45 protein-coding genes and 1 pseudogene are annotated in these 53,426 nt (G+C 69.8%); 26 read left to right on the top strand and 20 right to left on the bottom strand.

Features of this window, described 5'->3' with window-relative positions:
* Nucleotides 1–13: 13 nt before the first annotated feature.
* Nucleotides 14–742 carry a flavodoxin family protein gene (locus tag ABZ896_RS25775; protein WP_360933591.1) on the bottom strand — a complete coding sequence of 243 codons (729 nt, stop codon included), beginning with the start codon at nucleotides 740–742 and terminating at the stop codon, nucleotides 14–16.
* Between the two features lie 475 nt (nucleotides 743–1,217).
* Here ABZ896_RS25775 and ABZ896_RS25770 point away from each other — a divergent pair, with 475 nt between their 5' ends.
* Together ABZ896_RS25770 and ABZ896_RS25765 are read left to right on the top strand one after the other, a co-directional pair.
* Nucleotides 1,218–1,787 carry a DUF4240 domain-containing protein gene (locus tag ABZ896_RS25770; protein ID WP_360933597.1) on the top strand — a complete coding sequence of 190 codons (570 nt, stop codon included), beginning with the start codon at nucleotides 1,218–1,220 and terminating at the stop codon, nucleotides 1,785–1,787.
* A 40-nt stretch (nucleotides 1,788–1,827) separates the two neighbouring features.
* Nucleotides 1,828–2,049 carry a hypothetical protein gene (locus ABZ896_RS25765; RefSeq protein WP_360933589.1) on the top strand — a complete coding sequence of 74 codons (222 nt, stop codon included), beginning with the start codon at nucleotides 1,828–1,830 and terminating at the stop codon, nucleotides 2,047–2,049.
* Between the two features lie 405 nt (nucleotides 2,050–2,454).
* Here the strand turns inward: ABZ896_RS25765 and ABZ896_RS25760 are convergent, their stop codons facing one another.
* From ABZ896_RS25760 to ABZ896_RS25745, 4 genes are all read right to left on the bottom strand, one after another.
* Nucleotides 2,455–3,060: a dihydrofolate reductase family protein gene (locus tag ABZ896_RS25760; RefSeq protein ID WP_360933586.1), complete on the bottom strand. Its 606-nt coding sequence runs from the start codon at nucleotides 3,058–3,060 to the stop codon at nucleotides 2,455–2,457.
* Between the two features lie 185 nt (nucleotides 3,061–3,245).
* Nucleotides 3,246–3,944, bottom strand: coding sequence for a nitroreductase (locus ABZ896_RS25755; protein ID WP_360933583.1), 699 nt, complete (start codon nucleotides 3,942–3,944; stop codon nucleotides 3,246–3,248).
* A 178-nt stretch (nucleotides 3,945–4,122) separates the two neighbouring features.
* Nucleotides 4,123–4,857 carry an NAD(P)-binding domain-containing protein gene (locus ABZ896_RS25750; RefSeq protein ID WP_360933580.1) on the bottom strand — a complete coding sequence of 245 codons (735 nt, stop codon included), beginning with the start codon at nucleotides 4,855–4,857 and terminating at the stop codon, nucleotides 4,123–4,125.
* Nucleotides 4,858–4,965: 108 nt separating this feature from the next.
* Complete coding sequence (locus ABZ896_RS25745) at nucleotides 4,966–5,562, bottom strand: TetR/AcrR family transcriptional regulator (RefSeq protein ID WP_360933577.1); 597 nt, start codon at nucleotides 5,560–5,562, stop codon at nucleotides 4,966–4,968.
* 301 nt (nucleotides 5,563–5,863) lie between these two features.
* Here ABZ896_RS25745 and ABZ896_RS25740 point away from each other — a divergent pair, with 301 nt between their 5' ends.
* The gene (locus tag ABZ896_RS25740) at nucleotides 5,864–6,436 is read left to right on the top strand and encodes a TetR family transcriptional regulator (protein WP_360933574.1); all 573 of its coding nucleotides are present in this window, start codon (nucleotides 5,864–5,866) and stop codon (nucleotides 6,434–6,436) included.
* 124 nt (nucleotides 6,437–6,560) lie between these two features.
* Here the strand turns inward: ABZ896_RS25740 and ABZ896_RS25735 are convergent, their stop codons facing one another.
* Both ABZ896_RS25735 and ABZ896_RS25730 read right to left on the bottom strand, forming a co-directional pair.
* Complete coding sequence (locus tag ABZ896_RS25735) at nucleotides 6,561–7,439, bottom strand: alpha/beta hydrolase (protein WP_360933571.1); 879 nt, start codon at nucleotides 7,437–7,439, stop codon at nucleotides 6,561–6,563.
* Between the two features lie 202 nt (nucleotides 7,440–7,641).
* Nucleotides 7,642–8,493, bottom strand: a complete 852-nt coding sequence (locus ABZ896_RS25730) for an alpha/beta hydrolase (RefSeq protein ID WP_360933568.1) — start codon at nucleotides 8,491–8,493, stop codon at nucleotides 7,642–7,644.
* 194 nt (nucleotides 8,494–8,687) lie between these two features.
* Between ABZ896_RS25730 and ABZ896_RS25725 the strand changes: the two genes are divergently transcribed.
* The 3 genes from ABZ896_RS25725 to ABZ896_RS25715 all read left to right on the top strand — a co-directional run bounded on the left by ABZ896_RS25725 (nucleotide 8,688) and on the right by ABZ896_RS25715 (nucleotide 11,495).
* Entirely contained in the window at nucleotides 8,688–9,329 is a 642-nt protein-coding gene (locus ABZ896_RS25725; RefSeq protein ID WP_360933565.1) for a TetR/AcrR family transcriptional regulator, read from the top strand.
* Between the two features lie 255 nt (nucleotides 9,330–9,584).
* A complete protein-coding gene (locus ABZ896_RS25720) occupies nucleotides 9,585–10,589 on the top strand; it encodes an NADP-dependent oxidoreductase (protein ID WP_360933562.1) in 1,005 nt (334 codons plus the stop codon).
* A gap of 90 nt (nucleotides 10,590–10,679) precedes the next feature.
* A complete protein-coding gene (locus ABZ896_RS25715) occupies nucleotides 10,680–11,495 on the top strand; it encodes an oxidoreductase (protein ID WP_360933559.1) in 816 nt (271 codons plus the stop codon).
* A gap of 49 nt (nucleotides 11,496–11,544) precedes the next feature.
* Here the strand turns inward: ABZ896_RS25715 and ABZ896_RS25710 are convergent, their stop codons facing one another.
* Nucleotides 11,545–12,606 carry a dihydrolipoamide acetyltransferase family protein gene (locus ABZ896_RS25710; RefSeq protein ID WP_360933594.1) on the bottom strand — a complete coding sequence of 354 codons (1,062 nt, stop codon included), beginning with the start codon at nucleotides 12,604–12,606 and terminating at the stop codon, nucleotides 11,545–11,547.
* 290 nt (nucleotides 12,607–12,896) lie between these two features.
* On the opposite strand from ABZ896_RS25710, the gene ABZ896_RS25705 reads away from it, so the two are divergent.
* The gene (locus tag ABZ896_RS25705) at nucleotides 12,897–14,591 is read left to right on the top strand and encodes a hypothetical protein (protein WP_360933556.1); all 1,695 of its coding nucleotides are present in this window, start codon (nucleotides 12,897–12,899) and stop codon (nucleotides 14,589–14,591) included.
* A 59-nt stretch (nucleotides 14,592–14,650) separates the two neighbouring features.
* Here the strand turns inward: ABZ896_RS25705 and ABZ896_RS25700 are convergent, their stop codons facing one another.
* Nucleotides 14,651–15,790, bottom strand: coding sequence for a helix-turn-helix domain-containing protein (locus ABZ896_RS25700; RefSeq protein WP_360933553.1), 1,140 nt, complete (start codon nucleotides 15,788–15,790; stop codon nucleotides 14,651–14,653).
* Between the two features lie 87 nt (nucleotides 15,791–15,877).
* Between ABZ896_RS25700 and ABZ896_RS25695 the strand changes: the two genes are divergently transcribed.
* On the top strand, nucleotides 15,878–16,933 hold the full coding sequence (locus ABZ896_RS25695) for a ferredoxin reductase (protein WP_360933550.1): 1,056 nt from the start codon (nucleotides 15,878–15,880) through the stop codon (nucleotides 16,931–16,933).
* A gap of 7 nt (nucleotides 16,934–16,940) precedes the next feature.
* Nucleotides 16,941–18,059: an acyl-CoA desaturase gene (locus ABZ896_RS25690; protein WP_360933547.1), complete on the top strand. Its 1,119-nt coding sequence runs from the start codon at nucleotides 16,941–16,943 to the stop codon at nucleotides 18,057–18,059.
* A 53-nt stretch (nucleotides 18,060–18,112) separates the two neighbouring features.
* Here ABZ896_RS25690 and ABZ896_RS25685 read toward each other — a convergent pair whose 3' ends face one another.
* A complete protein-coding gene (locus ABZ896_RS25685; protein ID WP_360933544.1) occupies nucleotides 18,113–18,688 on the bottom strand; it encodes a snapalysin family zinc-dependent metalloprotease in 576 nt (191 codons plus the stop codon).
* 300 nt (nucleotides 18,689–18,988) lie between these two features.
* Here ABZ896_RS25685 and ABZ896_RS25680 point away from each other — a divergent pair, with 300 nt between their 5' ends.
* Together ABZ896_RS25680 and ABZ896_RS25675 are read left to right on the top strand one after the other, a co-directional pair.
* Nucleotides 18,989–20,011, top strand: a complete 1,023-nt coding sequence (locus tag ABZ896_RS25680; protein WP_360933541.1) for an LLM class flavin-dependent oxidoreductase — start codon at nucleotides 18,989–18,991, stop codon at nucleotides 20,009–20,011.
* A 506-nt stretch (nucleotides 20,012–20,517) separates the two neighbouring features.
* Nucleotides 20,518–21,243, top strand: coding sequence for an SDR family NAD(P)-dependent oxidoreductase (locus ABZ896_RS25675; RefSeq protein ID WP_360933538.1), 726 nt, complete (start codon nucleotides 20,518–20,520; stop codon nucleotides 21,241–21,243).
* A 656-nt stretch (nucleotides 21,244–21,899) separates the two neighbouring features.
* Here ABZ896_RS25675 and ABZ896_RS25670 read toward each other — a convergent pair.
* Both ABZ896_RS25670 and ABZ896_RS25665 read right to left on the bottom strand, forming a co-directional pair.
* Entirely contained in the window at nucleotides 21,900–22,925 is a 1,026-nt protein-coding gene (locus tag ABZ896_RS25670; protein ID WP_360933535.1) for a glycoside hydrolase TIM-barrel-like domain-containing protein, read from the bottom strand.
* Between the two features lie 35 nt (nucleotides 22,926–22,960).
* Complete coding sequence (locus ABZ896_RS25665; RefSeq protein WP_360933532.1) at nucleotides 22,961–24,799, bottom strand: polysaccharide deacetylase family protein; 1,839 nt, start codon at nucleotides 24,797–24,799, stop codon at nucleotides 22,961–22,963.
* 417 nt (nucleotides 24,800–25,216) lie between these two features.
* Between ABZ896_RS25665 and ABZ896_RS25660 the strand changes: the two genes are divergently transcribed.
* From ABZ896_RS25660 to ABZ896_RS25650, 3 genes are all read left to right on the top strand, one after another.
* Nucleotides 25,217–26,461: a glycosyltransferase family 2 protein gene (locus ABZ896_RS25660; protein ID WP_360933529.1), complete on the top strand. Its 1,245-nt coding sequence runs from the start codon at nucleotides 25,217–25,219 to the stop codon at nucleotides 26,459–26,461.
* Between the two features lie 121 nt (nucleotides 26,462–26,582).
* Complete coding sequence (gene wecB, locus ABZ896_RS25655) at nucleotides 26,583–27,746, top strand: UDP-N-acetylglucosamine 2-epimerase (non-hydrolyzing) (RefSeq protein ID WP_360933525.1); 1,164 nt, start codon at nucleotides 26,583–26,585, stop codon at nucleotides 27,744–27,746.
* Nucleotides 27,743–28,405 carry a calcium-binding protein gene (locus ABZ896_RS25650; protein ID WP_360933522.1) on the top strand — a complete coding sequence of 221 codons (663 nt, stop codon included), beginning with the start codon at nucleotides 27,743–27,745 and terminating at the stop codon, nucleotides 28,403–28,405. The genes wecB and ABZ896_RS25650 overlap by 4 nt, the downstream gene beginning before the upstream one ends.
* A gap of 8 nt (nucleotides 28,406–28,413) precedes the next feature.
* Here ABZ896_RS25650 and ABZ896_RS25645 read toward each other — a convergent pair whose 3' ends face one another.
* A complete protein-coding gene (locus ABZ896_RS25645; RefSeq protein WP_360933519.1) occupies nucleotides 28,414–29,580 on the bottom strand; it encodes a sugar diacid recognition domain-containing protein in 1,167 nt (388 codons plus the stop codon).
* A gap of 162 nt (nucleotides 29,581–29,742) precedes the next feature.
* Here ABZ896_RS25645 and ABZ896_RS25640 point away from each other — a divergent pair, with 162 nt between their 5' ends.
* From ABZ896_RS25640 to ABZ896_RS25625, 4 genes are read left to right on the top strand one after another with little or no spacing between them, the layout of a single operon-like run.
* Complete coding sequence (locus ABZ896_RS25640; protein WP_360933516.1) at nucleotides 29,743–30,672, top strand: transporter substrate-binding domain-containing protein; 930 nt, start codon at nucleotides 29,743–29,745, stop codon at nucleotides 30,670–30,672.
* Between the two features lie 12 nt (nucleotides 30,673–30,684).
* A complete protein-coding gene (locus ABZ896_RS25635) occupies nucleotides 30,685–31,440 on the top strand; it encodes an amino acid ABC transporter permease (RefSeq protein WP_360933513.1) in 756 nt (251 codons plus the stop codon).
* Nucleotides 31,437–32,231 carry an amino acid ABC transporter ATP-binding protein gene (locus tag ABZ896_RS25630; protein WP_360933510.1) on the top strand — a complete coding sequence of 265 codons (795 nt, stop codon included), beginning with the start codon at nucleotides 31,437–31,439 and terminating at the stop codon, nucleotides 32,229–32,231. Before ABZ896_RS25635 ends, ABZ896_RS25630 begins: the two co-directional genes overlap by 4 nt.
* Nucleotides 32,228–33,493: an FAD-dependent oxidoreductase gene (locus ABZ896_RS25625; protein ID WP_360933507.1), complete on the top strand. Its 1,266-nt coding sequence runs from the start codon at nucleotides 32,228–32,230 to the stop codon at nucleotides 33,491–33,493. Before ABZ896_RS25630 ends, ABZ896_RS25625 begins: the two co-directional genes overlap by 4 nt.
* 125 nt (nucleotides 33,494–33,618) lie before the next feature.
* Here ABZ896_RS25625 and ABZ896_RS25620 read toward each other — a convergent pair whose 3' ends face one another.
* The gene (locus ABZ896_RS25620) at nucleotides 33,619–35,028 is read right to left on the bottom strand and encodes an alpha/beta hydrolase (RefSeq protein ID WP_360933504.1); all 1,410 of its coding nucleotides are present in this window, start codon (nucleotides 35,026–35,028) and stop codon (nucleotides 33,619–33,621) included.
* A gap of 358 nt (nucleotides 35,029–35,386) precedes the next feature.
* Here ABZ896_RS25620 and ABZ896_RS25615 point away from each other — a divergent pair, with 358 nt between their 5' ends.
* The gene (locus ABZ896_RS25615) at nucleotides 35,387–36,307 is read left to right on the top strand and encodes an LAETG motif-containing sortase-dependent surface protein (RefSeq protein WP_360933501.1); all 921 of its coding nucleotides are present in this window, start codon (nucleotides 35,387–35,389) and stop codon (nucleotides 36,305–36,307) included.
* A 156-nt stretch (nucleotides 36,308–36,463) separates the two neighbouring features.
* On the top strand, nucleotides 36,464–37,042 hold the full coding sequence (locus ABZ896_RS25610) for a hypothetical protein (protein WP_360933498.1): 579 nt from the start codon (nucleotides 36,464–36,466) through the stop codon (nucleotides 37,040–37,042).
* Nucleotides 37,043–37,051: 9 nt separating this feature from the next.
* Here the strand turns inward: ABZ896_RS25610 and ABZ896_RS25605 are convergent, their stop codons facing one another.
* Genes ABZ896_RS25605 through ABZ896_RS25595 form a run of 3 tightly spaced genes read right to left on the bottom strand, consistent with a single transcriptional unit; the run spans nucleotide 37,052 to nucleotide 40,138 of the window.
* Nucleotides 37,052–38,314 carry an extracellular solute-binding protein gene (locus tag ABZ896_RS25605; protein ID WP_360933495.1) on the bottom strand — a complete coding sequence of 421 codons (1,263 nt, stop codon included), beginning with the start codon at nucleotides 38,312–38,314 and terminating at the stop codon, nucleotides 37,052–37,054.
* A gap of 58 nt (nucleotides 38,315–38,372) precedes the next feature.
* Nucleotides 38,373–39,194 carry a carbohydrate ABC transporter permease gene (locus ABZ896_RS25600; RefSeq protein WP_360933492.1) on the bottom strand — a complete coding sequence of 274 codons (822 nt, stop codon included), beginning with the start codon at nucleotides 39,192–39,194 and terminating at the stop codon, nucleotides 38,373–38,375.
* A complete protein-coding gene (locus tag ABZ896_RS25595; RefSeq protein WP_360933490.1) occupies nucleotides 39,191–40,138 on the bottom strand; it encodes a sugar ABC transporter permease in 948 nt (315 codons plus the stop codon). The genes ABZ896_RS25600 and ABZ896_RS25595 overlap by 4 nt, the downstream gene beginning before the upstream one ends.
* 299 nt (nucleotides 40,139–40,437) lie before the next feature.
* On the opposite strand from ABZ896_RS25595, the gene ABZ896_RS25590 reads away from it, so the two are divergent.
* From ABZ896_RS25590 to ABZ896_RS25570, 5 genes are all read left to right on the top strand, one after another.
* Nucleotides 40,438–41,289 carry an alpha/beta fold hydrolase gene (locus ABZ896_RS25590; protein WP_360933487.1) on the top strand — a complete coding sequence of 284 codons (852 nt, stop codon included), beginning with the start codon at nucleotides 40,438–40,440 and terminating at the stop codon, nucleotides 41,287–41,289.
* Between the two features lie 121 nt (nucleotides 41,290–41,410).
* Complete coding sequence (locus tag ABZ896_RS25585) at nucleotides 41,411–42,031, top strand: SRPBCC family protein (RefSeq protein WP_360933484.1); 621 nt, start codon at nucleotides 41,411–41,413, stop codon at nucleotides 42,029–42,031.
* 66 nt (nucleotides 42,032–42,097) lie between these two features.
* Nucleotides 42,098–44,398, top strand: coding sequence for an FdhF/YdeP family oxidoreductase (locus ABZ896_RS25580; protein ID WP_360933481.1), 2,301 nt, complete (start codon nucleotides 42,098–42,100; stop codon nucleotides 44,396–44,398).
* A gap of 443 nt (nucleotides 44,399–44,841) precedes the next feature.
* On the top strand, nucleotides 44,842–45,216 hold the full coding sequence (locus tag ABZ896_RS25575) for a DUF485 domain-containing protein (RefSeq protein ID WP_360933478.1): 375 nt from the start codon (nucleotides 44,842–44,844) through the stop codon (nucleotides 45,214–45,216).
* On the top strand, nucleotides 45,213–46,844 hold the full coding sequence (locus tag ABZ896_RS25570; RefSeq protein ID WP_360933475.1) for a cation acetate symporter: 1,632 nt from the start codon (nucleotides 45,213–45,215) through the stop codon (nucleotides 46,842–46,844). The genes ABZ896_RS25575 and ABZ896_RS25570 overlap by 4 nt, the downstream gene beginning before the upstream one ends.
* A 19-nt stretch (nucleotides 46,845–46,863) precedes the next feature.
* Here the strand turns inward: ABZ896_RS25570 and ABZ896_RS25565 are convergent, their stop codons facing one another.
* From ABZ896_RS25565 to ABZ896_RS25555, 3 genes are all read right to left on the bottom strand, one after another.
* Complete coding sequence (locus tag ABZ896_RS25565) at nucleotides 46,864–51,021, bottom strand: beta-galactosidase (protein WP_360933472.1); 4,158 nt, start codon at nucleotides 51,019–51,021, stop codon at nucleotides 46,864–46,866.
* A 154-nt stretch (nucleotides 51,022–51,175) separates the two neighbouring features.
* Nucleotides 51,176–51,325: a hypothetical protein gene (locus ABZ896_RS25560; protein WP_360933469.1), complete on the bottom strand. Its 150-nt coding sequence runs from the start codon at nucleotides 51,323–51,325 to the stop codon at nucleotides 51,176–51,178.
* 178 nt (nucleotides 51,326–51,503) lie between these two features.
* The gene (locus tag ABZ896_RS25555; RefSeq protein WP_360933466.1) at nucleotides 51,504–52,883 is read right to left on the bottom strand and encodes a condensation domain-containing protein; all 1,380 of its coding nucleotides are present in this window, start codon (nucleotides 52,881–52,883) and stop codon (nucleotides 51,504–51,506) included.
* A 460-nt stretch (nucleotides 52,884–53,343) separates the two neighbouring features.
* Between ABZ896_RS25555 and ABZ896_RS25550 the strand changes: the two are divergent.
* Nucleotides 53,344–53,426: pseudogene (locus tag ABZ896_RS25550) on the top strand (peptidase); the annotation flags it as partial.

The raw sequence follows: 53,426 nt of genomic DNA, 5'->3' as shown, positions 1-53,426 counted from the left end.
CTGCGCCGTCGGTTCACCGGTGTTCGGGGTTCTCCGCTCCCGGGCGGCAGCCCGCGTCCCACTGCGAGCGCTGGTTGCCGTACGCGGGGACGCCGCCCGCCCGTTTGAGGAGCGCGGCGAGGTGCATCAGGTTCCAGGTCATGAAGCTGGTGTTGCGGTTGGTGAAGTCGTTCTCCGGGCCGCCCGAGCCCGGGTCGAGGTACGACGGTCCGGGGCCGGCCGGTCCGATCCAGCCGGCGTCGGCCTGGGGCGGGATCGTGTAGCCGAGGTGCTGGAGGCTGTAGAGGACGTTCATCGCGCAGTGCTTCACGCCGTCCTCGTTGCCGGTGATCAGACAGCCGCCGACACGGCCGTAATAGGCGTACTGCCCCTGGGAGTTGAGCAGCGAGGAGCAGGCGTAGAGGCGCTCGATCACCCGCTTGGTGACCGAGCTGTTGTCGCCGAGCCAGATCGGGCCGGCCAGGACCAGGATGTCGGCGGCCCTCACCTTCTCGTAGAGGGCGGGCCACTCGTCGGTGGCGAAGCCGTGCTCCGTCATGTCCGGATACACGCCCGGAGCGAGGTCGTGGTCGACGGCGCGGATCTCTGACGTGGTGACACCGCACGACATCATGATCTCCGCGCTCTTGTCGATCAGGCCCTGGGTGTGGCTGAGCTGCGGGGACGGCTTGAGGGTGCAGTTGATGTAGAGGGCGGTGAGGTCGTCGAAGCGGGGCGGGGCGCCGGCGGAGTCTGCTGTCATGGGGGCAGCGTCCCGCACGACGTACGGTTTGTCCCGGTCCGGCGCGGCTCTCCCGCCTTACGGAGTCGTGACGTAAGGGCGCGGCCGTCTCCCGCCCTTGGCCTCGCCTCGACGCGAGCCATACGGCATCACCAGCCACGAAGTGCCGGGAAGCTCGGTCCGGTATGGGCCAACCAGGCCATGTCGTCGACCGCTCAACAGAGGCCCGGTGCTCCAGTCCGTCACCACAGAGCTCCTCTCCGGCCCGACTGTCGATCCACGCCGGCCGATCACCTTTTCCTCCACCGCCGCCCACCACGTCCCCTCCACAGCGGCCGGCGGCAGCAGTACGGTCACCGTGCTGTGTGTGGGCGGCTGTTACCAGTAGAGAGTCCTACAGGGCTCGTCCTCCCCGGACCCGCCTCTGCTGGCGAAAGGGCCCAGGGTCGGTTGTGCCGCAGGCGGGTTTCGAAGCGCCTGGCATACTCAGGCCGTGATGGACGTCGAGGAGTTCTGGGCCCTGATAGACGAGGCGTGCGCCGAAGTAGACGCGCTGGAACCGGACTTCGACGATCGGCCCGAAGCGATCGAGCGCGCGTGCGAGGAGCGGCTTGTGAGCCGCACGCCTGCCGAGATCGTCCAGTTCTCCCTGCGCCAGTGGTCGTTGCGCGACCACGCGTACCGGTACGACCTGTGGGCGGCGGCCTTCCTCATCGAAGGCTGGTGGTCCGACGACGGGTTCATGGACTTCCGTGAGGGCCTCATCTCGCTCGGGCGGCACTGGTACGAGCGCGCGCTCGACGATCCGGACTCTCTCGCCGACCATCCGGCGGTGCGGGACGGCGGGGACGTGCTCATCGGGAACGAGGACTTCAACCAGGTGGCCCACCGGGCCTACCAACGTCTCACCGGTGAGGCGGACGGGCTCGACAAGGCGCTGGAGGCTTCCCCGGAAGCCGGCCCGCTCAGCGCTCTCACCGAGCCGGCCGGAACTCGGTGGGACGTCGCCGATGACGCTGAGATGCGCCGCCGCCTGCCACGCCTCGCCGGAATCTTTCTGGACTGATACTCCGGCGGTGGAACCTGATCACGCTGAAGGAGACGCCGTGCTGGGGTTGTTGGGCTTCTACGACGAACTGGACAACCGTTCCAGCGGGCCGAACGGATCGATACGCGATGCCGTCCAGCCCGTCGGCGAGCCGGACGAGAAGGACCTGGTGGCGTACCTGGACGCCGGCCACGTCCTCATCGACGTCACGGAAGCCGGGCGCGACAGACGCACCATGTTGCGTTGCCGTCCGCGTTCATCGAACACGTCCGCAGCCTGAACCATCAGATGCCCACCATCGCCGTCGCGCAGTTCGCTCCGCACTACGATGCGACGATGCCCCTGGTCGGCTGGTCCTCGGCCGTCCCGTGGTGATCGGCTGCGGCCACGCTCTCGCCTGAACGACGAGCGGTGACCAGCAAGACCCAGTTCGACGCGGCGATGCCGGCCGAGGACCGAAGTCGGCCGCACGGCAGCTGGGGCAGGCCACGCAAACCGCGCAGAACATAGGCGCCAGCCGTTCTCGCCTCGCGGCGGCAGACGGATGGGCAGGTGGCGTTCGACGACCGCACACGCTGTCGTTCGACCGGCCGTCCCGGCGTTGGCCGTTCGCTCATGAGGTCTTGCTCCGCGCCCGGCGGCGCCGGTCTGGCGGCTGTCCACACCGGCGCGCTGGGCGACGACGTCACGCAGGGGCGCCGAGCGGTGGGTGGTCGAGTACCTGGGGCTTGTACTCGACCAGTTGGATGCGGCCGTCGAAGGTGCGGTGTTCAATCATCTCGAGGGCGACGTCCGGGTAGCCGTCGTAGATGCGTTCCTCGCCCGTGGCCCCGGTGATCACCGGGAACATCACGACCCGGAAGCGGTCGACGAGTCCGGCTCGCAGCAGGGACCGGCACAGGCTGATGCTGCCGATCGTGCTGAGGAGCCCCGTGCCGTTCGCCTTCATCGCGCGAACCGCCTCGACGGCGTCGTCGCGGACGAGCCTTGAGTTGGCCCACGTCAGTGGATCCTCGAGTGAGGAGGAGAACACCACCTTGGACGCTTGCGTGAGTTCGTCGACGGACGCCTCTTCTTCGGGCCTGAACTCGTCCTGGCCCTTCGGAACCTCGCCTGCGGCGAAGCCCGACATCAGGCGGTAGGTGTTCGCTCCCATCAGGTAGGTGGCCGCGGGCTGCTCGCCGAGCCACGCGAGGTACTCCGGGCCCTCGAGTCCCCAGAACCCGGGCCACCCCTCTCCTGACGCGTAGCCGTCGAGGGAAGTGATGAAGTCGACGAGAAGCTCCGACATTGCGGCGTCCTTTCTTCGGGTGTCACGAGCTTGGACCGCCCGGGAGCCACGAACTCATCGGCCGCGCTGTGGAAAAGCGAGAAAACCCATCACGCTGCAGCCGATCGGGGCGGCGGAGCGGCACTGCCGCAGGGCCTGTACCAGCTGGGCGACGGATCGCGCGCCGATAGCGCACCGAGCTGGCACTAGCACTCGTCAAGGACACCGGGAGTGTCGTGCAGGATCACGCTCTGATCTATCGGAACGCGTCCCATGTTGATGTCATGCATCGGTGATGTCTGATCGCCCATGCCGAAGGCGATACCGAACAGCAGCTTGAGCTCCTGGGGGACGCCGAGGGACCTGCGCACCGTGTCGGCGTAGACACCGAGGACGGCCTGCGGGATGCCGCGGTATCCGCGTGCGGTCAATGAGAGCAGGAAGTTCTGGGCGTACATGCCGATGTCCCCGGCGGTTCGTACCCCGTCGCCGAGCACCGGCATGAAGAGGAGGGCGACGTGCGGCGCTCCGTAGAATCTCAGGTTCTCGCGGATGACCTCCTTCCTGCCCTCATGGTCCGAGCGTTCGACGCCACGGGCGCCGTAGACGATGGCCGCGTGCTGGTGCGACCGCTCCCGGTAGGTGCCTTCGCCGTAGCCGGAGGTGAAGTCGGGCGAGGGCCGGTCCTCGTCGTACGCCATGAGGAGTTCCTGGCTCAGGGCCTTCCGTGCCGCGCCGGAGACGATGTGGACATTCCACGGTTGGGTGTTGCTGTTCGAGGGGGCTGTCTGCGCGTCTTCCAGAACACCGCGGATGTCGGTGGCGGGCAGTGGGGTGGGCAGGAACTGCCGGGGGGAGTGCCGGATCCGCGCCAGGTCGGTGAAGAAAGAGGCGGTGGTGGGCAAAACGAGGTCCTTCGAAAGTGTTCGGTCCGGTTGTGGCCGCGTCAGCCGGACGACCTGGCCGATGAGACGGGGCACGAGCGCCCGGGTCGGCAGGACGCGTGCCCCGGCGCTCCGTACGAAAGGAGCTGCCGGGGGTCTCGTATGTAAAAGGAGCGGGCCGACTGCCGGCGCAGCCTGGTCACCTGTGCGCGGCGCGGTTCATCTCGACGACGTCCTCCAGCGTGGGAGCGACGCCGAGGGCGGCGAAGCGCTCCCCCATCGTCTCCCTGACCGCCGTGTCCTTGACGCGATCGGCCGCGGCCAGGGCCGCCGGCAGCTCGTCCAGGGTCAGTTCGGTGCAGTACGCGGGGCCCATCGGCTGCTGGCGCCAGGAGTCGGCCAGCGCTCCCGCGTCGTAGGGGTCGAATCCGGTGGCGTCCACCAGACGCATGGCCACGCGCTTCGCCTCCTCGGAATCGCCCGCGACCGGGATGGCGATACGGCCCGGGGTGCCCGCCGGGACGCCCTTCGTCCGCTGGGTCTCGGCCAGGGCGGCGTTCCAAGCCTTGACCACGGGGCGGCCGAGGAGCTCGGAGGTGTACACGCTCTCTATGGCTCCGGCCTCCACTGCCTCGATCCGGCCGCTCAGGTGCGGGTAGTAGTTGGAGGTGTCGATCACCACCGTCCCGGCGGGAACGGAGGCGAACAGATCGGCCAGCTGTCCCGACACCCCGAAGGGGATGGCCAGGATGACGGCCTCCCTGTCCTTGACGGCGTCCTCGAGAGCCACGGCGCGGGCGCCGGTCTCCAGCACGTCGGCCGCGACGGCCTCACGACCGCGGGCGTCGGCCACCTGGACGTCGTGACCGGCTGCGCTGAGCTTGCGCGCGAGATTGCCGCCGATCGCTCCGGCACCGATAACAGAAATTTTCATGATTTGTCCTTCCGATAGGCGCACCGCTCCCAGGGCGGGGCGATGCGATCACTGCGAGGCCGCGGAATGGCATGCGGGAAAGGGGCCGGGATATCCCCCGGCCGGGGCTTACGCCTCGGCGTTCCGTTCGCGGTAGCCGTCGGCGATGAGCGCGCGGACGCGGTCCAGCGACTCCTCCTCCGCGGCACCGGCACCCTTGAGCCAGGCGACGGAGATGGCCGCGAGGAACAGGTCGTACCCCTTCACCGAAGCGCGCACGTGCCCCGTCCGCTGAGCGGCCCGCACGTACTCCTCGGTGGCGGAGATGACGGTGTCACAGGGGAGCGTGAGCGGGTTGTCGGGATCCTGCGCCCTGGCCGCGGCCATGAGCGGCTCCGGCAGCCCGCTGAACGCGCTGAAGTACTCCTCCAGCGCGCGCAGCCACTGCTCCAGCGCCTTGTCGGCGTCGCCGAGGCGGGCGATCTCCCCCTGGCGCGCCACCAGCTCTTCGGAGCGCGTCTGCAGTACGGCCGCCAGCAGCGTCTCCCGGGTGGGGAAGTGCCGGTACAAGGTGCCGGGGCCGACGCCCGCCTCCTTGGCCACCGCCTCCAGGGACGTACCGACCCCGTACTTCAGGAAGTGACGCTGCGCCGCTTCCAGGAGGGCCACACGGTTGCGCTGGACGTCCGCACGGGGCTTGCGCTCCTGCTGTCCACTGGCGCTCATTGGCCCTCCTGGTCACGCGATCCCGCGACTTCGACAAAACGGAGGCTACCTCCGTACTGCTTCCACAGTAAAACGGAGGCAGCATCCGGTCAAGCTGGAGACGTCACGGCTCGAGAGTCCGGGATGACTGGGCTGGGTCGCGGAAGGCTCGCCCGCCGGGCCACGCGGGCCGTCGTCGCGCCGCGCCCGGGACCGAGACCGGAACCGGGCCACCCCTGCCGATCGTAATATTATGGCCGTCAGATCACAGACTAGGCTGGGATGCCGGGCAACGGGCACACGGAGTGATGGGAAGAGGCTTGTGGCGCGCTACGCCAAGGAGCACAAGCAGGTCACGCGGCAACGGATCATCGAGCGGGCCGGCCGCCGTTTCAAACAGGACGGGATCGACGGGTCAGGCATCTCCACGCTGATGTCGGACGCAGGGCTCACCAACGGAGCCTTCTACGCCCACTTCGCCTCCAAGGACGATCTGGTCGCCAGCGTCGTCGCCGAGGAACTGCGCACGCAGGTGGCGAAGTACGACACCCTGCGGCCAGGCCGCCTCGGGCTCGAGGACCTCGTACACGAGTACCTGTCGCCCGCACACCGCGACCAGCCAGGCATGGGATGCCCCTCCGCCGCCCTGCTCGACGAGATCGGCCGCTGCGAAGGCACGACCAGGCAGGCTTACACCGAGGGCGCGCAGGCCATCCTGGACGAGATCGCCGCCCGGCTGGCACCCGACGATCCGCAATCCGCTCGCGGTAAGGCCATCGGGCTGTTCGCCATGATGGTGGGAACGTTGCAGCTGTCCCGCGCGCTCTCCGACCAGGGATCCGCCGACGAGGTCCTCGCACGGGGAATCGAGAACGCGCTCGCGTTCATGCGCTGATACGGCAGTCAATGGCTGCCGGAGTCACGATCGCCCGGTAGATGCTCCGCCCCCTGGACGGCCGCAGCGGCACCGCACGGCACGGCCCTGGAGGACATCGCCGCCCAGCAGGGAGCGCGTCCGCTCAGGCGCTGTCCGAGCGCTCGAGGAACTCGAGGGCTTTCGCCACGAACTGCCCGTGGAACTGGAAGATGCCGCCGTGGCCGGCATCCGGGTAGATCACCAGCTCGGCGTTCGGCAGTCGCCGCGCCAGATCGACCGAGTTCGGCGTCGGCACCATCCTGTCGTTGTCGCCGTTGGCGACGAGCACGGGCTGCTGGACGCCGGACAGGTCATGCGGCCGCTCCAGGCCCCAGCGGTGAATGGCCTTGAGCTGCGCGCCGTACGCGGCGAGGGAGATCGCCTTGTCCCGGCCTTCCGTGCGCTCCTTCAGACGGGCCAGGAACTCCTTTCCGGCTCTCCGCCCGTTGGCGGTGCGCGTGAAGAACAGGAACTGCTTCGGGTCCTGAAGGGTGAACAACGCCCGGAGGGTGTCGAGATGCGACACCCTCGTCACGTTCTTGATGTCCTCGCCGCCCGCCGGACCGGTGCCGGTGAGGATGAGCTTGCGGACGAGTTCCGGATCGGTCTGCACGATCACCTGGGCGATCATGCCGCCCATCGAGAAGCTGAGGATGTCGACGCGGTCGAGTCCGAGGGCCCGGATGAAGGTGACGGCGTCCTTCGCCATTTCCTGGATGGTCTTCGGCGTCGATCCGGTACTGGCACCGACACCCCTGTTGTCGAAGGTGATGACCCGGTGCTCGGCGGCGACGCCGTCCACGACGCGGGGGTCCCAGTTGTCCAGGACCGCGGCGAGGTGGGTGATGAAGACCACCGGAACGCCGGTCCTGGGACCGAGGTCACGGTAGGCGTAGGTCACTCCCCCGACAGTGAGGGTGCGGGTCGGCGCGTTCTGGTACGAGGTCACCACGCCGCCTCGTACATGTTGTGCGTCGTTCATGGTCGTGTCCTTCGGGTTGGGGGGTGCCCGCAGTTCCATGGGGGTCACATCGACGATTAAAGTATGACCGTAATTCCATCAAGCGCAAGCAGGCAGGGCGAACGCGGAGGGAATCCACGACCGAGCATCGGGACGGCGACACCCCCGAAGCCCCACCGGCCCGCCACCTCCCTCCTCGGGGTCGGCGGCCGGGCTGCCGCGATCAGGCGGAGAGGAAGGCCGCCACCTGGGTGGTGAAGGCCTTGGCGTACTGGAAGAGGAACGCGTGGCCGGCGCCGCTGTAGAGGACCAGGGTGACGTGGTCGAGGTGCTGGGCCGCGACGTAGGAGTTGTGGGCGGGGATCATCACGTCGTTCAGGCCGTTGGCGTAGAGGACGGGCTGCTTGATGGCCTCGAGTTCCGCCCGCACCTCGTCGAAGGGAGCCGTCAGGAGTTGGCCGGCCGCGGCGAGCATGCCCTGTGCGGCCGCTTCGGAGACCGCGGGACCGCCGGCGGCGAGACGGGTCGCGACGTGTTCGAAGTGCTCCTTTCCGGCGGCACGGGCCGCGTCCGTCTCGGGATAGAAGAGGTACAGCATGTCCTCCAGGTCCGGATCGGACTTGGCCATGATGCCCAGGACCCTCTCGCTGAAGGGCGGCGCCCCGGGCACCCAGCCGGCCGGACCACTGCCTGCCACGACGAGCTTGCGGACCAGTTCGGGGCGGCGCACGGCCACGCGCTGGGCCACGATGCCACCCAGGGACCAGCCCAGCAGGTCGACCTGCGAGAGGCCGAGTGCGTCGATGAACTCGATGGCGCCCTGCGCGAACCCCTCCAGTGAGTCGTGCGGTTCGCCGCTGCTGTAACCGACCCCGACGTTGTCGAAAACGATCACATCGTGGTCGGCGGCCAGGTAGTCCAGGAACTCCGGGTCCCACCAGTCGATGGTGCCGCGGAAGCGGTTCAGCAGGACCAGCGGGACACCACCCTGCGGACCTGTCCGCCGGTAGGTGAAGCGCGCGGAGGGGCCCTCGACGGTGAGGTCCTCGGCCTTGTCTGCCAGATACGTGCTCATGCTGTTCCCCTTCTTGGTGGCGGGTGCGTGAGAGTGCGGATGCCTGCTCGAGCGACACCCCGAAGATCGCGAGGCGTTCGGAAGTGCCGGCAGGAGAGCCCTGGTGAAGGAGGCGACAACCGCACGAGCGATTAGATTACGTTCGTAAGACAATAGGATCGACACAAGGGGCCGGGCAAGTCCCTGCGGCGACCATGCACAGGCCCGTCCGGAGAGCGAGGAAACATCTCGTGCGATACGGGAACGAGCACAAGCAGGCGACGAGACAGCGGATCATCGAGGCGGCCGGCCGCCGGTTCAAGCGGGACGGCATCGACGGATCAGGCGTCTCGACGCTGATGAAGGACGCAGGCCTGACCAACGGCGCCTTCTACACCCACTTCGCTTCCAAGGACGAGCTCGTGGCCACCGCCGTCACCGACCAGTTGCAGACCCAGAATGCGAGCGTCGCCACCCAGGTGGCTCCCGGTCGTGCCGGAATCGAACAGATCGTGCGGTGGTACCTGTCCCCCACACATCGGGACACTCGCGACGAGGGCTGCCCCTCCGCCGCCCTGCTCGACGAGATCGGGCGCTGCCCGGACGCGACCAGGCAGGCTTACACGGAGGGGGTGCTGACCGTCGCCGACGGCATCGCCGCCCGCCTCGCACCCGACGACCCGCTGTCGGTGCGCACGATGACGCTCACGGCCTACGCCATGATGGCCGGGACGCTACAGCTCTCCCGAGCCCTCACCGACCGGCAACTTGCCGACAGAGTCCTCGATCAGGGTGTCCAGAACGCCCTCGCGCTGCTGGGCGTCGCCGAGCCCGGGTGCGCCGCAACCGCGAGCTGACGAACACCGCCGGACGGCCACGCCGCCCGCCTCCCAAGTGGAACCGGCCCACGGACCGCCACGGAACCCAGGGGGCCGACCGTCCACAAGCGGCCGCGCCGCGAGGTTCCCTCGCGCGTCCACCGCCGGCGCACTCACTTGCCGAGGAATGGACCGAGTTGCGATCCATCGGCCCACCCCTTTAGCATTACGGTCGTAATTCAATGGCTCGGCGACGCCCCCTGGGTCCGCCTGCGGAAAGAAACGGAGAAGCCGATGAGGGCCTTCCTGGTCGACCGCTACGGCAGCCGGGGCGGCCTGCGTGTCGGTGAGGTGCCGGACCCGGAGGTGGGCGCGAACGACGTACTGGTCCGAGTTCGTGCCGCGAGCGTCAACCCGCTCGACCTGATGATCCGGGCCGGGAAGATGAAGGCGGTCCTGCCGTACCGCCTCCCGCTCATCCTGGGCAACGACCTGGCCGGGACCGTCGTAAGGGTGGGCGCGGCCGTCACGCGGTTCGCCGTGGGCGACGAGGTCTACGCACGGCCCGGCAAGGACCGCATCGGCACGTTCGCCGAGTTCATCGCGGTGCACCAGGACGACCTGGCGATCAAGCCGGCCACGCTGAGCATGGAGGAGGCCGCGTCCCTTCCTCTGGTCGCCCTGACCTCGTGGCAGGTGCTGGTCGAGCGAGCCCGCGTCCAGCCGGGCCAGAAGGTCCTCATCCATGCCGGCTCGGGCGGCCTGGGCACGATCGCCATCCAGCTGGCGAAACAGCTGGGTGCGCAGGTGGCCACCACCACGAGCACGGGCAACGTCGACGTGGTGAAGAGTCTGGGCGCGGACGTCGTCGTCGACTACAAGACGCAGGCGTTCGAGACGGTCCTGCACGACTACGACGTGGTCCTCGACGCGCTCGGTGGCGAGACCCTGAAGAAATCACTCGACGTGCTCAGGCCAGGCGGAAAGGTCATCAGCGTCGCGGGCCCTCCCGACGCCGCTTTCGGCAGGGAGCTGGGTGCGAATCCGCTCATCCGGCTGGCGATGTCGGCGCTGAGCTTCCCGATCCGACGGCGCGCCCGGCGACGCGGCGTCACGTATTCGTTTCTGTTCATGAAGGCCGACGGCGACCAACTGCGCGAGTTCACCGCGCTGATCGACGCCGGGGAGATCCGGCCCGTCATCGACGCCGTCTTCCCCTTCGAATCGACTCCGGAAGCACTGGAGTACGTCGCGGCCGGACGTGCGAAGGCCGGAAAGGTCGTCGTACAGATGAGGTGAGGCGCCGGCTTCCTTCCGGGTCCCCGCCGACCAGAACTCAGCGAAAGCCGCACGTCGTTGTGCGCTTGATCAAACCCCCAGGAGCTCATGATGGCCACGAAACGACCTGTAGCACTCGTGACAGGCGCGTCCTCCGGCATCGGAGAGGCCACGGCCCTCGCCCTTGTCGAAGCGGGTTTCGAGGTGATCGGAACCAGCCGGAACACCTCGAAGGTCGCCCCTCGCGACGGCGTGACCTTCCTCGACCTCGACGTGAGCAGTGACGCCTCGGTCGCCACGCTCGTCCAGCAGGTCGTCGATCGGTTCGGCCGGATCGACGTCCTGGTCAACAACGCCGGGATCGGTTCGTCGGGCGCCACCGAGGAAAGCTCCCTGGCGCAGCACCAGCACGTCTTCGACATCAACGTCTTCGGCGTCGTCCGCATGACGAAGGCCGTCCTGCCCCACATGCGCGCGCAGGGCGGTGGTCGCATCATCAACCTGTCGTCGATCTACGGCTTCATCCCTCAGCCGTACATGTCCGCGTACATCGCGTCCAAGCACGCGGTCGAGGGCTATTCCGAGTCCGTGGACCACGAGGTCCGTGAGTTCGGCGTGCGGGTCCTGCTCGTCCAGCCGGGCGGGACCAACACCGCGTTCGAGGGCAACCTCGTAAAGCCCGACACGCCGCTGCCGGCCTACGCGCGACAGCGGCGTGTCGTCGACCAAGCGGTTGCGCAGGCGGTCACCGGCGGCGACGCCCCCGCTGTCGTGGCCCGGGCCATCGTCACGGCGGCCACCGCACACAAGCCGCGGCTGCGCTCCACCGCCGGCCCGTTCGCCCGGCGCCTGAGCCTGCTGCGCCGCATCGCCCCCACCCGGGTCTTCGACCAGCAGATCCGCAAGTTCAACAGGCTGGCGGCTTGAAAGGGCGGTAAAGCCGGATTCCTGCTGATGGTCTGAGAGCGGTCAGAGGTCAGGGACCCCCGATCAACGCTGACGACACGCTCGAGCCCTCCTCGGCTTCACCACCGCGGCGGCCGGAGGTGATCTCGTCGATGACATGGCGGAGGAATCCGGCCGCGCTGCCGCCGTCGCAGACGCGGTGGTCGAAGGTCAGGGACAGGTGGATGACCTTGCGTACCTCCACGCGGCCGTTCACCGCCCAGGGGCGGTCCAGGATCCGGCCGACGCCGAGCATGGCCGTCTGGGGGTGGTTGAGGAGCGGGGTGGCGCCGTCGACGCCGAGGACCCCGTAGTTGTTGAGGGTGAAGGTGCCGCCGGTGGTGTGTTCGGCGGGGAGCGGGCCGCGCCGGGCGATGTCGGTCAGTCGGCGCAATTCGTCCACGAGGTCGTCGAACGGCAACCGGTCGGCGTCCCGTAGCACGGGGACGACCAGGCCGTGATCCGTCTGTGCGGCGAAGCCGAGGTGGACCCGCGGCATGCGGACGAGCTCCCCGCGAGCGGCGTCCACCCTGGCGTTCAATGCCGGGAACGCGGCCAGGGCGCCGAGGCAGGCCCGGGCCAGCAGGGGCAGTACGCCCGTGTCCCGGGCCGTGCGGGCGGCGAGCAGGCCGGTGGCGTCGGCGTCGGCCCAAATGGTGACGGCGGGTATGTCGCGGTGCGCGCGGACGAACTTCTCGGCGGTGGCGTCCAGAGGCGTACGGGTGTCCAGGTGGGGCGCTTCCGCTGCCGGGTGGTTCCCGTTCACGGCCGTACTGCGGCGAGAACCCGGTGTCGCGGTCCTCCCGAGACCGGGCCCCGCGCCTGTCCCGTATCCGGTGAGGACCGCGCCCGAGCCGCCCACGGGTTCCGGCGCTTCCCGGGACACCGACAGCAGTGGGGCGCCCACCCTCACGATCTCGCCGGAGGCGCAGTGCAGGGCCGTCACGGTCCCGGCGTAGGGACTCGGCAGGCTCACGAGGGACTTGGCGGTCTCCACTTCCGCGATGCTCTGGTCGTGCGCGATCTCATCGCCCACGGCGACCAGCCACTCCACCAGTTCGGCCTCGGCCAACCCCTCCCCCAGATCGGGCAGATGGAAGGTTCCGACGGAGGCGGCCGTCCCCGGCCGCCGTCATCGGCGCCGCCCTGCGCGCCCGCGGTCTGCCGTCCCTACGGCTGCGGGAGCTGTACCGGCACCCGACCGTGCGGGAGACGGCGGCGGTTCTCGGGGGCGCGGACGAGTGACCCCGGAGGTGTCGGGAAGCGGTCGCTCTCCGGCTCGATAGGGTGTGCGCTCGTCGGTGATCGACTGTGGGCGGCTGGGGAGCCGTTGGGGAGGGGCTGGTTGTGGGCAGGATGCCCGGCGTTTTCACGCTGCCCAGAATGCTGCGGCACTTCGCGGCGACCGGTGACGGGCTGCCGCCGGACGGGGCGGTGGAGGTGGACGCGCCGGATGCCGGTCTGCGGGCCGCGCTGTCCGCGGCGCGCTCGGGAGACTGGGAGCCGGCAGCGGAGTTGCTGGCGCGGACGCGCGCCGAGGCGGACTGGGAGCGAAGGGGCCGCTGCAGCGCGGGACTCGCCGAACTCGCCCTGCACCACACCGGATGGTTCGACGAGTGGCGGCGTATGCGCCCCGGCGACCCCGACGCCGCCCTGGTCTCCGCCGAGTTGGAGATCGACCGCGCCTGGGAGATCCGTACCGCCGCGCGTGCCCGGCATGTGTCGCGGGAGCAGTTCCAGGCGTTCCACACCGTCCTGCACGACGCGAGACCGGTCCTGAGTACGGCCGCCGATCTCAACCCCGGGGACCCTGTCCCCTGGCGGGTGCTCATCGCGCACGCCATGGGAGTCGGTGCCGCGCGCGACGTGTTCGAGGAATACCTGGCTCGGGGCCGCGCGGCGGATCCGCATCACCTGGGACTGCATGCCCGGGCGGTGCAGTACCTGGCGCAGAAGTGGTACGGCTCGCACGAGGAGATGTTCGCGTTCGCCGAGTCGGCCGCCGCCGCAGCCCCCGAGGGGTCCCCGCTGCGCGGTCTGCCCCTGCACGCGGTCACCGAGTACGCGCTGGAGCACGAGGCGGGGATCGGGAAGGGGCCGGTGGCCTGGTCCCGGATCGAGGGCCTCGTCGAGGCGGGACGGGAACTGTCGGCGCGGTTCGAGCCGGGTGACCCGCGGGCGGCGGACTTCCGTAATCACCTCGCGCTCGCGCTGATCCGCTCCGACCGTGAGCCCGAGGCACTGGAGATGTTCCGGCTCATCGGTACCGACGCGCGCACGTTCCCGTGGGCCTACCTGGGCGATCCCCGGGAGACGTTCCTGCTGATACGCCAGGGAGTGCGCGCCCATGTCGCCCGCCGGACGCCGTACTTCGGCGGCTCCGTGCCCGGGCCGGCTGCGGTCGGCCCGTCGGGGCCGGTGGACCCGTCGACCGGCACCACGACTCCCGCCGCCGCCCCGGCCATCGCTCACGCCGGTGCGCCGCTGAGCGCAGTCCGCGAGGCCGTTCTGATCACCGGCACGACCCTGCGTCTCGCGCCCGCGGCCGGAGGCGGCACGTTCGTCGAGACGGCGCCCTCGGCCGACCCGCCCGGGCGGCGCAAGGGCATGCGGACCACGCTGCTCGGGGAAGGCGGACTGGCGCGCCTGGCGACCACGTTCAGCCGGGGCGAGAAATGGCCGGTCCTGGTCGCGGCCAAGGAGGGAGCCGACTACACACTCCGGCTCTACCGCGACGGCCGGCAGGTGACTGCCCACGTGTGGTGGGAGGACCCCGCCGAGATGCCGACGCAGCAGGAGGCGGCGGAGCGCGCATCCGCGCTGACGACGGCCTACGGGAAGCCGGACCCCCGGCCCCTGGCAGCCGCGTTGCGCGGCACCGGAGATCCACGCGACCACCTCGACGAAGCCTTCACCGCGCTGGGCCTGCCGGCCCTCCCCGCCGGCTTCGGGCACCGGCCCGAGCCCTTGGCCGAGGCGCGGGGCGCGCAGCTGGTGGAGCGGCGGTCCTTCCTGCGCGCCGTCAAGGAGTCGCTGAGCGACGGGAGTTCCGGCGGTGAACTGCCGCCCTTGTCGTGAGCCGGTCGCCGTCATCGACGCAGCAGGGGGCTCGCGGTCGCGGTCGATCGGCGTACGCGTCAGTCGGCCCGAAGACCGACCGCCAGCGTCAGTTCAAGGACCCGGTGCGGCGATGCGAGATCCGGGAACAGCTCCCGCAGCTGCGCCATCCGGTACCGGACGGTCTGGGGATGGACGAACAGCGCCGCCGCCACCTCCTCGCGCCTGCCCTGGTGCAGCAGCCACTCCCTGAGCGTCTCCTCCAGCCGCCGTGCGGTCGCGGCGGGCAGGGTCCGCAGCGGTGCGAGGGCGCGGGCCCGAAGGTCCGCGAACGCGTCGGCGTCGGCGCTCAGCACCAGCTCGGGCAGGTGGTCCTCGGTGTCGCGGATGTCGGAGGAGAGGGAGCGCGCGCGTGCGGCCCGTGCGTACGAGGCGGACGCACGGGTCCACGGCCGGGCCGGGCCGACCACGGCGGTCCGGTCGGTCAGCTGCCGCAGGAGGTGTGACCGGTCGGCGTCCGGGACGAGGAGCACACCGGTGGCGTCGGGCAGATCGTCGAGGACGAGGGTGCTGGGGTCGAGCGTGCGGTGGGCTGGCCGGGCCTGGCCGGCGGGCAGCAGGACCGCGGTCAGTGAAACCGGAGCCTGCCACCCGGCCCGTTGGGCGGAGACCAGCAGCACGTCCGGGCTCGCGCCGGCGAGCAGGTCGCGGGCCAGCTGTTCCAGATGGCGCTCGTGGGCCCGGCCCCGGGCGGCCAGTTCGTCGGCGTGGCCCGCCGCGCTCGCGGCGGAGAGCTCGTCGATGTAGGCGAAGGTCAGCTCGGCGAACTTGGCGACCTCGGAGGCGGGCAGGCCCGCGGGTACGGCGCCGGCCGCCAGGCAGCGCCAGGCCACGCGGGCGCCGACGCGGTAGGCGCTGAGCAGGGCGTCCATCGAACGGCCGTCGCGTACCTCGCCGCGGCCCAGTTCGTAGGCCGCGTCACCGGCGTCGCCGCCTGCGGCGTTCCCGCTCGCGAGGTCCAGGTAGTGCCCCAGGGCGGTGCGGACGGCCCGGCGGATGGTGGCGCCCATGTGGCCCGACAGGGCGTTGGTGTACGGAGGGACCTCGTCGATGATCGCCTGGACGACCTCATCGGCGGTGGTCGTCAGCGCCGCCCTCAGCACGGTGACCGTCGTCTCATCCAGGGCCAGTTCGCTGGCCCTCCGGATTGCATGGCTCACGTCTCTGTTCCCTGCGAACAATTCGACCGACCAGATTCACATCCTGCGGTCAGGACTTTACGCCCTGCGGCGCAGCAAGCTGGAGTCATGACGAGTACAGCCCTGCGCAGCAGGGCGTGGAAACTGCTGGAGATGGTCACGACGCCACTGCTGCCGTCGGACTACCTCGACCTGGTCAGTCCGCTGCGCGCGGGCGCCGACCTGCGGGGACGCATCGAGGCCGTGCGCCCCGAGACGGATGACGCCGCGACCCTCGTGATCAGACCGGGGCGGGGCTGGCGCGGCCACACGGCCGGTCAGTACGTGCGGGTCGGGGTCGACGTCGACGGGGTGCGCCTGTGGCGTGCCTACTCCCTCACCTCGCCGACGAACCGCCGGGACGGGCGCGTCACGATCACCGTGAAGGCGATCCCCGACGGCAAGGTCAGCAACCACCTGGTCCGCAGGGCGAAACCCGGCACGCTGATCCAGCTCGACCAGGCGACCGGTGACTTCGTGCTGCCGCGGGCCAAGCCCGCCAAGGTGCTCTACCTGACGGCCGGAAGCGGCATCACGCCCGTGATGGGCATGCTGCGCGACACCGAGTTCGACGACGTCGTCATGGTCCACTCCGCGCCCCAGCCGCGCGATGTGATCTTCCGCAGCGAGCTGCACGACCTGGTCGCGGCCAAGAAGCTGCGGCTCACCGAGGTGCACACCGACACGGACGGCGTGCTCGACATCGCCCGTCTCGACGCGCTCGTGCCCGACTGGGCCGAGCGCGAGACCTGGGCCTGCGGGCCCGCGGGTCTGCTCGACGCCGCCGAGAAGCACTGGAGCGAGCACGGCGTCCCGGAGCGCCTGCACACCGAACGCTTCCGCCCCAGTGTCGTCGCCACCGGTGACGGCGGCGAGGTCACGTTCAGCACCACCGGCAAGAGTGTGGACGCGGACGGCGCCACGCCGTTGCTGGACGTCGGCGAGGAGGCCGGCGTGCTCATGCCCTCCGGCTGCCGTATGGGCATCTGCTTCGGCTGTGCCACTCCACTCAAGGCGGGCGCCGTCCGCGACCTGCGCACCGGCGAGCTCACCGAGGCCGAGCCGGGCGTCCTCATCCAGACCTGCGTGTCCGCCGCGGCGGGCCCCTGCGACATCGAACGGTAGGAACCCCTTGACCGCTATCGACCCCACCGCCCACCTGACCGCGGAGCAGATCGAGGAGCTGGGCCGCGAGCTGGACGCGATCCGCGACGAGGTGATCGCCGACCGCGGCGAGAAGGACGCCGCCTACATCCGCAAGGTCATCGGCGCGCAGCGCAAGCTCGAGCTGGCCAGCAGGGCCGTGCTGCTGTTCTCGCTCTTCCCGCCCGCGTGGCTGGTCGGTACCGCCGGGCTGTCCGTGGCGAAGATCATGGACAACATGGAGATCGGCCACAACATCCTGCACGGCCAGTGGGACTGGATGCGCGACCCGAAGATCCACTCCACCACCTGGGAGTGGGACCACGTCTCACCGGCCGACCAGTGGAAGCACTCGCACAACGAGCTGCACCACACCTACACGAACGTGATCGGCAAGGACAACGACCTCGGCTACGGCATCATGCGCGTCGACGAGGACCAGAGGTGGTACCCGTTCCACCTCGGCCAGCCGCTGTGGAACTTCATCAACGCCTGCTTCTTCGAGTACGGCATCGCGGCGTACGACCTGGAACTCGGCAAGAACCTGCGCAAGCACCGCCGCAACAACCCGGAGTTCCGCGCGCGGGCCAGGGCTGTCGGCCGCAAGATCCGCAAGCAGGTACTCAAGGACTACGTGATCCACCCGCTGCTGTCGGGCCCGTCGTTCCTGCCCACGCTCGCCGCCACGTTCACCGCGAACCTGGTCCGCAACATCTGGTCCCACTCGGTGATCATGTGCGGGCACTTCCCCGAGGGCGTACAGGTCTTCGAGCGCCGGTCGATCAAGGGCGAGACGCGCGGCCAGTGGTACCTGCGCCAGATGATGGGCTCGGCGAACATCAGCGGCAGCAAGGCCATGCACTTCATGACCGGCAACCTCTCGCACCAGATCGAGCACCACCTGTTCCCGGACCTGCCGAGCAACCGGTACGCCGAGGTCGCGGTGAAGGTGCGCGCGCTGTTCGAGAAGTACGAGCTGGAGTACGTCACCGGGCCGCTGCCCAAGCAGGTGTTCTCCGCGTGGCGCAAGGTCTTCCGGCTGTCGCTACCGAACAAGAAGCGCGAGGTCAAGACGCCGGACCGGGAGCAGGAACTCGTCGCGGCCTGATGCGCGGTATGGGGTCGCTTCTCCGCGTCGCGGACGCCCGTGGGGCCCTGCGCTCAGGGTGCGTCGATGAGGTTACGGCCGTCCGTGGGGATGAGCGCGGCGACGCTGCTTGCGTAGGCGGACTGCACACGGGACCGCTCAGTCGCGTCGGGTACGGCGTTGGTGCAGGCCGTGCCGGCGCTGGACCCCGACATCAGTTGTGAGCAGGGGCCGGGTTTGGTGTCCGGCAGACCGAGGCTGTGACCCAGTTCGTGGGCGGCGATCCGGGTCTTGTCGTAACCCTGGCTCACGGCCTGGCTGCCGAGTTCGACGCGGACCTGCCGGCCCGGACGAACTGGGCCGAGGGTGGCCTGCGGCCAGCCCGTGGTGGCGACGATCACGATTTCGGCACCGGTGCCGGGTGCCGCTTCCACCAGTCTGACGTTGCTCACGTTCGCGTTCCACGAGGCGACTCCGGCCGCGATCGCGGTCTCCCAGCCTCCGGCGCGAGTGTCGTCGTAGCGAAGGGTCACCGCTGCCGCCAGGGCGGTGGTCGGTTCACTCGCAGGGGCGGCGGTCGCGGCGGTCGCCATGGCGAGAACGAGCGCCGCGGCGGAGGTGCCTGCCTTGAGCCATGTGCCGAGGGGCATTGCTGCTCCTTCATCCGTGGGGGGATTCCGGCCCCGGCGGGGCCGGGTACGCGAAGGAGCGGCACTGATGGTCCGGCGGGGCCGGACGCACCGTCGACCGCCCCTCCGGGGCCTTGCGATGGTATGCCTCCGAACCCCCGTACGTCATGCACCTGCCATGCCTACGCTTCGTCAGAAATCCATCCTGCGAAGGAGACTCACGTCGGGCCGTCATCGAACAACCAGTCGCCTCTTGATCGGCGTCTTCGAGATGACGCGTTCTGCGGGGAATGAACACCGACCTTGATTGTTGAATGCGGTATGAAAAAGATCGGGTTCCTGTCTTTCGGACACTGGACGCCGTCGCCGCATTCGCAGACGCGCTCCGCGGCGGATTCCCTTCTCCAGGCGATCGACCTCGCGGTCGCCGCGGAGGAGCTGGGCGCCGACGGCGCCTACTTCCGGGTCCATCACTTCGCGCGGCAGCACGCCTCGCCGTTCCCGCTGCTCGCAGCCATCGGCGCGCGTACCAGCCGGATCGAGATCGGCACCGGCGTGATCGACATGCGCTACGAGAACCCGCTGTACATGGCCGAGGACGCCGGCGCCGCGGACCTGATCTCCGGGGGCCGACTCCAGCTCGGCATCAGCCGGGGATCCCCGGAGCAGGTCATCGACGGCTGGCGCCACTTCGGGCACCTGCCCGCAGACGGGGCCACCGACGCCGACATGGCACGCGCCCACACCGAGCGGTTCCTCGACGTGCTGACGGGCGAGGGATTCGCGCAGCCCAACCCGAATCCGATGTTCTCCAACCCGCCGGGGCTGCTGCGCATCGAGCCGCACTCCGAGGGCCTCAGGGACCGTATCTGGTGGGGATCCAGCTCGAACGCCACCGCGGCGTGGGCGGCCACGCTCGGGATGAACCTGCAGAGCTCGACCCTCAAGGACGACGAGAGCGGCGAACCGCTGCACGTCCAGCAGCGCAAGCAGATCGAGGCCTACCGTCAGGCCTGGCGGGAGGCCGGGCACGCTCGCGAGCCGAGAGTGTCGGTCAGCCGCAGCATCTTCGCACTGGTCGACGACCGTGACCGCGCCTACTTCGGCCGTGAGGGTAACTCCAAGGACCAGATCGGCTACATCGACGCCAACACCCGCGCGATCTTCGGCCGCTCGTACGCCGCGGAACCCGACGTGCTGGTCAAGCAGCTCGCCGACGACGAAGCGGTCGCCGCCGCCGACACGCTGCTCCTCACCGTGCCGAACCAGCTCGGAGTCGCCTACAACGCCCATGTGATCGAGAGCATCCTGACCCACGTCGCTCCGGAGCTGGGCTGGCGCTGAGCGCACCGGAAAGTCGGGCGCGGAATGAGGTGAGCTCGGCACGCCCACACTGTCGATCCCTCGATGCCGCCGGCGTGGACGCGTAGTTCAGGCGTGGCGGGTGAGGGACAGTCCGAGCCGGCCGGGGGTGGGCGGCGCGGTCGGCCATGAAGGCGATGACGCCGGGGGCTGATCTGCGATGGAGCTGTGCCCGATGATCTCGGTCATGCCCGCGCGCAGCTGGCGACCCCGCGCGTGGGTCCTGGTTACCGGCCCGCACCCCCTAGGCGAGAGGCGGCAAGACGATCTTGCCGCCGAGGGGCGTTCGACCGCCGGTCCTTGCGCCGCGCCGTGGCGTCTGGCGCACCTCCTGACCGGCGACGGCCCGTTTCTGCCGGTGCTGAGGGAGAATTTCCTCAGCACCGGGCTGAAGATCACCGAGCGCGAACCCGCCCAGGCTCTGCGACACGAGCGGAAGGAAACACTCCCGTGCACATCAGTCGGCGAGAAGGACGGACGGGGTGGCTGTGAGCCGGATTCTGGTGACCGGCTCGGCCGACGGTCTGGGACGTGCCGCCGCGGATGCGCTGCTGTCCGAAGGACACGACGTCGTGGTGCACGCCCGAAGTCAGCAGCGCGTCGCGGGCCTCGCCCCGCTGATCGCCCGTGGGGCCCATGTAGTCGTGGGTGACTTCACCCGACCCGACGCCGTACGGTCCGTCGCCGCCGAGCTGAACGACGCGGAGCCGCTCGACTCGGTCATCCACAACGCCGGCGTCTGGAGCGGCCCCGCCGTCATGCCGGTCAACATCATCGCGCCGTACCTGCTGACGGCCCTGGTCCGCGGCCCTCGTCGGCTGGTGTACCTGAGCAGCAGCTCGCATTTCGGCGGACAGCCCTCGCTCGACGGGGTCGACTGGCGGGGCAGGCGCGCGGGCTCTTACGCCGACAGCAAGCTGTTCGTCACGACGCTCATGGCAGCGGTGACTCGGCTGCGCCCGGATGTTTTCAGCAACGCCGTCGATCCGGGATGGGTCCCGACCAGAATGGGCGGGCCCAGCGCACCGGACGATCTCGAACTCGGCCATCGGACCCAGGAGTGGCTCGCCTCCAGCGACGAACCCCTGGCCCGGACCACCGGCGGGTACTGGTACCACGGCGAGCGGTTGCAGCCCCACGACGCGGTCCACGACGAGGCGTTCCAGGACCGCCTCCTGGAGGCGCTGGCCAAGGAGACGGGCGTCGCGCTGTGAACGCGGGCTTCCTGGCCCAACCAGGCTCCGTCCGCCCGATCTTGGGCTGTGGAAGGATGCCCTCCATGATGTGCATTCGAAGGGGCCGTGCCGCGTAGAACACCAGCTGCACTTCGGTCGCGGGAACGCGGCCGGGGAACACCTTGGGTGCGGTATCGCGATGTCCCAGGTCTGTCGGGAGCGGCGAATACCGCCATCCGTGTGCTGGAACGGGAGCGCTTGTCTCCGGGCATCGTGGCAGTTGCGCTGAGTGTCTGGTGGGTTCGCGTCCACGGCACCAAGCGCCGGTGGCGGCAGTGGGAGGTCGAGTTCACCTGCCCGTGCTGCGGCGAGGGGTGGGCCCGGGACAACCTGCAGGACGCCCTGGCCATGCTCCCGCCAAGAGCCTCCGGCGAACTCCGGGTGCGGGTGGAACGCCTGGACGAAGTACTTCTCCGCCGAACGCATCACGAGCCGCTGGCAGAGCCCGAGTTGGCGTGGTGGCACAGCAGGTGCTGACCGCCCCATGCCGCGCACCTCGCCTGCCGCGCGGTCGAGCGGCACGTCGAACCGGTCCAGTTCGACGGAGCGGCTCAGCAACGGGACCCCGTACCCAACTACCCCGCCCACGCCCACAGTTCCCCCTGCCTTTACAACCCCCCTCGCACAGGGGAGGCCTACTCGGTGCCCCGGGCAGCGCCCCACTTCTCTCGCAGCACCCCCTCCGCGGGCTTGCCGTGCGGGGTGTAGGCCAGCCGGGCCGGGGTCTCGCCGCTGTCGGGCCAGTCGTCCCACATCCACCAGCAGACCCCTGCCCACCAGTCGCGGCCGGTGAAGGAGTCCAGCAACGCCCGGTAGGCGGCGGCCTGTTCGTCGGGGGCGGGGCGGCCGCTGACGGTCCAGGAGTACGGCGCGGTCGTGGCCCCGCGCTGGCTGACGTAGCCGGCCTCGGTGAACAGGACGCGCCGGCCCTGCTCGTGGGAGAACGCGGCGAGTTCCTCCCGGATCGGCTTCCAGGCGCGGCGCAGTACGGCGGTGTCCTCGGTGGGTGCCTCCGAGAGCGGCCAGTAGGCGTCGATGCCGATGACGTCGAGGTCCTTCCAGAAGCGGACCTTGCGGTACTCGTCATAGTTGGCCGCGTAGGTGAGCGGGCCGTCGTAGCGGTCGCGGACCGCCTCGACGACCTTCCGCCAGGCCGTCACGTCCCCTGAGACACCGGCGAGTTCGGTACCCACCGCGAACTGCTCGACACCCGTGTCGGCGGCGAGAGCCGCGTAGTGGGTGATGAAACGCCGGTACGCGGTGAACCACTCGCCCCGGTCCCGCGGTCGGATCTCGGCGCGGTCCTCGTCGCCGGGCAGGTCGACGTGCGGCTTGATCATCACCTTGAGGCCGAGGGCGTGGGCGCGGGCCGTGATCCGGCGCATGCTCGCGTCACTGGCCGTCTCCTCGGTGCGGTGCATCGAGGTGTCGGTGACGCGGTTCTGGTACCAGGTCGGGGTGAGGGTGATCCACTGGGCGCCGGTGGCCCTGATGTCGCGCAGATAGCGGGCGGCGGCCGGGCTGTCGTAGTCGGTGCGGTTCCAGGCGGGCAGGGTGATGCCGCGCAGGGTCGCCCGGCCGTCCTTGCCGGTGTCCGGGGACCCGCTCTCGCCGTCGGTGGTGGCGCAGCCGGAGACGACGGCGAGGAGGACCGCCACCACCGCGGTGACGGTCCCCCTCCTGGGATGCCGTGCCCTCACAGGCTCGTGGGGCTGACGAAGGTGTAGCCGAGGGCCTTGATGCCGTCGACCGTGTCCTTGAGCGGCTGGGTCGGGTAGTAGGGGTGGTAGAAGAAGCTCGCGAACCCGTCGCGGACGGCCAGGTTGGCCTTGGCCGAGGCGATGAGGTCGGCGGGCAGCCGGGCCGGGTGGTTGTTGAAGGCGTCCGGCTCGTAGTTGCCGATGTTCTCCGGCAGCACCTTGGTGCCGTACACGTCCTTCACCACGTACGGGAAGAACTGCCCGATGAAGGAGTTGGGTCCGGCGGAGTTCCCGCTGAGCGTGCCGGAGAAGTACAGCGAACGCTCCAGGCGGGCCGAGAAATTGGCGCCGATCGTCTTGTAGTCGGCGGCGGAGGCCGCGTAGTGCGGGGTGGTCCACAGCGTCGGCTTCGGCAGCCCGGCGAGGGTGAACTGGGTGAGCGCGCTGGTCACCCGGCCCTGCGCCCACAGCGCGGAGTCCTCGGCGACCGGGCCGTCGTAGACCACGTTGTCCGCGGTGTCGACGTGCGCCCGGTAGAACTCGAAGTCGTCGCCGGTGACGCCGTTGTAGGGGTTGGCGACGTTGCCGTACTGGTGGGTGTAGCCGTGGTCCATGAGGACCGCGCCGCGGGCCAGCATGTACTTGAGGGCGCTGACGACCTGCGGGCGCTGCACCAGGGTGAGCGTCTGCGTGGTGCCGTTGTTGTAGGTGCCCTTGGGGTCCTTGTAGACGGGGATCACGTTGATGCCGTACGGGATCTTCTGCGCGTAGAGGTAGTCCGCCATGGTCCGCAGTTCGGTGGGGTCCGAGGCAGGGCTGATGTCCTCAAGGCGCAGCATCGCGCGGTGGCGTTCGGCGGTGGCCGGTGCCAGGGCGTCGAAGAGCAGGTCCTCGGCGACGATGACGCGGTCGCTCTCGGAGACGTAGGCGAACGGGATCTCGCCGACGTAGGTGAGGTTCGACGAGCGGACCGCCCAGCCGAAGGTGTGCCCGTTGGAGCTGTCCAGTCCCTCCGCGAGCCGGGTGACCGCGGGATATCCGGGCCCGGTGAGGACGTTGGGGCGCAGCACCCCGCCGTCCTGGCCGGCCGGGATCTTCCGGGTGAGGGCCTGGTTCCTGTACGTCACCTGCGTGACGGTTCCGACGGAGCCGCCGTCCTCGTAGTACGAGGAGGTCGGGTCCCAGCCGTAGCGCTGGGTGAACTGGGCGACGCCCACCGAGTTGGCCATGTTCCAGATGTTGGCACCCATCCACAGGACCGGCTTGGTGCTGGTGGAGACGTCCTGGTAGAAGGCGGCCGGGATGGCGTCCGGGACGTCGCAGCAGTAGTAGGTCGAGCCGATGTAGATGACGGCGGTGTACGAGCCGATCATGCCGGCGGTGTACTGCTGGACCGGCTTGGCGGTCACCGTGCCGAAGTGGCCCGCGAGGTTGGCCGCGGCCATGGCGTACAACTCGCCGAGCTGACCGTAGGGACCTGCGGTGTCGTAGAGCACGAGGGTGGTGGGATCGCCCGCGGCCGCGCGGACGAAGCCGGCCTGGCGGACCGCGGTGGCGGCAGCGGGCTTCGCGGCCGCCGGCGAGGCCGCCGACTTCGGCCGCGGCTGGGCGCGCCGTTCCTTGTCCGAGGCGATCTGTTCCTTCGCCCACCCCTTGAGGTCGACGCTGCCGAGCCCGGACCGTCCGCCGACGGCCTCGTGGCCGTGCCGGTGGCCGCCCGGGGCGGTGGTGCCCGCCTGGGCGTTCCAGGCGAGGAACGTGCCGCCGAGCACGGCGGCGACGAGCAGCAGGATCAGCGGGAACTTCGCCGTTCCCCGTCTCCTGTGAGAAATCATTGGTGCCACATTCATCCCCCCGCCCTGCCGGTATTGGCAGGGTCTTTACCGATACGAAGTCACCGATTTTCATGACGACCATGAAGGGTGTCAAATTCAAGATCGGAAGGGTCGTTTTTTCTCGATCCCACGCCGGGCCGCCCCGGAGGTCTGCTACGTTCCTCACCGCGCGTTGGGGACGCGCATCAGAACGTGGGGGGAAAATGTACGGACGACCCGCCCTGGGGTCTTTGCTGCCTCTGGCAGGGGCGATGACCGTCCCGGAGGCAATTCCGGGGCTACCATTGGCCAAAGCATTGCAGGCAACGGCAGGAGCCGGATTTCTGTTCTATTGCCTGACGGCGTTTCTCATATTGCTGGCCCGGGCACGGCTGCGCCGCCAGGCACTGAGGACACGCGCCGACGCCGGGAGCGGCAATGATCACTGAACTGCTCCTGTGGTCGAGCATCTCCTTGATCGCCCTGGCCGCCTGTTACAACACGACACTCTTCATACTCTCCCGGCGGAGAATCAGGCGCTCCAGGACCGAAAAGAGAGAGCGCTTCTACATATTCCTCCTGGCCTGTCTCAACGAGGAGAAAGTCCTCTCCGAGAGCCTGGCGCGCATCACCTCGCTGCCCACCGCCAACTTCATGGCGCTGGTCATCGACGACGGCTCGGACGACCGCACCTCGGACATCGCCCTGGCCGCCGACCCGGCCGTCGTCCAGTTGCTCCGACGCGAACCGCCGAACGCACGCAAGGGCAAGGGCGCCGCCCTCAACGACGGGGTGCGCCATCTCAGGGAGTCCGGGCTGCTGCTCGGCCGCGATCCCCGGGACGTGGTGGTGTGCGTGCTCGACGCGGACGGCCGGCTCGATCCGCACGTCCTGCAGTCGGTCGACCCGTTCTTCGACGACCCGGGCACCGGCGCGGTGCAGGTCTGCGTCCGGATGTACAACCGGGGCCTCGGGCTGCTGGCCCGGATGCAGGACATGGAGTTCGTCGTCTACGGCGACGTCTTCCAGAGCGCACGGCGCTTCATCGGCAGCGTCGGCATGGGCGGCAACGGCCAGTTCATGCGGCTCGCCGCCCTCAACACCCTGGACGGGGACGGCCCGTGGAGCGACAGCCTCACCGAGGACCTCGACCTCGGGGTCCGGCTGATCGCCAAGGGCTGGACCAACATGCACTGCACCACCGCCGCGGTCTCCCAGCAGGCCGTGCTCAGCCTCAGGCGTCTGATCCGCCAGCGCTCCCGCTGGTTCCAGGGCCATCTCCAGTCGGCCGGACTGGTCCCGCTCATCCTGCGGGACGTGCCGACCCGGCCCGCGCTCGACCTGCTCTACCACCTCTCCAGCCCGGTGCTCATCCTGCTCACCTCGCTGCTGCCGCTGTCCTTCCTCGTCGCCGTGTGCGCCACCACCGTGGCCTCGGTGCAGGTCGGCCACCCGCTCGTGTCGCCCATGTGGCTGCTCGGCCCGTATCTGCTCTCGTTCACCACGGCCTACGCGTACGGCTTCGTGTACGCCCGGCGTGAGCGCGAACTCGGGCTGGTGCGCTCGGTGTTGCTCGCCCATGTCTTCGTCTTCTACGGCTACATCTGGTTCGCGGCCGGCTGGTGGGGGTTCTGGCGGATGCTCACCGGTCAGCGGACCTGGCTGAAGACCGCGCGCACCTGAAGTCCGCGCGCACCCGAGGACGTTCAGGCCGCGCCCTTCGAACGGGCGCGGGTCCTCACCTCGCTCCATCTCTCTCATCACCTTCACGCGGCCGCCGCGGCCGCACGCCCAAGGGGGACTCATGTCCACACACACGTCCGTCGTGCCCGTACGCGCCATGCTGGTGCTCGGCACGAGACCGGAGGCGATCAAACTGGCCCCGGTCGCACGGGCGATGGCCACCGGTTCACAGTTCGAGCCGATCGTCGTCACCACCGGCCAGCACCGCGAGATGCTCCACCAGATGCTCGGCCTGCTGTACGTCGACGTACGGATCGCGCTCGACGTGATGCGCCGGCGGCAGCAACTGTCCGACCTCACCGCCCGGTTGGTGCGCGAGCTCGGCGGGGTCATGCGGGAGCAGCGCCCCGACCTGGTCCTGGTGCAGGGGGACACCACGACCGCGCTGGCCGGCGCGCTGGCCGCCTTCTACGAGAAGATCCCGGTCGCCCATGTCGAGGCCGGACTGCGCACGGGGGTCATCGACAACCCGTTCCCGGAGGAGCTGAACCGCAGCCTGATCGGGCGCATCGCCCGCTGGCACTTCGCGCCGACCCCGGCGGCGGCCCGGCACCTGACCGGCGAGGGCATCCCCGAGGAGCAGGTCTTCGTCACCGGCAACACCGTCATCGACAACCTGCTGTGGGTGCTGGCCGAGGGCACCGGCACCTCCGCCTTCGCCGGCACGGCGAAGCGGATCCTGGTCACCCTGCACCGGCGGGAGAACCAGGGCGAGCGGATGCGCGGCATGGGCCGGGCGCTGACCCGGCTCGCGGCGCGCGGGGACGTGGAGATCGTGCTGCCGCTGCACAAGAGCCCGGCCGTACGGGACGTGCTGCTGCCGGAGTTGGAGGGGCAGCGGGGCATCTCGCTCGTCGAGCCGCTCGGGTACCTGGACTTCGCGGCCACGCTCGCCGAGTGCGACCTCGTCCTCACCGACTCCGGCGGGATCCAGGAGGAGGCTCCGAGCCTGGGCAAGCCCGCCCTGGTGCTGCGGACCACCACCGAGCGGGCGGAGGCGGTGGAGGCGGGCGCGGCCCGGCTGATCGGCACGGACCCGGAGTCCATCGTGACCTGGGCGAACACACTCCTCGACGATCCGGCGGAGTACCGCAGGATGGCGACCGCGGGCAACCCGTTCGGCGACGGCACCGCGAGCGCCCGCATCCTGTCCCAGCTGGCCGAGGACTTCGCCGCCGACGTCCCGGTCGGGCTCACGGCGTCCGGACCGTACTCGACGGCATGACACACCAGGGTCGTACCGTCACCCGGCTGGCACTGGCACTCACGCTGGCCACACTCCTCGCGCTCGCCCTCAGCCGGTGCCAGGGCGAGGGTCCGCCACCGCCGAAGCCGTGGATCGACGGTACGACCCACGGCCGCTGGCTGTCGGTGTTCAACGGCATGGGCACCAACCACGGAGACGACGGCTCGCTCCGGCTCTCCCCCATGGCCGCCGAGGACCCCGGCACCACCCACGCGGGGCTGGTCGTGAGCACCGCCTCCTACACGGACCTGCGGTACGAGGCGCGGATGCGGACCGTGAAGCAGCTGCGCTCCCCCAAGCCGAACCCCTGGGAAGTGCCGTGGCTGGTCTGGGCGTACACCGATCCGGAGCACTTCTACTACATCACCCTCAAGCCGAACGGCTGGGAGCTGGGCAAGCGCGACCCCGCCTATCCGGGCGGCCAGCGCTTCCTGGCGACGGGCCGGACACCGTACCCCGTCGGCCGGTGGTACGACGTGACGGTCGTCCAGCACGGCGCGATGCTGTCCGTGGCGGTGGCCGGGAAGCCGCTGGTGGCGTTCACCGACGCCGAACTGCCGTACGTCCAGGGCCGGGTGGGGGCGTACAGCGAGGACGCGACGGTGGAGTTCGAGGGGCTGCGGGCGTCTCCCGGCTGAGCCGTTCGTCAGTCCGCCGGAGGTGTCAGATGGTCGGTGAGGCAGGCGAGGTAGAGGGCGAGGGTGGTGTGGTGGTCGCGCAGGGGGCGGCCGGTGAGCTGTTCGATCTTGTTCATGCGGTAGACGACCGTGTTGCGGTGGATGTGCAGGGCGGCCGCGGTGCGGACCAGGTGGTAGCCGCTCTCGCACCAGGCGGTGATCGTGTCGCGCAGGGTCGGCCAGTCCGGCTGGGTACGGAGCCGGGCTGTCGTGGCGTCGAGGAGGCGGGCGCGGGCCGGCTGGCCGACCGCTGTGAGGAGTTGGTGGACCCGTAGGTCGCCGATGGAGTGGACGAGCACGCCGTCCTGACGGCGCACTCCGAGGCGGAGGGCCTCGCAGGCGTCCTGGTAGGAGTCGTGCAGGGCGTCCACGGTCGTGGCCGGCTCGCCGATGCCCGCGCGGGCGGCAAGCCCGTCCTGGGCGGCTATCGCCTCGACGACCCGGCGGCAGTCGAGGACGACGGCGTCCACCGTGTGCCGGGGGGTGAGGCGGTGCAGGACGCCGACCCGGCCGGGGGCGGTCGCGGCGACGATGTCCTGCGGATCGGCGAAGACCTCCAGGACCGTGCGGAGGATCTCCGAGCGGACCAGACCGATGTCCCGGCGCGGGGCGCGCGGCGGCGTCGTCACCTCGAAGGCCACCGCGATCCGGCGCAGCCGCAGGTCGAAGCCGAGGTCGGCGGCCCGGAAGGCGAGGCTGTCGGCCTCGATGACCTCGGGGTCGTAGGAGGCGAGGTCGGCCAGGAGCTTCTCGGCGGCGCGCTCGGCGAGCAACCGGGAGCGGAGCATGACCGATTCACGCAGAAGGATCTCGGTCTGGCGTTTGACGAGCAGTCCGAAGCGCCGCACCTGGCCGGGTGTGCCGGTGATGCCGACGGTCCCGACCGCCTGGCCGCCCGCGACCAGCGGCAGGGTGACGCCGGGCCGCACTCCGCGCAGCGACTGGGCCTGGGAGGCGTTGTGGGTCGCGGCCTCCTTGGTGCGCATGACCTCGACGGACGCCTCGTGGAAGGTGCCCACGCGGCTGCGGTCGCCGCTGCCGATCACCATGGCATCGGCGTCGGTGATGAGCACGTTGTAGCCGATGACCGCGGAGGTGTCCCCGGCGATCTCCTGGGCGAGCGAAGGGCTCAGCACGGTCGGTCCTCCCGCCAAGCGCGTGACTGGATGGACGGACCGTACAAGGCGGCGCGGAATCTCGGCCACACATTCGTACGGAGTGAACAGTGACGCAGGGCGGGGTGATCCCTAACGTATGGGCCCAATCCCACCCCGCCTCGCGACGGAAGGGCTCAGCCCATGTTCCGTATTCGCCCCCTCGCCGTCGCCCTGGCGGCGACGGTCCTGATGTCCCTGACAGCCGCCTGCGGTTCCGGCGACGACGCGCCCACCAACGTATCGGCGAAGACCGCCGCACTGGGCACGCTCACGCCCGGCGTCCTGAAGGTGGCCGTCCAGCCGTACGCGCCCTACACCTCGGTCCAGGGCGGCAGGATCGTCGGCCTGGACGGCGACATCCTCGCCTACGTCGCCAAGAAACTGGGCCTGGAGACCAAGCCCCAGGTCACGGACTTCGCCGGCATGCTCGCCGGCGTCCAGTCGCGCCGCGTCGACATCACCGTCGGCGGCGTCGCCTGGTCCACCGACCGGCAGAAACAAGGGCTGTTCACCGACCCGCCGTACTACTCGCCGCCCGCGATGGCCGTCCGCGACGGCAGGACGTACAGGACGGTGGCCGATCTGAAGGGCCTGAACCTGGGCACGGTCGAGGGGTATGTGTGGGTCAAGTCGATCCAGGCCGTGCCGAAGGCGAAGCTGCACGCCTACCCGGACGCCAACGGCGTCTTCGACGACCTCGGCGCGGGCCGCATCGACGTCGGATTCCTCGACCCGCTGATCATCATCGCGGCACAGAAGCAGCGCCCCGACCTCAAGATCGCCACCGAGTACCTGACCCCGCCCACCGCCGCCGAGGTGAGGCAACAGCCCGCCTACGCCTACTTCCAGCCGTACCAGACCGGCTTCTACCTCCCCAAGAAGGCCACCAAGCTGGAGCAGGCCGTCTCCCGGGAGATCGACGCCATGTACCGCAACGGCGAGATGAGCAAGCTCGTGACGAAGTACGGCGGCGATCCGGAGCAGTTCCTGAAGCCGGCCCCGGACGTCGCCACCGCGCGACGCGGAGTGGACCGGCCCGACAACTGGAACCCGCCGACCATCGGACAGTGAGGGGTCGCTGACATGTCCGGTCTCTTCCAAGTCCCCTGGTCCGACTACCGCGGTGACCTCATCGACGCGCTCGGCCGTACGGTGTCGTACACCGTCGTCAGTTTCGCCGGCGCGGTGCTTCTCGGCCTCGCCGTGGCACTGCTTCGGCTGAGTGGGGCCTGGCCGCTGCGGGCCGTGGCGGCCGTGTACACCGAGGTGTTCAAGAACGTCCCGCTGCTGGCCATCATCTTCCTGACCTACTTCGGGCTGGCCTCGGCCGGTGTCCGGCTGGACGTGTTCAGCGCGGGCTGCCTGTCGCTGATCGTGTTCTACGCCGCCTACCTGTCCGAGATCTTCCGTGCCGCGATCAGCGGGGTGCACGGCGGACAGACGGAGGCCGGCGAGGCACTCGGCATCGGCCGGGCGGGAATCTTCGTCCACGTCGTCCTGCCGCAGGCCGTCCGCCAGGCCCTGCCCGGCACCAACACCATGCTGGTCGACCTGCTGAAGTCGACGTCCCTGCTGGTGACCGTGTCGGCCGCGGAACTGATGTCGGAGGGGCGGCTGATCACCTCGGCGACGTTCCGGGCGCTGGAGGTGTACCTGGTCGTCTCCGCCCTCTACTTCGCCCTGTGCTACCCCCTCTCCCAACTCCTGCTGCTGTTGGAACGCAAGGTGCGGGCCGGTGTCCCGCTGTCCCCGTGGCGGCGGCGCCGGGTGCGGGCGGCCCGGGCGCTGCTCGCATCCGACCTGGACGCCACCCCCGTACGAGAGGAGGCGGCCGCATGACCGAGCCCGTCACCACCCACAGGACCGTCGAACGGGCCGCCGCCGAAGCGGTCATAAAGATCGAGGCACTGCGCAAGTCCTTCGACGGCAGGCTCGTCCTCGACGACGTGCACCTGAAGGTCGACCGCGGCCGGATCGTCAGCGTCATCGGGCAGAGCGGCGGCGGCAAGACCACCCTGATGCGGTGCGTCAACCTGCTGGAGAAGCCCGACGGCGGCACCGTCGAGGTGGCCGGCGAGGTGGTGCACAGCCAGGGCCGGACCGTCTGCCGTGATCTGCCGCGCCTGCGGCGGACCGTCGGCATGGTCTTCCAGAAGTTCCATCTCTTCCCGCATCTGACGGCCGTGGAGAACGTCGTCCTCGCCCAGCGCAAGGCCGGCGTCCCGGAGCCGGAGGCACTGGAGCGGGCCGTGACGCTGCTGCGCCGGGTCGGTGTGGCGCACCGGGCTCTGGCCCAGCCCGAGCAGCTCTCCGGCGGCGAGCAGCAACGGGTCGCCATCGCCCGCGCGCTGGCGCTGAAGCCGGAGGTCCTGCTGTTCGACGAGCCGACCTCCTCCCTGGACCCGGAGGCCACCCGCGAGGTGCTCAGCGTGATGCGGGAACTGGCCGCCGAGGGCATGACGATGCTGCTCGTCACCCATGAACTGCCGTTCGCCCACGAGGTGTCCGACCATGTCGTCTTCGTCGACGGCGGTCGGATCGTCGAGGAGGGCCCTCCCCGGGACGTCCTCGACCACCCCGCCCACGCCCGGACCCGCGCCTTCCTGGCCGCCTCCGGGAGCGGGGCGTGAACGGGCCCGTCGTGGTGGTCGGCGGCGGCGTCGTCGGACTGTGCACGGCGTACTACCTGGCGGCTTCCGGGCTGCCGGTGGAGGTGGTCGAGCGCGGGGACCTGGGCTCCGGCGCCTCGCGGGGCAACGCGGGCTGGGTCTGTCTGAGCCACTCCACTCCGGTCCCGGCACCGGGCGTGGTGCGCTACGCGCTGCGCTCGCTGGGCCGCCCCGACTCCCCGCTCTATCTACGGCCGTTGCCGGATCCGGCGTTCGTACGGTGGCTGTGGCGGTTCTGGCGCAGCAGCACACCGGCCGCGTTCCGGCGCGGGTACGCGGCGATCGCCGAGCTGAACCGCGACACCTTCGGCCTGTTCGACGGCCTGCGCGAGGCGGGCGTGGAGACGACGCTGACCCGCCCGGGCATGGTGCACGCCTTCCTGTCGGCGGCCGAGGCCCGCCATCACCTGGCCGTCCAGCGGGAGATGGCGGACGGCCGCTACCGGCTGCCCGACGAGGTGACCACCGGCGACGCAGCGCGCCTGCTGGACGACGCCCTCGCGCCCGGGGTGCGGGCCGCGTACCTCGTCGAGGGCGAGGGAGTGGTCGATCCGGAGGCGTTCGCCCGTGGCCTGGGCCGGGCACTGGCCGCCTCCGGAGTCAAGATCCACGAGCACACCCGGGTCAGCGGGATCCGCATGACCGCGGGACGGGTCACGGCGCTGGACACCGGTCAGGGCGAGATCCCCTGCCGAGCCGTCGTCATCGCCGCCGGCATGCGCTCCCCGGCCCTGCTCCGTCTCCTCGGCCGGCCACTGCCGCTCCAAGCGGGCAAGGGCTACAGCTTCTCCGTGGACCTCGACCCGGCACCCCGCCACACCCTCTACTTCGGCGAGCGCCGGGCCGTCGCCTCCCCCATCGGCTCGACGACCCGCATCGGCGGCACGATGGAACTCAGCGGCAACAACAACCGGCTCGACTGGCGCCGGATCGTCGCGGTCGCCCTCGCCAGCCGGCACTACCTCGGCCACTGGTTCGAGGACCCCGACGACCTGGTCGCCCGGATCCGCGACCCGTGGGTGGGCGGGCGGCCCTTCCTCCCCGACGGCCTCCCCGTCATCGACCGCGTCCCCGGCCACGACAACGCCTACACGGCGACCGGTCACGGCATGCTGGGCATCACCCTCGGACCCGCCACCGGCCACCAGCTCGCTCACTACATCCGCACCGGCAACCGCCCACCGGCTCTGCGACCGTTCCGCTTCGACCGGTTGCGCGGATAGAGCGGTCACCGATCAGCGGGCGATCTCGTGCCGACGGGGGGTCTTCCAAGCGGCCGACGCCTTCCGGGAGTTCACCGGTCCGGAACCGCACACCTCCGCCACGCCGGCCGATTTCGCCCTCGGTGTCAGGGACGGTCGGTGTGCGCCGGGTGGTCGCGGCCGACCGTCAGCGGTGCCGGGCGGTAGGCGACGTAGGCCGCCCCGTCCAGGCCGAGCGCGGTCGCGGACCGCTGGAGTGCGGCCGGGGTCGCCACGTCGCCCCAGTGGCCGGTGTCGACCCGGTGTTCGAGGGCGTGCAGGGCGGCCACGGTCTCGGCGGTGGTGAACGTGCAGTGCCCCTGCCGCTGGACGAACGCCTGCCGCAGCAGCGCACCGTCTCCGGAGGCACGCACCCGGGCGGCGAAGCGGTTCTCCTGCTCCACCGGAACCAGGTTGTCGGCCGTGGTGTGGATGTCGAGCAACGGCACTTCGAGTCCCTGGCCCGCGGAGGAGGTTCGCTGCGCGGTGCGCACGGCTGCCGGATCGGCGGTGATGTCGGCCCCCGCGGTCAGCGCGTTCAGATCGGCGCGCAGGTCCAGGCCGGCGGCCCGGTACAGGGCGCGGACCTGGGGCGCATGGACCGAACCGGCCAGCAGGCGGGCGTAGTCCACGCCCTTGTTCCAGGAGTTGTTGCCCCCGACGGACTGCTCGATGGCGAACCGGCCGCCCTCGACGAACGAGAGGATGCCCTGGGCGAACCACGCGTACTGCTGCTCCTGCTGGCCCGCCCAGTCGGTCGGCGCGGGCTGCTCCTGTCCGGGTGCCCAGGCGGGCAGGTTGAGGAAGGCCGCGGCCAGGGCGATCCGGGCGCGGCCCTGCGCGGTGGCCTGGGCGGCGGTGACGGCGTCGGTGAGCTTCTTGGCGGTGGCGGCCGCGTCGGCGGCGGAGTCGAAGCGGACCAGCTTGACCTGGTCGTCCGGCAGCAGCAGCCGGGCGAGGGTGTACTCGGCGTCGAGCTGGTAGTTGTCCAGGTCGGTGCCGCCCGCGACCAGGCCGCACTGGCCGAGCGCGCCGTCGATGCGTCCGCCGCCGTCCCGGGCCAGCTGCGCGTTGACGAGGCCGCCCATCGAGTTGCCGACGGCCAGGGTGCGCCGCGGGGTGCCGATCTTCGCCGTGACGGCGTCGAGGGTGGCGAACTGGTCGCGTTCGGCACTGTTCAGGGCCCACATCGAGCCGTTGGGGTCGTACGAGGACCCGGCCAACGCGTATCCCTGGGCGAGGAGTTCGGTGCGGACGGCGGCAGAGGGGGCGTTCTGGGCGACCAGCGGGCCGAAGCCGTGGCTGAACAGCACCAGCGTGCCGTTCCACTGGTCGGGGACGTCCGCGATCCAGGTGGCGCCGTCGGCGAGGGTGCCGGTGAGACGGCCGGCGACGTCCGCGTCCGCCTCGGCGGCGGCCGAGGGGAGCGGCGCGACGAGGGCCGTGGACGCCAACGCGGCCAAGGTGGCCAGGGCGATACGGAGACGGAGACGGCGAGTGCGGGTGCTGGCAGGCATGGGGGCTCCCTGAGGGCGGCTGCAGAGCGGGCACACGGGCAGGTACTCAGTGCACTGAACGAAGACCCCAGGAAGGTAGGGCTGAATTCGTACCGCCGTCAATATTGTGCACAACATTATCGGGGGTGGGCATCGATATCCGGGCAGAACGCGCAAGCCAGTTGGATCTCCAGCGGACTCAACTTGTGAAGGATTGACGGAGGTTGTGGAGAGCGGAAAGAATGCAGCTCTCGCTCGCCGTGACTGAAGTGAGCGATGTGACGCGAGTGGCTCGGCCACGGTTTTCTTCCAACTCCCCGTGCACCAGCGGCTGCTCGCGCCCTGCCACCTCCCACAATCTCGATTCCAAGGGCAGATCTTGAGACGCCTCTCACGCTCCAGAACGTCGGCCGCTGTCGCCGCAACCGCCTTCCTCGCCACCGTCACCCCGCTCGTGGGGGCCGCTTCGGCGAGTGCGACTCCTGCGGGCGGCTGCCAGTCGGCCACCGTTCAGTACCGCCTCGTCGACGCCGCCGGAAAGCCGGTCGGTGACGACTGGACCTCACAGGGCGGCTTCCACCAGTGGAAGGACGCTCCCGGCACCGTCGAGGTGCGGCTGGCCCCGGGCCAGAAGGTCGGCGACGGCTGCAAATACCCGGTCTCGCTGGCCGGTTACACCACCGAAGGCCCCAGCTGGACCACCTCCGGCTACCAGGAACTCGTCGACCACGCCGTCGTCTACCTCGGCGCGGACGACCTCGCCGGCGCCGACGACGCCGGGCGGACCTGGCAGAAGCTGTCCGTGAAGTCCCCCGACTGCTACGGGCAGATCGACCTCTACGGCGACGACGTCGTCTACGACGGCAAGTCGGGGGACGGACACGGTCCCGCGCCGTACCAGCCCGACAACGTCGTCACGCCGTACCACCTCATCGCCGCGTGGAACGGCGGCGACAAGTCGTGCACCCCCGACGAGCCGAGCACGCCCACTCCCCCGGCCTCCGAGACGCCTCCGGACACCCCCAGCACCCCGGCCACTCCGCCCGCCAGCGAGCCGCCCGCCGAGGAGACCACTCCGCCGGCGAGCCAGCCGCCCTCCGACTCCACCACCCCGCCCACCACGCCGGACGTCCCGCCGATGCAGTCGACGCCGCCGTCCCCGACGCCGAGCGAGAGCACGCCGCCGTTGGCGGAGACCGGCTCGAGCGCGCCGGTCGGGCTGATAGCGGGCGGTGCGGCCCTGGTCATCGCCCTCGGGGCCGGTGCGGTCTTCGCGACCCGACGGGGACGCCACACCTGATCGACTGACGGGCTGATCGCCGTCGTTGGCGGCACGATCACCCCGTGAGGTCCGACAGCTCCGCCGTAGAAATCCGATGTCCCGGACAACCGGGAACCGGGTCCTGCGGCGGAGTTGTCGGTGAGGGTAAGGGGATGGCCGAGGGAAGGACGCCCTATGACGGACGACGCTCTGTTCGCGCTGGAAGCCGTCGTCGTCGCGCAGCCGAAACGTTCGCGGTGGCGCACCTACAGGGGACCCGCCCTCGCCGTCTCGACCGTCGAGGGGACCCCGCTCGCCCACGTCACGCACATCGACGACACGCTCTACCACCTCACGAAACCCTCCGGCGAACTCGTCGTCCGCATCGAGAGGCACACCGCGTTCTGGCAGTTCGGACCGGTCCGGTTCCGTTTCCTCGACGCGGTGGACCGGGAGGTCGGCAGCGCCGAGGCGCGCGGTCTCGTCAAGTCCGCGCAGCTGAGCCTCCGTACGGAGCGGCAACGCGCGCTGCTGCTCACACGACTGGGCCTGTCCACCCAATGGCGGCTCGCCGAGACCGATCCGTTGGAGGACCCCGCGGCGGAGGCCCTCGGCACGGTCACGGTGAGCACCATCGACGCCTGGCTCGGACTGCAGCAGTACGTCGTCCGCGCGGACCCCCGCCTGGACGCCTCGGAGCGACGCACCCTCCTCGCCTCGGTGGCCTGTCTGCACCTGGTGCGCCGCCCTCCGGGCAGTAGCGCACCCGGATGAGAGCCGTGCTCAGGAACCGGCCTGGTAGTCGGTGTCCATCTCCTTGAGGAGCTTGTCGGGGGTGGACTGGCCGCTGAAGATCTCCTGGAGGCCGCTGAGCATGGTCTGCTGGACCTTGGCGTTCGGCCAGTGCTGGTCCATGAACGGGACCGTGCGGTTCGCCTGGATGAACTTCGAGAGTTCGGCGAGAGACGGGTCCGCCTGGTAGCCCGTGTCCGCGAGGGTCGGCAGACCGCCCTGCTTCTTGACGAACAGGTCCATGCCGTCCGGCGACATCACGAAGTTCACGAACTTCAGCGCCAGGTCCTTGTTCTTCGCCTTCGCGTTGATGCCGTAACCGGCGCTGGCCGCGGCCGGGATGATGGTCTGCGCCGGGTCGTCGGTCGCGGGCAGGGCCTTGAGCGTGAAGGTGCCCTCGGGGTTCTTCTGCTTCAGCAGGGAGATCACCCAGTTACCCTGCACCATGCCCAACGTCTTGCCGGTGGCGGCGAGTTGCTGGCTGCCGTCGTAGTTCGTGCCCAGCGGGTTCTTCTGGAAGCAGCCGGACTTCTCCATCGTCAGGTACTTGTCCAGCGCGGTGGTCCACTGCGACTTGGCGAAGGTGGTCTGCCCGGACTCCATCTTCTGGTCGAAGTCGCGGTCGGGCCCGTAGACGGTGGTGGCGACCAGCGCGTACAGGACGAGCTGGGTGATCCAGTTGTCCTGGTTGCCCAGCGCGAACGCGGGCGTGCCCTTCGCCTTCGCCGCCTTGCAGAAGGCCAGCAACTGGGTCCAGGTGTCCGGCGGGGTCAGGCCCGACTTGGCCAGCGCCTGCTCGTTGAAGACCATGCCGATGCCGCTCTGCCCGAAGAGCGCCGTGTACGTCTTGCCCTCGTACTCGGCGACCGACTTGATCGCCGCGGGCAGCTTGGGCGCCCAGGACTGGTCGGAGAGGTCGCGCAGATAACCCGCCTTCGCCAGGACGTACATGGCGCCCGGGTTGCCGTTGCCGGGCCACACCGTCATCACGTCCGGCGCGGTGCCGGAGGAGAGCTGGGTGCGGATCTGCTGCTGGTACTGGTCCACCGAGCTGGTGGTGAGGCGGACCTTGACGCCCGGGTTGGCCTTCTCGAACGCCTTCACGACATCCTCGACGGAACCCACGTCGACGGAAGTGATCGTCAACGTCTTGGAATCGCCGCCGGAGCCGGCCTTGGTGCCGCCGCTGCACGCGGCCAGAAGTGTCGCGGCCGTCGTCGTGGCGACCAGGGCGGTCAGTGTGCGTGTCTTCATGGTCTCTCCCTCGATGCTCGGTGCTCGACGCGAAGAAGGCGGAAGAAGGCGGATGTCATCAGCCCCGCAGCCCTCCGGCGAAGCCGTTGATGATGCTGCGCTGGAGCAGGAAGTACACGAGCAGGATCGGCAGGATGCTGATCACCAGAGCGGCGAAGATCAGGTTCCAGTCGGTGACGTACTGACCGACGAAGCCGGCGATCGCGACCGGCATCGTCTGCTGGGCGCTGCCGCTCAGATACAGCAGCGGCGTGAAGAAGTCGTTCCACACGAAGACCGCGTTGAGCACGAGAGCCGTCACGGTCACCGGCTTGAGCATCGGCAGGACCACGTACCGGAAGCCCTGCAGAGGAGTGCAGCCGTCGATCAGTGCGGCGTCCTCGAAGTCGCGGGGCAGGGCGCGCAGGAAACCGACGTAGAGGAAGACGGTGAAGGGGACTTGGAGCCCGGAGTAGAACAGGACCAGCGCCCACGGGGTGCCGAGCAGGCCCAGGTCGCGCATCGTCTGGTACAGCGGCAGGGACGCCAACTGGAAGGGCAGCACCAGGCCGAGGAGCACGAGGAGGTAAGTGCCCCTGGACCAGCGGGCGGTGACGCGGGCCAGCGGGTACGCCGCCAGCGACGAGACCGTCAGGACGATGGCGACGCTGCACACGGTCACCAGCACGCTGTTGGCCAACGCGCCGCCCAGCGCGCCCTGTTGCCAGGCGTAGCTGAAGTTGTCGAGGGTCGGCGAGCTGGTCGGGCTGATGGGTGAGGAGGTGTCCGAGGACGGCCGTATCGCGAGGTTGATCAGAACGTACACCGGGAATCCGATCGCCAACGCGACGGCGACCATGACCAGTTCGAGCCCGAGGGTGCGAGGACGGTAGCGGTTCATGACGCGGCCCTCTCGTTGCGGGACAGCACGAAGTACTGCCCGGTCGACGCGACGGCCACGATGATCGTGAGAACCACCGCGAGAGCGATGCTGTAGCCGAACTCGCTGAGCGCGAAGGCGTCCTTGTAGATGAGCGTGGACAGGGTGTCGGTGGCGTGGCCGGGGCCGCCGCCGGTCAACGCGTAGACCTGGTCGAAGAGTTTGATGCCGCCGATGATCGACAGCATGAGGTTGATGGTGAAGGCGGGCGCGAGGAGGGGGCGGGTGACGGACCAGAACCGGCGTACCGGGCCCGCGCCGTCGATCGCGGCCGCTTCCAGGATCTCGTGCGGCACCGACTGGAGTCCGGCCAGGAAGATGACCATGGAGTAGCCCGCGTACTGCCACACGATCACCCCGATCACCGCCCACAGGGCCAGGTCCGGGCTGCCCAGCCAGTCCTGTTTCCAGGAGTCGAGGCCGACGGCGCCGAACAGGCTGTTGATCGCCCCGTCCGTGCCGAGCAGGTTGCGCCACAGGTAGGCCGTCACGATCGGGGTGACCACCGCCGGCGCGAAGAGGAACACCCTCAGCAGGTTGCGGGACTTGATGGCCGAATTGACGCCAAGGGCCAGCAGGAGGCCCAGGGCGTTCTGGAAGATCGTGATGGACACGGCGATCAGCAGGGTGTGCCAGATGGCCTGCACCGCGTCCTCGTCGTGGAGCATGTCGGTGAAGTTGCCGAAGCCCACCAGGTTGTAGTGCGGGTCCAGTCCGTCCCAGTCGGTGAACGCGTAGTACACGCCACGGACGCTCGGCACGAGCACCACGAAGGCGAACAGGAGGAGCGCCGGCACCATGAACCACCAGGGGGCACTGGTGCGGGCTCGGTAGGTGACGGTGGCGGGGGCTGGGTCCGGGCTGTGATCGCGGTTCGGGAGTTGCTCGTCGGGGGCGAGAGTCACGGGCGAACCTGCTTCCCTGAAACGATTCAAAGAGGCGCCGGTGCGAGACCGGAACGGCCTGTCCGAGGGGACTTGCCGGGTTCTCGTGCGGTCGAACGTCAGCGACACCAGGACACACGACCCGGCGTCCGTAGGCAATGATTCCCGCAGGGTGGTGCGACCCTAGAGAGCCCTCCGCATGACGTCAAGATGGCGTACACGCTGCGGAATTGTTACGTCGATCTCCGTTTGCGGGCCCGGGAGTTCGGACCCTCGGCACGGACTCCTCGTGACGGAAAAGAGGCTCCAGCGTGCCCGACATGACCTCACCCCACTCCCACGGCGAAGCGCTCCTCGACATCGACGGCGTCGACTTGTGTGCCGAGACCTTCGGAGATCCCGCGGACCCGGCGATCGTGCTGGTCGCCGGGGCGGCCGCGTCCATGCTGTGGTGGGACGCCGAGCTGTGCGGGCGGATCGCCTCACGTGGCCGGTTCGTGGTGCGGTACGACCATCGGGACACGGGGCGATCGACCTGTTACCCGCCGGGGCGGCCGCCGTACTCGTACACCGACCTGGCCCTGGACGTGCTCGGCATCCAGGACGCGCTGGGCATCGAGCGGGCGCATCTGGTCTGCCAGTCGATGTTCGGCGGGATCGGGCTCGTCCTCGGGGTGGACCATCCCGATCGGGTCGCGTCGCTGACCTTCGTCTCGACCTCGACGGGGGCCGACGATCTGCCGCCGCCGTCGGATGATCTGGCCATGCCGGACGAGCCGGAGTCCTCCTCCGACGTGGTGGCGGTCGTCGCCTATGTGGTCGCCGGGGCGAGGGCGTACGCCGGTGGCTCGCCGTTCTTCGACGAGGTCGCCGTCCGGGCGCTGGTCGCGCGTGACGTGGCGCGGGCCAGGAGCTACGCGTCCACCCTGGTCAACCACTACGCCGTCGACTACATCGGCCCGGAGCGGGGCGGCTTCGGGGACATCGCGGTGCCGACGCTCGTGGTGCACGGCGACCGTGATCCGTTGTTCCCGCCGGCGCACGGCGAGGCGCTGCGCGACGCGGTTCCCGGTGCGGAGCTGCTGGTTCTGAAGGGGGCCGGACATGATCTGCCGAGGGGGGTGTGGGACGACTTCGTGGGGGCTCTGGTGCGGCATACAGGGGGCTCGTGAACCGGCTGCGGTCGGCGTGGCGTCGTAGGACGACTCGAACAGCGTGATCTGGGAACCGGTACAGGAGCCCTGACGTACGCGAGGAGTCCGGACGGCTCCCCCACCGGAGGAGAGGCCACCGATGGCGCGTGAACCCGGTTCACAGCAGGCTGTCCCGAACAGGCCGGAGATGCGTCCCGACGACGACGGGGTCGCCCGACGCCGGCCGCTGCGGGAGCAGCACGTCGAGGAGACCGTCGAGATCGCGGTGCCGGTGCGTACGGCGTACAACCAGTGGACGCAGTTCAAGACCTTCCCCCGGTTCTCGGCCGTCGTACGCGGCGTCGAGCAGCTCAGGCCCACCGTGCTCGCCTGGACCCTCGGCTACGGGCCGGTGCGCCGCCGGTTCGCGGTCGAGATCGTGGAGCAGGATCCGGACGCCTATCTGGCCTGGCGCGGGCTGGAGCAGCGCCCCTCCCATCAGGGCGAGGTGGAGTTCCGGCCGACGGAGTCGGGGGGTACGGCGGTGACCGTACGGATGCTCCTGGAGCCGCGCGGAGCCGCCAAGGCGCTCACCGGTTCCTCCGGGGCCGCGCGGGTGATCGCCCGCCTGGTCCGCCGCGAGCTGGAGAGCTTCAGGGCGTTCATCGAGGGGCTGGGGCAGGAGGGCGGGGCCTGGCGCGGCACCATCCGCAACGGCCGCGTCCAGCACGACCACCCGGAGCCGCCGAGGAGCCGTGTGGCCCAGTGGCCGGTCGGCTGACCGTCGTACAGAAGGACCCGTCGACTGACCGACGTGGCGAAGAGACGGCAAGAGAGAGGCGTACCGATGCACCACCAGTCCGGTGAGGAGCCGGAGAGCACCCTCTCCGTGACGCAGCCGAAGAAGTGGGCGGCGGGGGTTCCCGCGGTCGTGCACGCGCTGGAGTACTCCCTGGAGCAGACCTCCCCGCGCAGGACCGGCGTGGACCTGCTGGCCATGAACCAGGTGGGCGGGATCGACTGCCCGGGCTGCGCCTGGGCGGACCCGGCGCCGGGGCACCGGCATCGCAACGAGTACTGCGAGAACGGCGCCAAGCACATCAACGACGAGGCCACGAAGCGCCGGATCACCGCCGACTTCTTCCGTGAGCACAGCGTCTCCGAGCTCGCCGGGCGCTCCGACATGTGGCTCAACCAGCAGGGGCGGCTCACCGAGCCGATGATCAAGCGGCCGGGGAACGACCGCTACGAGCCGATCGGCTGGAACGACGCCCTGGGCGTACTCGCCGAGCAGCTCACCTCGCTCGGCTCCCCCGACGAGGCCGTCTTCTACACCTCGGGGCGGGCGAGCAACGAGGCCGCCTTCGTGCTCCAGCTGTTCGCCCGCGCCTTCGGCACGAACAACCTGCCGGACTGCTCCAACATGTGCCACGAGTCCAGCGGATTCGCCCTGAGCGAGACGCTCGGCACCGGCAAGGGCACCGTCAGCCTCGACGACCTCCACCACGCCGACCTGATCTTCCTGGTGGGGCAGAACCCCGGCTCCAACCATCCGCGCCAGCTCTCCGCCCTGGAGGAGGCCAAGCGGAACGGCGCGCGGATCGTGGCGGTCAACCCGCTGCCGGAGGCGGGGCTACGGCGTTTCAAGAACCCGCAGAAGCCGCGCGGGGTCGTCGGACGCGGTACCCAGATCGCCGACCGCTTCCTGCACATCAAACCCGGCGGCGACCTCTGTCTCTTCCAGGCCCTCAACTCCCTTCTCCTGGAGGCCGAGGACGCCCGGCCGGGCACCGTCCTGGACCACGACTTCATCGACGCCCACACCTCCGGCTTCGAGGAGTTCGCCCGGCACGCCCGCGACCTCGACTGGGACGATGTACGCACGGCGACCGGGCTGACCCGCGAGGAGATCGAGCAGGTCCGCGACGAGGTCCTGCGCAGTGAACGCGTCGTCGTGTGCTGGGCGATGGGCATCACCCAGCACAAGCACGGCGTGCCCACCATCCGGGAGATCGTCAACTTCCTGATGCTGCGCGGCAATCTGGGGCGGGCCGGCACCGGCGCCTGCCCGGTGCGCGGGCACAGCAACGTGCAGGGCGACCGCACCATGGGCATCTGGGAGCAGATGCCGGACACGTTCCTCGACGCGCTCCAGGAGGAGTTCGGCTTCGATCCGCCGCGCCCGCACGGACTCGACTCGGTGAACACGATCAAGGCGATGCGCGAGGGCCGCGTCAAGGTGTTCCTCGCGCTGGCCGGCAACTTCGTACGGGCCGCTCCCGACAGCGAGGTCACCGAGGAGGCCATGCGGTCATGCCGGCTGACCGCCCACATCTCCACCAAGCTGAACCGGTCGCACACCGTCTGCGGCGAGACGGCGCTCATCCTGCCGACCCTCGGCCGCACCGAACGGGACGTGCAGGCCGACGGCGAGCAGTTCGTCACGGTGGAGAACTCCATGAGCGAGGTCCACACCTCGCAGGGACGCCTCGAACCGGCCTCTCCCCTGCTGCTCAGCGAGGTCGCGATCCTGTGCCGGCTCGCGCGCCGCACCCTCGACGGCAAACCGGACATCCCCTGGGGCGAGTTCGAGGGCGACTACGGCACGATCCGCGAGCGCATCTCCCACATCGTGCCGGGTTTCCACGACTTCAACGCGCGGGTGTCGCGGCCGGGCGGCTTCCAGCTGCCCAACCCGGTCAACGAGGGCGTGTTCAACACCTCTACCGGCAAAGCCCAGTTCACCCGCAACGAGCGGGTCGTCCCCCAAGCACCGGAAGGACACCTGCTGTTGCAGACCCTGCGCTCGCACGACCAGTGGAACACCGTCCCCTACACGCTCGACGACCGCTACCGCGGCATCCACGGCAGCCGTCACGTCGTACTCGTCAACCCGGCCGACATCTCTCAACTGGGCCTGGAGCAGGGCGATCACGTCGACCTGGTGAGCGTGTGGGACGACGGCACCGAGCGCCGGGCCGAGGACTTCGAGGTCGTCCCCTACCCGGCCGCGCCGGGCTCCGCCGCCGCCTACTATCCCGAGACCAACGTCCTGGTACCGCTGGACAGCGTCGCCGACATCAGCAACCAGCCCGCGTCGAAGGGGCTCGTCGTACGCCTTGAGCCCCACCCGCACGCGAAGCGCTGAGCGACCCGTTTCACCGCGGCGCCCGCCGTCTGTCGGCATGACCGGAGCGGCGCGGAGAACTCATCGCATGCCTGGCATATGCCAGCAGTACCACCCCCCTGATGAACGGCGCTCCACTACGGCAACGGACGTACGGCTCGTCGCCCTGAGGGCTCGCCTGCCTCGGCCAGAGCGCCCGACGGCGACTGGGACCGTCGTACGACATACGGATGACCGGCCCTGAACGCGGGGGACCACAGAAGACAGCTGTGGTCCCTCTCGTCACACCCCGACCACGGGCACCACCCAAGGACGGCTTCCGCGTCGGGCGCCCGCAAGAAAGTTCAACCGAACACACATCCGCCGCCGGGACACCCGCATAACGTGCCATGACCCGAACCGCCTCCGCCCCCACCTTCTTGCGGTCCGCCCTGTCCGGACCCAGCCGCGCTAGGAGTTTTGGGATGTCCTACGACCGCTCGGAGTTATCCCTTCCGCACCGGCAGAACGGGACCCGTCAGCGCTCCTGGTCCAGCTACCACCGCGCCCTGCGCATCCTGCGCCGCGCCTGCCGCTGGCAGCGCCGCGTGGCCACCTTCGCGGCCCTCGGCTACTTCGCCGCCTTCCTCACCCTCACCGTCAAGGCCCCCGCCTTCATGGCCCGCCCCGCCCCCGGCGGCATCCCCACCGGCCTGCTCCTCGCCGTCGTCCAGGTCCCCGTCACCTGGCTGGCCGTCCTCCTGTTCGAGTACACGGCGCGGCGGTACGTCGATCCGCTGGCCCACCGGGTCAGCCGGTACGCGCGCCCGGCCGACGGCGACGGACGGGCCCGGGCATGACGGGTCTCGGCGGGTCGGCGCAGACCTGGTCCCTCGTCGCCTTCTCCAGCGTCGTCACCCTCACGCTCCTGCTGTGCGTCCTGACCGGCCCCGACCGCGACGACCTGGAGGAGTTCTACACCGGCTACCGTTCGCTGTCCCCGCTGCGCAACGGCCTTGCCGTCGCGGGGGATTACATCTCCGCCGCGACCGTCCTCACCATCGGCGGGGTCATCGCCCTGTGCGGCTACGACGGGGTCGTGCTCGCCCTGAGCACGCTGCTGTCGCTGCTCCTGCTGATGTTCCTGCTCGCCGAACCCCTGCACAACACCGGCCGGTTCACCATGGGCGACGCGCTGAGCCGGCGCGTGCCCGGGCGGGCCGTACGCATCACCGCGTGCGTGGTGACCCTGCTGTCGCTGATTCCGATGATGATCGTCCAACTGGCGGGCGTGGGACAGCTGTTGGCGTTCATCCTCGGCTTCTCCGACAGCGCGATGAAGACCGGCTGCATCGTCGGCGCCGGCATCCTGATGATCAGTTACGCGGCCCTCGGCGGGATGAAGGGGACCGCGCTGATCCAGATCATCAAGACGGTGATGCTCCTCGGATCCGGGCTCGTGGTCGCCGTGCTCGTCCTCGCCACGTTCGGCTGGCATCCCGGCACGATGGTCGACACCGCCGCTCAACGCAGCGGCACGGGCCAGGCGTTCCTCCAGTACGGCCTCCAGTTCGCGGACGGACCGCACCCCGGCCTCGACATGATCAGCACCCAGGTCGCCATCGTGCTCGGCGGCGCCTGTCTGCCGCACGTCACCATGCGGATGTACACCGCGGGCAACGCCCGTCAGGTACGGCGCACGATGTCCTGGGCGGTGTCCTCGGTCGCCCTGTTCATGCTGGTGATCACCGTCATCGGCCTCGGCGCCACGGCACTGGTCGGCCGCGAGCGGATCACCGCCGCCGACCCGCACGGCAGCACCGCCTATCTGCTGGGCGCGCGGGCCGTGTTCGGCCCGGACGTGTCCCGCGCCGAGGGTCTGGTGTTCAGCAGCGTCACCACGGCGATCTTCCTGACCCTCCTGGCGTCCGTCGCCGGGATGACGCTCGCCTGCGCCAACTCCCTGGCCCACGACGTCGTCGCCTCCCGGCACCGTGGCATGACCGCGCTGCGGGAGATGACCCTGGCGCGGGCCTCCGCGCTGGTCGTCGGTGTGCCCGTGGTGCTGCTGGCCGCCCTCGCCCAGCACCGCAGTCTCCAGCCGCTGGCCACCCTGTCCTTCTGCATGGGTGCCTCCGCGATCGCGCCCGCGCTGGTCTACTCGCTGTTCTGGCGGCGCTTCGGCAAGGCCGGGCTGCTGGGCACCCTGATCGGCGGCTCGCTCGCCACCCTGGTCCTGATGTCGGGTACCCGGCTGGTCTCCGGATCACCGATGGCGGCCTTTCCCGAGGCCGACCTGAACTGGTTCCCGTTCACGACGACCGCCCTGGTCTCCGTGCCGGTGGGCTTCGCCTGCGGCTGGCTCGGCACGTTCCTGAGCGGTCGCCGCAGCGCCCGCCGTGCGCGCGAACGGTACGCCTGCATCGAGCAGTTGATCCTGGCGGGGCCGCCACAGCGCCGTCCGAGCTGGAGCCCGGACGGGCCGTGACGCCGTGGTCAGGCGCAGGTCAGGCGCAGGTCAGTGTCGGTGTCCCCCAGTCCCCGTGGTCGTTGCCGTTGCCGTCGCCCGCGTCGCCGACCTTGAGGTCGACCACCTGGGCGCCTGTGACATCGACGTCGATCGGTACGGCGGCCTGCTTGCCGCGGACCGTCGGCGTGGTCACCAGGGTCTTGCCGTCGGCGATCACGGAGAAGGTCACCGTGCCCGCGCCGTTCGTCTCGTCGTCGACGCCCACCTGCGCCGTGAGCCGCGAGCACTTTCCGGCGAGGTAGAGCTGGACGTCGCTGACCGAGTTGGTGCCGAGGCCCTTGGCGTATCCGACGCCGGCGATGGTGATCGTACGACCGTCCCCAGCCGCCTGTTCGCCGACGCTGCTGTCGCGCTCCACTGGTCCCCATCCGTTGGTGGAGGACAGGAAGGGCAGGTCGCTCACGGCGCTCTCCCCCGCCGGTGGAGCCGGGGGGATCCCGCCGATGATCCGCTCGTCGGTGCCGGTGGCCTGCCGCCCGCCCTGCACGTAGTCCACCGAGGTGGTGAGCGCCGACGCCGAGGGCAGGTCCCCGGTCGGTGGCTGGACCTTCCAGGTGAAGGTGGCCGATCCGCCCGGCTTCAGCCCCTTGCGGGACAGCGGGCTCGTCGCGCTCACGCTCCACCCGTCCGGTGCGGGCAGCGAGGCCGTCAGCCGGGACACGGACGGGCGGTCCTTCGGCACCCGCACGGTCGTCGTGGCGGTGAAGCCCTCCCCCGGCTGGGCGGTGTCGGGCACGTCGAGGGTGACGTCCGCTCCCGGCCGCTTGGGCATGGCGTACTTCCGGGCGTCGTAGCGCGGGCTGTCGTTCTGTGCGACGCGCAGGGACGAGGCGTAGCTGCCGTAGTTCGTGAGCGAGACCTTGCCGAGACCGCCGGTGCTGCCGTCCAGGTTCCACACCGCGATGGCGATGCTGTTGCGGCCGTTGGGGTTCAGGATGCCGTTGGGGACCGGGAACGTGTGCTGCGGGCCGAGGTAGTTGACGTAGGTGCCGACCTGCCAGCCGTTCACGAAGATCGTGGCCCGGTACTTGCGGGACGGGTCGTCGGTGAACGTCAGGCCGAGTGAAGTGTCCTGCCCGTGCGGCAAGTTGAGGCTGACGTCGGTGCGGTACCAGGAGACTCCGGGGCGGGTGTCGGTCGTCGGCAGGGAGACCCGGTCCCACTTGGCGTCCGGGTAGCCCGGCAAGGACCAGCCCGCCCGCTCGCCGTACAGACCGCCGGTCGAGAGCGGGCCGCGCACGGTGTCCTGGAGGTCCTCGCCGCCGCGTACGCCCTGGAGGCGCCAGGTGACGGAGGTCAGCGGGGCTCCGACGAGGGAGGCGCTGGTCAGACCGCGCGCGGTCGTGTTGCCGTTGGTCGAGTTGTAGTCCTCCTCGTGGCCCATGTTCACGGTGAGCACGGACAGGACGTTGTCGCCGGTCGACTTGACCGAGCCGTCCGGGAAGGTGAAGTCGCCGCTGCCCGTGGTGGAGCTGCCCAGGAAGGTGCCGTTCAGCCAGACCGAGAAGGCCTGCGCGCCGCCGCCGGAGTCGGAGACCAGGTGGATGCCGGTCTCCTTGCCGGTGGCGTGGAAGCGGCCGCGGTACCAGGTGTTGCCCGTGTGGAAGCCGTAGTCGTCGGCGTAGAGCACGGGCAGTTTGTTGATGCCGGAGACGCTATTGGTCGTCGTCTTGTCGGCGACCTGCCAGCTGGTGTCGTCGAAGGTGGGGGCCGACTCGGGGGACTCCTCTTCGTGCTTCCAGTTGGTCAGCGTGGGCAAATCGATCGCTGCGGCCGTGGGAATCGTCCCGGTGAAGCTTCGGGTGGCCTGGGTGTTCACCGGTCGGCCGTTCCAGGTGACGCGGTTCGCGGAGGTGAAGACCTCGATGTTCTTGTCGTCGGCATTGTCGCCGGTGAGGGCGACGGTACGGCCGCCGTCGCGGCTGGTCGCGGTCCGCAGCAGGTGGGTGCCACGCACCAGCACCGGGCCGGTCGCGGTGTCCTGGCGCCAGAAGGTCTTCGCCGTGTCCTTGTCGCCCACGAGCAGGAGCAGCGGGCGTTGACCGTCGGCGCTGACGGTGACGCGGATCAGGCCCTTGTGGGTGTAGTTCAGTCGCAGGTCGCCGGTTTCCGGGTCCCAAGTCGTATCGACCGTGCCGCCGGTGGCGGTCACCGTGGGCTTCGATACGTAGCGCAGGACCGTCTCGCCATCGCTGTCGGCGTCGCCATAGAGGACCGCCACGTCCCGGTCGCCGATGGTCGCGTCGGTCATGATCTCCGAGGTGGAGTACTGCAACTGGGCTTCGCCGAGCCGGTAGTTGGCGACGATGACGTGGGAGTCGCGGCCGTCGAGGGTGATCGCGGTGCCGGGCTGCTGCGGTACGACCGGGTAGGTCGGCTCCTCGGCTGCGGTACCGGTCGGCACGTCGATGGCGTCGATCGCCACGTAGTTGTCCGTGGAGCCCGAGCTGTGGGTACCGGTGACGACGATCTTCAGCGTGTGCGACCCGGAAGCCAGGCCGGTCTTCTGGAAGACCACCGCCTGGTTCTCGCTGCCGGAGTCGTCGACCGTGGCGACCTTGGTGCCGTCGAGGTACACGTCGGCGTTGCCGTGGTTGTTGGTCTTGGAGCCGATCCAGCGGATCGCGGTGCCGTCGAAGGGGACGGTGAGGGAGTCGCCGGCCTTGTTGGAGAAGGACTCGGTGTGCTTGTAATCGCCGCCGGTGTAGCTCGTGTTGGCGACGTGCGACCACGAACCGGCGTACTGGAGCGCGGAGTCGGGATCGTCATAGGTGTAGGTGGTGTCCCCGGCCGGCTGGGCGTTGAAGTCCAGCGCGATGTGCGTCCTGTCGACCGCCGTGGACGTGGAGTTGCCGTGCCGCAGCACGTGGAACTGCGTCTTGGTGTCGGGGTTCATCCGGGCGGTGTCGACGACCGCGGAGTCGTCCGGTGGCGTGGCCCTGATCGCGTCGGTCTTCGTCAGCGGGGCGACCGCCTGGGTGAAGTACCCGATCAGCTTGTCCTCGTCGTACTTCGGGTCGAGCCGGCGGGTCTCGCGGATCGCGGCTCCGTAGTCGTACGACGTGTAGTTCTGGGGCATGCTCAGCCAGCCCCAGTTGGTGCCGCCGTAGATCATGTAGAAGCTCTGCGCGGTGGCGCCGACGGCGATGTTCTGCTTGTAGAAGACGTTGGCGAACTGGTCGTTGATCAGCTGGGCGCACTTGTCGTAGCCGGGCCCGCCCCAGGGGTCGAAGGCGCCGCCCTGGAACTCCGGGGAGTACAGGGGCTTTCCGGCCGGGTGGTCGTAGCTGATGTCGGGGACGCCGTTCCACTTCGTGGGGTTGGAGCAGTCGAAGCCCTGGGGGTAGGAGTCCGGGCCGTCCACGTCGAGGGCGGCGTCACCCGAGTTGAAGGTGCCGTTGTTGTTACCGGTCAGCGGCACGGTGATGCCGTCGGCGCGGGCCTTGTCCTCCAGGTGCTTCATGTAGGAGCGGCCGGCCGCGGAGCCGTTGTAGTACTCGTTCTCGACCTGGTAGGCGATCACCGAGCCGGTGCCGTTGGTGAGTTGGTGCCGGGCGATGATCCGGTCGATCCGGGTCAGCCACTCGTCGGCGTACTGGAGGAAGCGCGGGTCGTCGCTGCGGTTGTTCTCGGCCTTGGTGGTCAGCCAGCCGGGCAGGCCGCCGCCGTCGACCTCGGCGTTGATGTAGGGCGCGGGGCGGGCGATGACGTAGAGCCCGGCCTCCTCGGCCATGTCGAGGAGCTTGTCGACGTCGCGGACGCCGGTGAAGTCGTACACGCCCGGCTTGGGCGAGTGGTAGCCCCAGTCGAAGTACAGGGAGGTGGAGTTGAAGCCGGCGGCCTTCATCTTCTGGAAGATGTCCCGCCACAGGTCGGGGCTGGGGAGCCGGAAGTAGTGGAACTCCCCGGCCCAGAGGTAGGTGCGCCTGCCGTCGACGAGGAACGAGTACCCGTCGAGCGTCACCGTGTGCGGTTGTGTCGCGGCGGCGGGTGCGGCCCCGCTCGTCTCCCGCGCCACCGCCGGCGCGGTCAAGCCCGTGACCAGGGCGATGGTCGCGGCCATCGCGAGGACCGCCCGCCACCACCCACGGCGACGGGGTCTCGCAGTCTCCGAATCGATCCGATTACCTCGCACTGCGGCCTCCCTGCCGACTGAGCCATCAGCATCAAACAGACTCAGGCAAAGCCGAACAGTAGGGGCGCACAAGGCTGGACACAATCACGGGGCGGGAAAACATGATTGATGCGGCCGGGACGGTTGAAGTCCCGGGCCCCGGCCGCGTCTCGGTTCAGCGGCGGCGGCCCCGGAGCCTGCCGAGCAGCTGACGGGCCTGGGCCCGGCGGCGCGGGTCGGCCGAGGCGCGGCGCACCTGCTCCACGGCGCGTCGGCCCTGGGGGCTACGGCTGAACCGCTTGATCTTTTCCAGCATGCCCGGCATGGCGTCCTCCCGAGACGGTCGACGGCAACTCCGTTGCGACAAGGGCTTCTTACGGACGCGGATACCCCCGACCCGCCGACCCACCCCTGCGCCTCGCGGTCCAGCAGGTGGGACGCCGTTGTCCCCATGTTCGTCGGCCTTGGCCCAGTGGCACGACGGCGTCGGACGGCTCCCACGCTCACGTCTCTCCGGCTCCCGCTCCCGCGAGCTCCCGAAGAGTCGAGCGCAGCAGTTTCGCGAAGTGCGGGACCGTGGTGCGAGCGGTCGGGGTGTCCGGGTGGTCGATCCTCAGGTAGGTGCGCTCCCACGTCCGGTTCAGCCAGAGGTGCAAGCCCTGCGCGCGTCCCTCGCCGGTGAGGAAGCCGACGTTCGAGGACGCGAAGTCCCGCGCGGCGGGGGCATGGCGCAGATCCAGGTAGGACACCAACGGCGGGGTCTGGGTGGTGCCGAGGTGGGCGATGTGGTGATCCGGAAGGAGCTCGGCCAGCCGCATCGGGGTGAGAGCCCGGAGTTCACCGGCCCGGGCAAGGGCTTCTCCCGCTCCCTCCAGTACCCGCTCGAACGTTTCTCCGGTCGCCGGGAGTTCCACCGGCACCGTGTTGATGAACCAGCCGTGCGCGCGTTCCCATCGGGGTTCGTCTCTGGTGTGGACGGTGACCAGCGCACGGTAGGTCTCCTGGCCGCTCAGGCGATGACCGGTCACGGCCAGCGCGGCGAGCATCCCCGCCGAGAAGCCCACACCGGCGGTCTTGCACGCGCGCCCGAACGCATCGGCCTCGGCGGGCTCGAAGACGTCGAGACCGATGGCGGTGGTGCGATACATGCGGCCGGGTTCGACGCCGAGTTCCACGGGACCGAGGGGCAGCCCTGCCCGCAGAAAGTCCGCCCACCGTGCCACCTCGGGCGACCCGGCATCCAACCTGGCGCTGCGTTCGCGGTCCAGACGGCAGAAGTCGACGTACGAGCCGACCTCGGGAAGCCGCGCTCCCCTTCCCTCGTAACACGCCGTCAGTTCACTGAACGCAGCCTGCAGGGACAGCCCGTCGGTGTGCGCGTGGTCGATGGCGAGGATCACCGTGCTGCTCATGTCGCGCACCACGGCGCAGGCCAGCAACGGAGGCCAGCGGGTGGGATCGGTGGCGGGCACGAGACGGACCTGCAGGAAGTCCCGTACGGCCTGCCCCGAGAGGTCTCCCCGGGACTCGGGGACGAAGCCGACCGAGTCCGGTGCGACGGCATGGCGCTCGAAGCCGTCACCTCGGGCGGCGAACCAGGTGAGCAGGGTGGTGTGCCGGCGTACCCATTCGGCGAGGGCGGTCGCCATGGCCGTCGCGTCCAGTCGGCCGGGCAGGTCGAAGTGAACGCCCAGCCACGGGGCCTGCGGGTTGCCCGCCCTGTCGTTCGCGAGGCGCCGGCGGACGTGGTTTTCCTGCAGGTGGCTGAGCGGCGCCGGATGCACGGCAGCTTTCGCCGCGATATCCGAGGACGACTCGGTCACCCGGAACTCGATTAATTCGCCCGGCTGCGGATCGTACTCGGCAAGCGAGGTCATCTCCATGGGGCGGCATCGTTCCCCGCGAGCGCGAACGAAAAACACAGGAAAGACTGGGTCAATTTTCCGTGGAGAACCGGAGCAGTCACGCGCGTACGCCTTGACTTTCACCGCACCCCGTAAACCGGGGTTGATTTTGGTCAACATGAACGACCGGCACACGAGACGGTCCACACAGGATTTCCCCAGCACCACCCGCCGACATCCACCCGACCAGCACGAACAGGTGGGCGAGATTTCGAACAAGCGCAGGAGTGACGTTTCTTCACCGATCGGCGACTTTTTTCAAGCCAAGAGGAACCGGCGCGCAAATCCGCGTACTTGAAAGTTTTTCTATCTGCTCAGTACCTTCGGCGGCCGACTCAACGCCCGGACCGGCGGCGAACTATTGCGTGGGCGGGAACATGGAATTCGAAAGTTTCGACGTGTGTGTCATCGGGAGCGGTGCGAGCGGCTCCGTGGCGGCGCAGGAGACGGCCTCCGCGGCCGCCGCGTCACGGCGTATCCCGCGCTGGAGCCCGACATGCAGGCGGCGGGGGCGGCGTTCCA

The sequence above is a fragment of the Streptomyces sp. NPDC047072 genome (genome assembly GCF_040643855.1).
In the GTDB taxonomy this organism is placed as follows: domain Bacteria; phylum Actinomycetota; class Actinomycetes; order Streptomycetales; family Streptomycetaceae; genus Streptomyces.
The sequence above is the reverse complement of the archived record's forward strand: the minus strand, read 5'-3'. Positions and strand labels throughout refer to the sequence as shown.

Coding starts and splice junctions, on each gene's coding strand:
- ABZ896_RS25775 (WP_360933591.1), bottom strand. CDS start 742: ATGACAGCAGACTCCGCCGGCGCCCCGCCCCGCTTCGACGACCTCACC.
- ABZ896_RS25770 (WP_360933597.1), top strand. CDS start 1,218: ATGGACGTCGAGGAGTTCTGGGCCCTGATAGACGAGGCGTGCGCCGAA.
- ABZ896_RS25760 (WP_360933586.1), bottom strand. CDS start 3,060: ATGTCGGAGCTTCTCGTCGACTTCATCACTTCCCTCGACGGCTACGCG.
- ABZ896_RS25750 (WP_360933580.1), bottom strand. CDS start 4,857: ATGAAAATTTCTGTTATCGGTGCCGGAGCGATCGGCGGCAATCTCGCG.
- ABZ896_RS25745 (WP_360933577.1), bottom strand. CDS start 5,562: ATGAGCGCCAGTGGACAGCAGGAGCGCAAGCCCCGTGCGGACGTCCAG.
- ABZ896_RS25735 (WP_360933571.1), bottom strand. CDS start 7,439: ATGAACGACGCACAACATGTACGAGGCGGCGTGGTGACCTCGTACCAG.
- ABZ896_RS25730 (WP_360933568.1), bottom strand. CDS start 8,493: ATGAGCACGTATCTGGCAGACAAGGCCGAGGACCTCACCGTCGAGGGC.
- ABZ896_RS25725 (WP_360933565.1), top strand. CDS start 8,688: ATGCACAGGCCCGTCCGGAGAGCGAGGAAACATCTCGTGCGATACGGG.
- ABZ896_RS25720 (WP_360933562.1), top strand. CDS start 9,585: ATGAGGGCCTTCCTGGTCGACCGCTACGGCAGCCGGGGCGGCCTGCGT.
- ABZ896_RS25715 (WP_360933559.1), top strand. CDS start 10,680: ATGGCCACGAAACGACCTGTAGCACTCGTGACAGGCGCGTCCTCCGGC.
- ABZ896_RS25705 (WP_360933556.1), top strand. CDS start 12,897: ATGCTGCGGCACTTCGCGGCGACCGGTGACGGGCTGCCGCCGGACGGG.
- ABZ896_RS25695 (WP_360933550.1), top strand. CDS start 15,878: ATGACGAGTACAGCCCTGCGCAGCAGGGCGTGGAAACTGCTGGAGATG.
- ABZ896_RS25685 (WP_360933544.1), bottom strand. CDS start 18,688: ATGCCCCTCGGCACATGGCTCAAGGCAGGCACCTCCGCCGCGGCGCTC.
- ABZ896_RS25680 (WP_360933541.1), top strand. CDS start 18,989: ATGAAAAAGATCGGGTTCCTGTCTTTCGGACACTGGACGCCGTCGCCG.
- ABZ896_RS25665 (WP_360933532.1), bottom strand. CDS start 24,799: ATGATTTCTCACAGGAGACGGGGAACGGCGAAGTTCCCGCTGATCCTG.
- ABZ896_RS25660 (WP_360933529.1), top strand. CDS start 25,217: ATGATCACTGAACTGCTCCTGTGGTCGAGCATCTCCTTGATCGCCCTG.
- wecB (WP_360933525.1), top strand. CDS start 26,583: ATGTCCACACACACGTCCGTCGTGCCCGTACGCGCCATGCTGGTGCTC.
- ABZ896_RS25650 (WP_360933522.1), top strand. CDS start 27,743: ATGACACACCAGGGTCGTACCGTCACCCGGCTGGCACTGGCACTCACG.
- ABZ896_RS25640 (WP_360933516.1), top strand. CDS start 29,743: ATGTTCCGTATTCGCCCCCTCGCCGTCGCCCTGGCGGCGACGGTCCTG.
- ABZ896_RS25635 (WP_360933513.1), top strand. CDS start 30,685: ATGTCCGGTCTCTTCCAAGTCCCCTGGTCCGACTACCGCGGTGACCTC.
- ABZ896_RS25630 (WP_360933510.1), top strand. CDS start 31,437: ATGACCGAGCCCGTCACCACCCACAGGACCGTCGAACGGGCCGCCGCC.
- ABZ896_RS25620 (WP_360933504.1), bottom strand. CDS start 35,028: ATGCCTGCCAGCACCCGCACTCGCCGTCTCCGTCTCCGTATCGCCCTG.
- ABZ896_RS25610 (WP_360933498.1), top strand. CDS start 36,464: ATGACGGACGACGCTCTGTTCGCGCTGGAAGCCGTCGTCGTCGCGCAG.
- ABZ896_RS25605 (WP_360933495.1), bottom strand. CDS start 38,314: ATGAAGACACGCACACTGACCGCCCTGGTCGCCACGACGACGGCCGCG.
- ABZ896_RS25600 (WP_360933492.1), bottom strand. CDS start 39,194: ATGAACCGCTACCGTCCTCGCACCCTCGGGCTCGAACTGGTCATGGTC.
- ABZ896_RS25590 (WP_360933487.1), top strand. CDS start 40,438: ATGACCTCACCCCACTCCCACGGCGAAGCGCTCCTCGACATCGACGGC.
- ABZ896_RS25585 (WP_360933484.1), top strand. CDS start 41,411: ATGGCGCGTGAACCCGGTTCACAGCAGGCTGTCCCGAACAGGCCGGAG.
- ABZ896_RS25580 (WP_360933481.1), top strand. CDS start 42,098: ATGCACCACCAGTCCGGTGAGGAGCCGGAGAGCACCCTCTCCGTGACG.
- ABZ896_RS25575 (WP_360933478.1), top strand. CDS start 44,842: ATGTCCTACGACCGCTCGGAGTTATCCCTTCCGCACCGGCAGAACGGG.
- ABZ896_RS25570 (WP_360933475.1), top strand. CDS start 45,213: ATGACGGGTCTCGGCGGGTCGGCGCAGACCTGGTCCCTCGTCGCCTTC.
- ABZ896_RS25560 (WP_360933469.1), bottom strand. CDS start 51,325: ATGCCGGGCATGCTGGAAAAGATCAAGCGGTTCAGCCGTAGCCCCCAG.
- ABZ896_RS25555 (WP_360933466.1), bottom strand. CDS start 52,883: ATGGAGATGACCTCGCTTGCCGAGTACGATCCGCAGCCGGGCGAATTA.